54 protein-coding genes and 1 tRNA gene (2 of these 55 cut by a window edge) are annotated in these 56,027 nt (G+C 67.6%); 31 read left to right on the top strand and 24 right to left on the bottom strand.

Annotated elements, in window-relative coordinates:
* The 5 genes from J2S76_RS10390 to J2S76_RS10370 form a co-directional block, all read right to left on the bottom strand.
* On the bottom strand, nt 1–539 hold the 5' end (the start) of the coding sequence (locus J2S76_RS10390) for an NAD(P)/FAD-dependent oxidoreductase (RefSeq protein WP_307060149.1). 742 nt of this gene lie to the left of the window's left edge; 539 of the gene's 1,281 nt are visible here — the first part of the coding sequence; the start codon lies at nt 537–539; its stop codon lies beyond the left edge, outside the window.
* A gap of 19 nt (nt 540–558) precedes the next feature.
* On the bottom strand, nt 559–2,439 hold the full coding sequence (gene mutL / locus J2S76_RS10385; RefSeq protein WP_307060146.1) for a DNA mismatch repair endonuclease MutL: 1,881 nt from the start codon (nt 2,437–2,439) through the stop codon (nt 559–561).
* Nucleotides 2,440–2,706: 267 nt separating this feature from the next.
* Entirely contained in the window at nt 2,707–3,525 is an 819-nt protein-coding gene (locus J2S76_RS10380; protein ID WP_307060144.1) for an ABC transporter permease, read from the bottom strand.
* The gene (locus J2S76_RS10375) at nt 3,525–4,436 is read right to left on the bottom strand and encodes an ABC transporter permease (RefSeq protein WP_307060142.1); all 912 of its coding nucleotides are present in this window, start codon (nt 4,434–4,436) and stop codon (nt 3,525–3,527) included. Before J2S76_RS10375 ends, J2S76_RS10380 begins: the two co-directional genes overlap by 1 nt.
* Nucleotides 4,437–4,446: 10 nt before the next feature.
* Complete coding sequence (locus J2S76_RS10370) at nt 4,447–5,622, bottom strand: ABC transporter ATP-binding protein (protein ID WP_307060140.1); 1,176 nt, start codon at nt 5,620–5,622, stop codon at nt 4,447–4,449.
* Between the two features lie 191 nt (nt 5,623–5,813).
* Here J2S76_RS10370 and J2S76_RS10365 point away from each other — a divergent pair, with 191 nt between their 5' ends.
* Nucleotides 5,814–7,214, top strand: a complete 1,401-nt coding sequence (locus J2S76_RS10365) for a glutamine synthetase family protein (RefSeq protein WP_307060138.1) — start codon at nt 5,814–5,816, stop codon at nt 7,212–7,214.
* Between the two features lie 169 nt (nt 7,215–7,383).
* Here J2S76_RS10365 and J2S76_RS10360 read toward each other — a convergent pair whose 3' ends face one another.
* A complete protein-coding gene (locus tag J2S76_RS10360; RefSeq protein ID WP_307060135.1) occupies nt 7,384–8,445 on the bottom strand; it encodes an LLM class flavin-dependent oxidoreductase in 1,062 nt (353 codons plus the stop codon).
* 253 nt (nt 8,446–8,698) lie between these two features.
* Complete coding sequence (locus J2S76_RS10355) at nt 8,699–9,112, bottom strand: DUF1127 domain-containing protein (protein WP_307060133.1); 414 nt, start codon at nt 9,110–9,112, stop codon at nt 8,699–8,701.
* 193 nt (nt 9,113–9,305) lie between these two features.
* Here J2S76_RS10355 and J2S76_RS10350 point away from each other — a divergent pair, with 193 nt between their 5' ends.
* Complete coding sequence (locus tag J2S76_RS10350; protein WP_307060130.1) at nt 9,306–10,190, top strand: LysR substrate-binding domain-containing protein; 885 nt, start codon at nt 9,306–9,308, stop codon at nt 10,188–10,190.
* Nucleotides 10,191–10,212: 22 nt separating this feature from the next.
* Here the strand turns inward: J2S76_RS10350 and J2S76_RS10345 are convergent, their stop codons facing one another.
* The 3 genes from J2S76_RS10345 to J2S76_RS10335 form a co-directional block, all read right to left on the bottom strand.
* Nucleotides 10,213–11,583: a glutamate--cysteine ligase gene (locus J2S76_RS10345; RefSeq protein WP_307060127.1), complete on the bottom strand. Its 1,371-nt coding sequence runs from the start codon at nt 11,581–11,583 to the stop codon at nt 10,213–10,215.
* Nucleotides 11,584–11,732: 149 nt separating this feature from the next.
* Nucleotides 11,733–12,866, bottom strand: a complete 1,134-nt coding sequence (locus J2S76_RS10340) for a carboxylate-amine ligase (protein ID WP_307060125.1) — start codon at nt 12,864–12,866, stop codon at nt 11,733–11,735.
* Nucleotides 12,867–13,115: 249 nt separating this feature from the next.
* A complete protein-coding gene (locus J2S76_RS10335; protein WP_307060123.1) occupies nt 13,116–13,883 on the bottom strand; it encodes a 16S rRNA (uracil(1498)-N(3))-methyltransferase in 768 nt (255 codons plus the stop codon).
* Between the two features lie 129 nt (nt 13,884–14,012).
* On the opposite strand from J2S76_RS10335, the gene J2S76_RS10330 reads away from it, so the two are divergent.
* From J2S76_RS10330 to J2S76_RS10285, 10 genes are all read left to right on the top strand, one after another.
* On the top strand, nt 14,013–14,720 hold the full coding sequence (locus J2S76_RS10330; protein ID WP_307060121.1) for a hypothetical protein: 708 nt from the start codon (nt 14,013–14,015) through the stop codon (nt 14,718–14,720).
* Between the two features lie 4 nt (nt 14,721–14,724).
* Nucleotides 14,725–15,681 (top strand): 4-hydroxybenzoate octaprenyltransferase, encoded by a 957-nt coding sequence (gene ubiA / locus J2S76_RS10325; RefSeq protein ID WP_307060119.1) that lies wholly within the window; start codon nt 14,725–14,727, stop codon nt 15,679–15,681.
* Between the two features lie 88 nt (nt 15,682–15,769).
* On the top strand, nt 15,770–16,402 hold the full coding sequence (locus J2S76_RS10320; RefSeq protein WP_307060117.1) for a ribonuclease D: 633 nt from the start codon (nt 15,770–15,772) through the stop codon (nt 16,400–16,402).
* A 296-nt stretch (nt 16,403–16,698) separates the two neighbouring features.
* Nucleotides 16,699–17,373 (top strand): hypothetical protein, encoded by a 675-nt coding sequence (locus tag J2S76_RS10315; protein ID WP_307060115.1) that lies wholly within the window; start codon nt 16,699–16,701, stop codon nt 17,371–17,373.
* A gap of 47 nt (nt 17,374–17,420) precedes the next feature.
* Complete coding sequence (locus J2S76_RS10310) at nt 17,421–18,110, top strand: LptA/OstA family protein (protein ID WP_307060113.1); 690 nt, start codon at nt 17,421–17,423, stop codon at nt 18,108–18,110.
* Between the two features lie 221 nt (nt 18,111–18,331).
* Nucleotides 18,332–19,333 carry an LPS export ABC transporter ATP-binding protein gene (gene lptB / locus J2S76_RS10305; RefSeq protein ID WP_307060111.1) on the top strand — a complete coding sequence of 334 codons (1,002 nt, stop codon included), beginning with the start codon at nt 18,332–18,334 and terminating at the stop codon, nt 19,331–19,333.
* A gap of 54 nt (nt 19,334–19,387) precedes the next feature.
* Nucleotides 19,388–21,004, top strand: a complete 1,617-nt coding sequence (gene rpoN, locus J2S76_RS10300) for an RNA polymerase factor sigma-54 (RefSeq protein WP_307060109.1) — start codon at nt 19,388–19,390, stop codon at nt 21,002–21,004.
* A gap of 204 nt (nt 21,005–21,208) precedes the next feature.
* Nucleotides 21,209–21,814 carry a ribosome hibernation-promoting factor, HPF/YfiA family gene (hpf, locus tag J2S76_RS10295; protein WP_307060107.1) on the top strand — a complete coding sequence of 202 codons (606 nt, stop codon included), beginning with the start codon at nt 21,209–21,211 and terminating at the stop codon, nt 21,812–21,814.
* Nucleotides 21,815–21,905: 91 nt separating this feature from the next.
* The gene (gene ptsN, locus J2S76_RS10290; RefSeq protein WP_018389433.1) at nt 21,906–22,370 is read left to right on the top strand and encodes a PTS IIA-like nitrogen regulatory protein PtsN; all 465 of its coding nucleotides are present in this window, start codon (nt 21,906–21,908) and stop codon (nt 22,368–22,370) included.
* A 101-nt stretch (nt 22,371–22,471) separates the two neighbouring features.
* Nucleotides 22,472–22,795, top strand: coding sequence for a helix-turn-helix domain-containing protein (locus tag J2S76_RS10285; protein ID WP_307060104.1), 324 nt, complete (start codon nt 22,472–22,474; stop codon nt 22,793–22,795).
* Between the two features lie 109 nt (nt 22,796–22,904).
* On the opposite strand, the gene J2S76_RS10280 is transcribed toward J2S76_RS10285, so the two are convergent.
* From J2S76_RS10280 to rpmH, 5 genes are all read right to left on the bottom strand, one after another.
* Nucleotides 22,905–23,978, bottom strand: a complete 1,074-nt coding sequence (locus tag J2S76_RS10280) for an NAD(P)-dependent alcohol dehydrogenase (protein WP_307060103.1) — start codon at nt 23,976–23,978, stop codon at nt 22,905–22,907.
* Nucleotides 23,979–24,106: 128 nt separating this feature from the next.
* The gene (yihA, locus tag J2S76_RS10275; RefSeq protein WP_018389436.1) at nt 24,107–24,781 is read right to left on the bottom strand and encodes a ribosome biogenesis GTP-binding protein YihA/YsxC; all 675 of its coding nucleotides are present in this window, start codon (nt 24,779–24,781) and stop codon (nt 24,107–24,109) included.
* A 19-nt stretch (nt 24,782–24,800) separates the two neighbouring features.
* A complete protein-coding gene (gene yidC / locus J2S76_RS10270; protein ID WP_307060100.1) occupies nt 24,801–26,624 on the bottom strand; it encodes a membrane protein insertase YidC in 1,824 nt (607 codons plus the stop codon).
* The gene (gene rnpA / locus J2S76_RS10265; RefSeq protein ID WP_018389438.1) at nt 26,621–27,019 is read right to left on the bottom strand and encodes a ribonuclease P protein component; all 399 of its coding nucleotides are present in this window, start codon (nt 27,017–27,019) and stop codon (nt 26,621–26,623) included. Before rnpA ends, yidC begins: the two co-directional genes overlap by 4 nt.
* A 65-nt stretch (nt 27,020–27,084) precedes the next feature.
* On the bottom strand, nt 27,085–27,219 hold the full coding sequence (gene rpmH, locus J2S76_RS10260; protein ID WP_018389439.1) for a 50S ribosomal protein L34: 135 nt from the start codon (nt 27,217–27,219) through the stop codon (nt 27,085–27,087).
* A gap of 490 nt (nt 27,220–27,709) precedes the next feature.
* Here rpmH and J2S76_RS10255 point away from each other — a divergent pair, with 490 nt between their 5' ends.
* The 3 genes from J2S76_RS10255 to J2S76_RS10245 all read left to right on the top strand — a co-directional run bounded on the left by J2S76_RS10255 (nt 27,710) and on the right by J2S76_RS10245 (nt 31,019).
* Nucleotides 27,710–29,305, top strand: a complete 1,596-nt coding sequence (locus tag J2S76_RS10255) for a sensor histidine kinase (RefSeq protein ID WP_307060097.1) — start codon at nt 27,710–27,712, stop codon at nt 29,303–29,305.
* Between the two features lie 37 nt (nt 29,306–29,342).
* Nucleotides 29,343–30,692, top strand: coding sequence for a glycoside hydrolase 5 family protein (locus tag J2S76_RS10250; RefSeq protein ID WP_307060095.1), 1,350 nt, complete (start codon nt 29,343–29,345; stop codon nt 30,690–30,692).
* Nucleotides 30,693–30,942: 250 nt separating this feature from the next.
* Nucleotides 30,943–31,019 (top strand) — tRNA-Arg (locus J2S76_RS10245).
* On the opposite strand, the gene J2S76_RS10240 is transcribed toward J2S76_RS10245, so the two are convergent.
* The gene (locus tag J2S76_RS10240; RefSeq protein ID WP_307060093.1) at nt 30,990–31,268 is read right to left on the bottom strand and encodes a hypothetical protein; all 279 of its coding nucleotides are present in this window, start codon (nt 31,266–31,268) and stop codon (nt 30,990–30,992) included. The genes J2S76_RS10245 and J2S76_RS10240 overlap by 30 nt on opposite strands.
* Nucleotides 31,269–31,716: 448 nt before the next feature.
* Between J2S76_RS10240 and J2S76_RS10235 the strand changes: the two genes are divergently transcribed.
* Together J2S76_RS10235 and J2S76_RS10230 are read left to right on the top strand one after the other, a co-directional pair.
* A complete protein-coding gene (locus J2S76_RS10235; RefSeq protein WP_131837253.1) occupies nt 31,717–31,896 on the top strand; it encodes a hypothetical protein in 180 nt (59 codons plus the stop codon).
* 251 nt (nt 31,897–32,147) lie between these two features.
* On the top strand, nt 32,148–32,879 hold the full coding sequence (locus J2S76_RS10230; protein ID WP_307060089.1) for a hypothetical protein: 732 nt from the start codon (nt 32,148–32,150) through the stop codon (nt 32,877–32,879).
* Nucleotides 32,880–33,021: 142 nt separating this feature from the next.
* Here J2S76_RS10230 and J2S76_RS10225 read toward each other — a convergent pair whose 3' ends face one another.
* From J2S76_RS10225 to J2S76_RS10215, 3 genes are all read right to left on the bottom strand, one after another.
* Nucleotides 33,022–33,417, bottom strand: coding sequence for a PRC-barrel domain-containing protein (locus J2S76_RS10225; RefSeq protein WP_307060087.1), 396 nt, complete (start codon nt 33,415–33,417; stop codon nt 33,022–33,024).
* Nucleotides 33,418–33,683: 266 nt separating this feature from the next.
* Nucleotides 33,684–35,024 (bottom strand): HlyD family type I secretion periplasmic adaptor subunit, encoded by a 1,341-nt coding sequence (locus J2S76_RS10220; protein WP_307060085.1) that lies wholly within the window; start codon nt 35,022–35,024, stop codon nt 33,684–33,686.
* 3 nt (nt 35,025–35,027) lie between these two features.
* Nucleotides 35,028–36,719: a type I secretion system permease/ATPase gene (locus J2S76_RS10215; protein WP_307060083.1), complete on the bottom strand. Its 1,692-nt coding sequence runs from the start codon at nt 36,717–36,719 to the stop codon at nt 35,028–35,030.
* Nucleotides 36,720–36,945: 226 nt separating this feature from the next.
* On the opposite strand from J2S76_RS10215, the gene J2S76_RS10210 reads away from it, so the two are divergent.
* Entirely contained in the window at nt 36,946–37,551 is a 606-nt protein-coding gene (locus J2S76_RS10210; RefSeq protein WP_307060082.1) for a hypothetical protein, read from the top strand.
* A 149-nt stretch (nt 37,552–37,700) separates the two neighbouring features.
* Here the strand turns inward: J2S76_RS10210 and J2S76_RS10205 are convergent, their stop codons facing one another.
* From J2S76_RS10205 to J2S76_RS10185, 5 genes are all read right to left on the bottom strand, one after another.
* Nucleotides 37,701–38,513 (bottom strand): potassium channel family protein, encoded by an 813-nt coding sequence (locus J2S76_RS10205; RefSeq protein ID WP_307060223.1) that lies wholly within the window; start codon nt 38,511–38,513, stop codon nt 37,701–37,703.
* A 218-nt stretch (nt 38,514–38,731) separates the two neighbouring features.
* On the bottom strand, nt 38,732–39,763 hold the full coding sequence (locus J2S76_RS10200) for a fatty acid desaturase (protein ID WP_307060080.1): 1,032 nt from the start codon (nt 39,761–39,763) through the stop codon (nt 38,732–38,734).
* A 565-nt stretch (nt 39,764–40,328) separates the two neighbouring features.
* Complete coding sequence (locus tag J2S76_RS10195; RefSeq protein ID WP_307060078.1) at nt 40,329–41,390, bottom strand: aldo/keto reductase; 1,062 nt, start codon at nt 41,388–41,390, stop codon at nt 40,329–40,331.
* On the bottom strand, nt 41,387–42,076 hold the full coding sequence (locus tag J2S76_RS10190) for an aspartate/glutamate racemase family protein (protein ID WP_307060076.1): 690 nt from the start codon (nt 42,074–42,076) through the stop codon (nt 41,387–41,389). Before J2S76_RS10190 ends, J2S76_RS10195 begins: the two co-directional genes overlap by 4 nt.
* A gap of 11 nt (nt 42,077–42,087) precedes the next feature.
* Nucleotides 42,088–43,176 carry a LacI family DNA-binding transcriptional regulator gene (locus J2S76_RS10185; protein ID WP_307060074.1) on the bottom strand — a complete coding sequence of 363 codons (1,089 nt, stop codon included), beginning with the start codon at nt 43,174–43,176 and terminating at the stop codon, nt 42,088–42,090.
* A 483-nt stretch (nt 43,177–43,659) separates the two neighbouring features.
* Between J2S76_RS10185 and J2S76_RS10180 the strand changes: the two genes are divergently transcribed.
* The 13 genes from J2S76_RS10180 to J2S76_RS10120 all read left to right on the top strand — a co-directional run.
* Nucleotides 43,660–44,655: an ABC transporter permease gene (locus tag J2S76_RS10180; protein WP_307060073.1), complete on the top strand. Its 996-nt coding sequence runs from the start codon at nt 43,660–43,662 to the stop codon at nt 44,653–44,655.
* Between the two features lie 59 nt (nt 44,656–44,714).
* Complete coding sequence (locus J2S76_RS10175; protein WP_307060071.1) at nt 44,715–45,725, top strand: substrate-binding domain-containing protein; 1,011 nt, start codon at nt 44,715–44,717, stop codon at nt 45,723–45,725.
* Between the two features lie 98 nt (nt 45,726–45,823).
* Nucleotides 45,824–47,431 (top strand): sugar ABC transporter ATP-binding protein, encoded by a 1,608-nt coding sequence (locus tag J2S76_RS10170; RefSeq protein WP_370874723.1) that lies wholly within the window; start codon nt 45,824–45,826, stop codon nt 47,429–47,431.
* Entirely contained in the window at nt 47,428–48,459 is a 1,032-nt protein-coding gene (locus J2S76_RS10165) for an ABC transporter permease (protein WP_307060070.1), read from the top strand. Before J2S76_RS10170 ends, J2S76_RS10165 begins: the two co-directional genes overlap by 4 nt.
* Nucleotides 48,460–48,494: 35 nt before the next feature.
* The gene (locus J2S76_RS10160) at nt 48,495–49,496 is read left to right on the top strand and encodes a dihydroxyacetone kinase subunit DhaK (protein WP_307060068.1); all 1,002 of its coding nucleotides are present in this window, start codon (nt 48,495–48,497) and stop codon (nt 49,494–49,496) included.
* 9 nt (nt 49,497–49,505) lie between these two features.
* On the top strand, nt 49,506–50,150 hold the full coding sequence (locus tag J2S76_RS10155) for a dihydroxyacetone kinase family protein (protein WP_307060066.1): 645 nt from the start codon (nt 49,506–49,508) through the stop codon (nt 50,148–50,150).
* A 201-nt stretch (nt 50,151–50,351) separates the two neighbouring features.
* Complete coding sequence (locus tag J2S76_RS10150) at nt 50,352–51,944, top strand: sensor histidine kinase (RefSeq protein WP_307060064.1); 1,593 nt, start codon at nt 50,352–50,354, stop codon at nt 51,942–51,944.
* On the top strand, nt 51,941–52,561 hold the full coding sequence (locus J2S76_RS10145) for a response regulator transcription factor (protein ID WP_307060062.1): 621 nt from the start codon (nt 51,941–51,943) through the stop codon (nt 52,559–52,561). Before J2S76_RS10150 ends, J2S76_RS10145 begins: the two co-directional genes overlap by 4 nt.
* Before the next feature lie 103 nt (nt 52,562–52,664).
* Nucleotides 52,665–53,039: a response regulator transcription factor gene (locus J2S76_RS10140; protein WP_307060061.1), complete on the top strand. Its 375-nt coding sequence runs from the start codon at nt 52,665–52,667 to the stop codon at nt 53,037–53,039.
* Nucleotides 53,040–53,135: 96 nt separating this feature from the next.
* Complete coding sequence (locus tag J2S76_RS10135; RefSeq protein ID WP_307060060.1) at nt 53,136–53,789, top strand: hydrolase; 654 nt, start codon at nt 53,136–53,138, stop codon at nt 53,787–53,789.
* A 141-nt stretch (nt 53,790–53,930) separates the two neighbouring features.
* Nucleotides 53,931–54,767 carry an alpha/beta fold hydrolase gene (locus tag J2S76_RS10130; protein ID WP_307060057.1) on the top strand — a complete coding sequence of 279 codons (837 nt, stop codon included), beginning with the start codon at nt 53,931–53,933 and terminating at the stop codon, nt 54,765–54,767.
* A gap of 162 nt (nt 54,768–54,929) precedes the next feature.
* Nucleotides 54,930–55,208, top strand: a complete 279-nt coding sequence (locus tag J2S76_RS10125) for a XapX domain-containing protein (protein ID WP_307060055.1) — start codon at nt 54,930–54,932, stop codon at nt 55,206–55,208.
* A gap of 29 nt (nt 55,209–55,237) precedes the next feature.
* Nucleotides 55,238–56,027 carry the start of an amidohydrolase gene (locus J2S76_RS10120; protein WP_307060053.1) on the top strand. The gene runs 1,076 nt beyond the window's last position, so 790 of the gene's 1,866 nt are visible here — the first part of the coding sequence; it begins with the start codon at nt 55,238–55,240; its stop codon lies off the right edge, out of view.

Raw genomic sequence — 56,027 nt, 5'->3', positions numbered from 1 at the left:
TGGTCGATCATGCCGCCGTAATAGGCGTCCGACCCGACCATTTCCCGTACCTCCTCGCGGGTCAGCGGCGCGGCGTGGGGGTAGTCGTAAACCTCGTTGAGCTTGCGGGCATAGGCGTGGCTATGGGCGACATAGCCGGGCTTGTGGTCGGCCTCGATCAGCCCCGAGCGCAGGTCGCACGCGATGGCGTGACGGGCAATGAGATCGTGCAGCAGCGCCTTGGCGTCCTCAGCCAGGCGCCAGAGCGCCTTGGCGTCGTCGAGCCCGACGCGCGATTCCAGCCAGTCCTGGTCGCGGCGCTGGCCGCTGTGGATCTGCCCGCCATTGCGGCCCGAGGCGCCGGAGCCGACACGGCCGGCTTCCAGCAGCACCACGTCGAGCCCGGCCTCGGCCATGTGCAGCGCGGCGGAAAGCCCGGTATAGCCGCCGCCGATGACGCAGACATCCGCCCGCGCCCCGCCCTGCAGCGGGGGGAGGGGGGAGGAGCGGTTCGCCGTGGCCGCGTACCAGCTGCTGGGGTGATCGATCTGCGAGGCCATGTTCACTCAACTCTTGCCGTCAGCGCCGCGCGAACAGCCGCTCGATGTCGGCCAGCGCCAGGGTGACGAAGGTCGGCCGGCCATGATTGCACTGGGCGGCGTTCGGTGTCTCCTCCATCTCGCGCAACAGGGCGTTCATCTCCTCGACCCGCAGCCGGCGCCCGGCACGCACCGAACCGTGGCAGGCCATGGTGGCGGCGATGTGGAGAAGCCGGCGCTCCAGCGGCAGCGCGTCGTCCCATTCCGCCGCGTGCTCGGCGAGTTCACGCACCAGCGCGCTGACATCCGCATCGCCGAGCAGCGCCGGCACCTCGCGCACCAGCAGCGCGCCGGCACCGAAGGGCTCGATGACGAGGCCGAGTTTTTCCAGCGCCGGCGCCCGTTCCGCCAGCCGCGCCGCCTCGGAGGGGTCGAGCTCGACCACCAGCGGCACCAGCAGCATCTGCCGGGCGAGGCCGTCGCGCTCCATCGCCGCCTTGAGCTTCTCATAGACGATGCGCTCATGGGCGGCGTGTTGGTCGATCACCACCACGCCGTCGTTCGTCTGGGCGATGATGTAGGTCTCGTGCAGCTGGGCGCGGGCAGCGCCGAGCGGGCGCTCCAGCGCCTCCGGCGCGGCGGGGGCGGCATTGGCGCGGGCGTCGGCCGAGGGAGCGAGGCCAAGGCCGAGACCACTGCCACCGCCGAAGCCGCGCCCGGCGCCGTCCGGCAGGTCGAAATCGAAGCGTGACGGCGCTTCGCTCAGGCCAGCATGATCGGGTCGGGACCCGGCAAACCCCTCCGGCGCCGCCCACGAGCGCGACCAGTCGTAATCGCCCGGCCGCGCCTCCGGCCGGTAGTCGGTCGAAAAATCGCGCCGGGCGAACTGGGTCAGCCGGTCGGCGGCGGTCGAGGTGGTGCGCGGCGCGCCTGAGGTGAGCGCGTCGGTGAGGGTGCGGACGATCAGTGCCCTGATGTTGCCGGCGTCGCGAAAGCGCACCTCGGTCTTGGCGGGGTGGACATTCACATCCACCTCGCGCGGGTCGAGATCGAGGAACAGTGCCGTCACCGGGTGGCGGTCGGAGGGCAGAAGGTCGGCGTAAGCCGCGCGGATGGCGCCGATCAGCACCTTGTCGCGCACCGGACGGCCATTGACGAACAGATATTGCGACAGCGAATTGGCCTTGGAATAGGTCGGCAGGCCGGCAAGGCCGGACAGCCGCGCGCCCTCGCGCAGGCCCTCGACGTCGAGCGCGTTGCCACCGGCCTCCTGCCCCAGCACATCGGCGATGCGGGCCCGCTGCCCGGCCGGGTCGCGCGCGCGGGCCGGCCAGGTGACGGGCGGGCGATCGTCGGTGACGAGGGTGAAGCCAACCTCGGGGCGGGCGAGCGCCAGGCGCTTCACCGCGTCCACCGCCGCCGCCGTCTCGGCGCGCTCGGATTTGAGGAATTTCAGCCGCGCCGGGGTGGCGAAGAACAGGTCGCGCACCTCCACCCGCGTGCCGAAGCCGAGCGCCGCCGGGCGCACGGGGGATTTCACCCCGCCCTCGACGCGAATCTCAAACGCGCTGTCGGCCTCGCGCGGCCGGCTGGTGATGGAAAGCCGCGCCACCGCGCCGATGGAGGGTAGCGCCTCGCCGCGAAAGCCGAGCGTGTGAATGGCGAGCAGGTCCTCGCCATCCAGCTTGGAGGTGGCGTGGCGCTCCACCGCCAGGGCGAGCTCCTCGGCATTCATGCCGCTTCCATCATCGGTGACGCGCATCAGCCGCCGGCCGCCGCCATCGATGACGATCTCGACCCGGCTGGCGCCGGCATCGAGCGCGTTCTCGACAATCTCCTTCAGCGCCGCCGCCGGACGCTCGACCACCTCGCCCGCCGCGATGCGGTCGACCAGGGTGGAGGGCAGAAGGCGCAGCGGCATGGCGGGCTCGTCTCGGCGGCGATTCGGGGCAGGGCGGCGCCGGACTATAGCAGGGAGGCCGGCGCGGTGCCCGCGGGCGGCCCATTCTCCCCATCAGGCCTTGCCTGGTGGTCCGCCCTGTTGGTCCTTGCCGCGGTCATCCTGAGGCGCCCGGCGCTGCCGGGCCTCGAAGGACGCACGCGGCGTCCTCGGGCGTTGCCAGCCTGTCTGCTTCGAGGCCGGTCTCAGGCCGGCACGTCCGCATAACGGGTGGCGCAGCGGCCCCGCCTATCCCGCCGCCGCCAGCCGCTCGGCCTTTTGGCGCTCGATTTCCTGCCGCTTGGTCATGATCGAGACGAAGATCACCACCACCGTGACGATGGCGATGAGGATGGTGCAGGCGGCGTTGATTTCCGGCGTCACGCCAAGGCGCACCTGCGAATAGATGCGCATCGGCAGGGTGGTGGCGCCGGGGCCGGTGGTGAAGCTGGCGATGACGAGGTCGTCCAGCGACAAAGTGAAGGCCAGCATCCAGCCGGAAATCACCGCCGGCAGGATGATCGGCAGGGTGATGACGAAGAAGGTGCGGAACGGCGTGCAGCCGAGATCGAGCGCCGCCTCCTCAAGCGAGCGGTCAAAGGTGACAAGGCGCGACTGCACCACCACCGAGACGAAGCACAGGGTGAAGGTGATGTGCGCCAGCGTGATGGTCCAGAACCCGCGGTCGATGTCGACCGCGACGAAGAGCAGCAGCAGCGACAGGCCGGTGATGACTTCCGGCATCACCAGCGGGGCATAGACCATGCCGGAGAACAGGGTGCGGCCGGTGAAGCGGCCATAGCGGGTCAGCGTGATCGCCGCCAGCGTGCCCAGCACGGTCGCCACCGTGGCGGTGAGGAAGGCGACGCGCAGCGTCACCCAGGCGGCATCCAGCAATTGCTGGTTCTGGAACAATTGCCAGTACCAGTGGGTAGAGAAGCCCGCCCACACCGTCACCATCCGCGAGGCGTTGAAGGAGTAGATCACCAGCAGCACGATCGGGATGTAGAGGAACGCGAATCCCAGCGCGATGGAGGTGACGTTGAACCAGGAGAGTCCCTTGCGCATCAGCGTCTCTCCACTTCGCGGGCCTGAAGGTTCTGGTAGAAGACGATCGGGATCACCAGCACCAGCAGCAGCAGCACCGCCACCGCCGAGGACACCGTCCAGGAGCGGTTCACCGAGAATTCGGTCCACAGCACCTTGCCGATCATCAGCGTGTCCGAGCCGCCCAGCAGATCGGGGATGACGAACTCGCCCACCGCCGGGATGAAGCAGAGCAGGCAGCCGGCGAACACGCCCGGCAGCGAGAGCGGCCAGGTGATCTTCCAGAACGCCGCCAAGGGCGGGCAGCCGAGATCGGCGGCGGCCTCAAGCAGCGTCTCGTCCATCTTTTCCAGTGCCGCGTAGAGCGGCAGGATCATGAAGGGCAGGTAGGAATAAACGATGCCGATATAGACCGCCGTATCGGTATTCAGGATCTGCAGCGGCGTGTCGCGGCCGATGATGCCGAGCGCGAACAGCAACTGGTTCAGCAGCCCCTCGGGCGAGAGAATGCCGATCCAGGCATAGACGCGGATCAGGAACGAGGTCCAGAACGGCAGGATCACCAGCATCAGCAGTGTCGGGCGGATCGATTTCGGCGCCCGCGCCATGCCATAGGCGATGGGGTAGCCCACCATCAGCAGCAGAATGGTGGAGATGCCCGCGATCCACAGGCTGGAACCGTAGGCCTCGATGAACTCATTATCCCAGGAGAGCACATAGCCGTAATTCTCGAAGGAGAGTTCGGCAAAGGCCTCCTTGAATGCCGCCCAGCCTTCGGAAAGATCGAAGGTCGGGAGATAGGGCGGCTGCGCGATGGCGTCCTGCGACAGGCTGATCTTGAAGACGATCAGGAACGGGACGAGGAACAGCGCCAGCAGCCACAGATAGGGAACGGCGAGGACCAGCCATCGCCCGGTCGCCTTGCTTGCCATGGGGGCCTCCTCAGCTCGTCAGGACCACGCCGGCATCGGGCGAGAAGTACACATAGACCTTGTCGTCCCAGGTGATGGGGCGCTCGACCATGCGGGTGAGGTTGGGCTTGGCGGCCTTGACCCGGACGCCGCCGGGCAGCTCGACATGGTAGATGGAGAGGTCGCCGAGATAGCCGATGTCCCAGATTTCGCCCTGGACGCAATTGACGTTGGTATCGGCCGGCGGGTCGAGTTCCACCCGCATCTTTTCCGGCCGCAGGGCGATGGCGACGGTGTCGCCGGGCTTGGCGGCGCAGTCCTGGGCGATGCGGAAGCGTCGCTCCGGCGCCGCCACCGGGCGCAGCGTCACCATGCCGGGCTCGACCGTCTCGACCGTGGCGTCGAGAATGTTCACGTCGCCGACGAAATCGGCCACATAGCGCGAATTGGGGTGCTCGTAGATCACCGCCGGTTGGTCGACCTGCACCAGCTTGCCATGGTTCATCACCGCGATGCGGTCGGCCACCGTCATCGCCTCTTCCTGATCGTGGGTGACGATCAGGAAAGTCATGCCGAGCTCCATCTGGATGTCCATGAGCTCGAACTGCGTCTCCTCGCGCAGCTTCTTGTCGAGCGCGCCGAGCGGCTCGTCGAGCAGCAGCACCTTGGGCCGCTTGGCCAGCGAGCGGGCGAGCGCGACGCGCTGGCGCTGGCCGCCGGACAGCTGGTGCGGCTTGCGCTTGGCGAATTTCTCAAGCTTGACCAGCTTGAGCATTTCCTCGACCCGGGCGTCGATCGCGCCCTTCTCCATCCGGTCCTGCTTCAGGCCGAAGGCGATATTGTCCCAGACGGTCATGTGCGGAAACAGCGCATAGGACTGAAACATCATGTTGGTCTGCCGCTTGTAGGGCGGCGTGCCGACGAGATCCTGCCCGGCGAGGGTGATCTGGCCCTCGGTCGGGTCCTCGAAGCCGGCGAGCATGCGCATCAGCGTGGTCTTGCCGCAGCCGGACGGGCCGAGCAGGGCGAAGAATTCGCGCTCATAGATGTCGAGGGAGAGGTTATCGACGGCGACGAACTCGCCGAAGCGCTTGGTAACGTTCTTGTACCGGATCAGTGGGACGGCCTGCGGGTCGTTCCAGGGAGCGAATGTGCGGCGGATGCCGCCAATAGTTTTCTGCGTCTTCTCGGTGACGCCGGTGCTCATGCTGACTGATCCCGTTTCCCCCGCCGGCTATGTCGGCAGGTAGACGCTAACCGTCTTCCGGCGGCGGCTCAACGGCAGAATGCGAACAATTTTACCATGCCTTGAAAGGTGGCGACGCGGCGCCGCCTTGACGGCCATAAGCGGGGCGTGATTGCCTCTGACGGCGCAGAAAGCGCATCAGGAAGGCAATCATGGCCAAGAAGAAGCGTTCCGACAAGGACGCGGTCGACAATCCCCGCGGTGTCGCGTCCCTCGCCGAGGCGAAGGCATGGATGGCCGCGCGCGGCATCACCGAGATCGAATGCGCCGTCCCGGACCTTGCCGGGGTGGGGCGCGGCAAGATCATGCCGGTGTCCAAATTCCTCTCCGGTCCGACGATGAACCTGCCACTCAGCGTGTTCTTCCAGACCATTTCCGGTGACTACCCCCCTTACGACAACCTCGTCGATTCGGTGGTGGTGGACAGTGACCTGGTGATGGAGCCGGACTTCTCCACCCTCGCCATCGTGCCCTGGGCGCAGGACCCCACTGCCCAGATCATCCACGACGCCTATCACCGCGACGGGCGCCCGGTGGAACTGGCGCCGCGGCAGGTGCTGAAGAACGTGGTCGATCTCTACGCCAAGAAGGGCTGGAAGGCCGTGGTGGCGCCGGAGATCGAGTTCTATCTGGTCGAGCCCAACATCGACGCCGACTATCCGCTCAAGCCGCCGATCGGCCGCTCGGGCCGGCCGGAAATCGGTCGCCAGTCCTATTCGATCCAGGCGGTGAACGAGTTCGACGCCCTGTTCGAGGACATGTACGATTATTCCGAGGCGCAGGGCTTGGAGATCGACACGCTGATCCATGAGGACGGCGCGGCGCAGATGGAAATCAACCTTCTGCACGGCGACCCCATCGTGCTCGCCGATCAGGTGTATCTGTTCAAGCGTACGATCCGCGAGGCGGCGCTGCAGCACAAGATCTACGCCACCTTCATGGCCAAGCCGATCGCCGACGAGCCGGGCTCGGCCATGCATATCCACCAGTCCATCGTCGACGGCGAGACGGGCAAGAACATCTTCTCCGACGCCGATGGCGACCCGACGCCGGAGTTCTTCTCCTTCATCGCCGGCCAGCAGCGCTATCTGCCGGCCGTGATGTCGATCCTCGCGCCTTACGTGAACTCGTATCGCCGGTTGACGCGCGATTCGATGGCGCCGATCAACGTGCAGTGGGGCTATGACAACCGCACCGCCGGCCTGCGCATTCCGCCCTCCTCGCCGGCGGCGCGGCGGGTGGAGAACCGGGTGCCGTCCTCCGACGCCAACCCCTATCTCGTCATCGCCGCCTCGCTCGCCTGCGGCTATCTCGGCATGGTGGAAGGGCTGCGCCCGACCGAGCCGCTGGAAGCCGACGCCAAGGGCCTCGACTTCGAGCTGCCGCGCGGCCTGCTCGAAGCCGTGGCGGCGATGCAGCATTCCGAGGAGATCGCCACCGTTCTGGGGCCGTCCTTCGTGAAGACCTATACGGCGGTGAAGCAGACCGAGTTCGACACCTTCATGCGGGTGATCTCGCCCTGGGAGCGGGAATATCTGCTGCTGAACGTGTGAGGCTCTGCGGCAGTACAGCGTCATGCCCGGGCTTGGCCCCGGGCATCCATGTCTTTGGTTGATGAGTCATGGAGTGAGTCATGGATCCCCGGGCCAAGCCCGGGGATGACGGCGTCCTGCCGGATCGGCCGGCGGCCGCCCAGCAGGACGTTTTGAAAGGTCGCGTCGCCTACGCCTCGACCTTCTCCTCGGCCAGAATCTCCCGCACGCGCGGGATCACTTTGGTGCCGTAGAGCTCGATGGCGCGCATCATCCGCGCGTGGGAAAGCGGGCCGGCGCTGTATTTCAGGTCGAAGCGCTGGAGGCCGAGCGTCGTCGCCGTCTTGGCGATCTTGCGTGCCACGGTTTCCGGCGATCCAAGATAGAGCGAGCCGTGCTCGATCTCGCGCGCGAAGGCGTCGCGGCCATAGGGCGGCCAGCCGCGCTCGGCGCCGATGCGGTCATGCATGCGCTTGTAGTCGGCATAGAACTCCTCGCGCGCCGCCTCGTCCGTCTCGGCGACATAGCCGTGCGAATGCACGCCGATCGGCTGCACCGCGCCGCCGAGCTGGCCCACCGCCTTGTGGTAGAGCTCGACATAGGGAGCGAAGCGGGCCGGGTTGCCGCCAATGATGGCGAGCATCATTGGCAGGCCGTAGCGCGCCGCCCGCACCACCGATTCCGGCGAGCCGCCCACCCCGATCCAGGTCTTCAGCGTGCCGGATTCGACCAGCGGATAGACATGCTGGCGAGAGAGCGGCGGGCGCAGATCGCCCTGCCAGCTGACGCCCTCCGGCGAAGCGTTGTCGCGCAGCAGCGCGGCGAACAAATCGAGCTTCTCGGTGAACAGCGCCTCATAGTCCTTCAGGTCGAAACCGAACAGCGGGAAGGATTCGGTGAAGGAGCCGCGCCCGAGAATGACCTCCGCCCGCCCGTTCGACAGCGCGTCCACCGTGGCGAAGCGCTGGAACACGCGGATCGGATCGTCGGAGGACAGCACCGTCACCGCCGAGCCGAGGCGGATGCGCTTTGTGCGCGTGGCGATGCCCGCCAGCACCACCTCGGGTGCCGAGACGGCGAAATCGTCGCGATGATGCTCGCCCACGCCGATGAAATCGATGCCGACCTCATCGGCCAGCACCGCTTCCTCCACCAGATCGCGGATCACCTGCGCGTGGGAGAGCGGCCGGCCGTCGGCGCCTGACGTGACGTCGCCGAAAGTGTCGAGGCCGAGTTCAAGAAGCTGTGCCATGGGAGAGGGTCCCCTTATCTCCGGCATCGCGCCGGCGCTCTCCATATGGACCGGACGGCGCGGGCGTGCATCCCCGCCGGTGCAAGGACGGGATTTCGCTTTCGCAAGCACGGGAGCGGCCGATGCTGCGGCGTGCAGGCAGAAAAAAAGCCCGCTGGACGAACCAGCGGGCTTCAAGTCGGCGACACGAGGGGGTCGATGTCGCCGTAGACTCGGTCGGCCGGGTGTGGCCGCGAAAGAGAAGCGGGCATGGTCAGCCGCAGGAGACGGTATCGTCGCGGCGCGGGGTGACAGGCGTATGGCCGGCGGCGCCGTCGCGGCGGGATTCCAGACGCGCGTTCTGCGCCGCATCCTGACGGGCGGCCTCGCGGAGCGCCTCGCGCATGGTCATGCGGCGGGCGGCGCGGCGTTCCACCGCACGCACCACGAGCAGGGCGGTCGGGTCCTGCCAGAGCGGGCCGGACGAGGCGTCGAGCAGATCGCCACGGGTGAGGCCGATGTCACGCAGCATGCGCTCGTCGAACCCGCCAAGCTGGGCGAGATGGCGCCGGCGGGCGACCGCCTTGATGAAATGGATGGAACCCATGACAACGGCGATCAGCAGACCGCTCGCCGCGGTACCGAACGAGGAGAACGCGGTTCTCCGAACTTCGCCAACATACGACATCGTATCCTCCATGTGCCGGCCGCGCAGCGACGACGTTGGGCTTTCTGATCGCGGGCAGGCGCTGGGGCCACCCGATATCGACATCATCCGTTCGCGGCGGGATCGTTATGAAGGACGGCAATCAATCACACTAGCGAATGTTTATGATCGCTGATATGATCATCGTTGATGATAGGCCGTCGTGAGGGCTCCGATGAGCGTGTTGCTGGACATTGATCAATTAAGAACATTCATCGCAATCGCTGAAACGGGCAGTTTCACGAAAGCCGCTGAAGTGGTGCACAAGACCCAGTCGGCGGTGTCGATGCAGATGAAGCGGCTAGAGGAGCGGGTCGGCCGCGCCATCTTCGCCCGCGACGGGCGCGCCTCACGCCTCACCGACGAGGGCGACCGGCTGCTGGATTATGCCCGCCGCATCGTCAAGCTGAACATCGAGGCGATGGCCAGCCTCGCCTCGGCGGAATTGTCTGGCCGGGTGCGGCTCGGCGTGCCGGACGACTATGCCGACCGCTATCTCCCCGAGATCATGGCGCGGTTTTCCGCCACCCATCCCAATGTCGAGCTGACCGTGGTGTGCGATCCCTCGACCGATCTCATCGACCGCATCGATACCGGCGATCTCGACCTCGCCATCATCACCGATTGCGAGACGATGAACCGCGAGACCGAGATCATCCGCCGCGAGCAATTGCTCTGGGTCGGCTCCACCCGTCATTCGCTGCATCTGGAAACCCCGGTGCCGCTGGCATTGGGGCGGCAGACCTGCAACTGGCGGCAGGAGGCGATCTCGATGCTGCAGTCCGCCGACCGGCCGTTCCGTATCCTCTACACCTCGTCCAATTCGACCGCGGTCTCGGCGGCGGTGCTGGCCGGGCTTGCCATTTCCGTGCTGCCGGAATCGGGCCTGCGCCCCGGCATGCGGGTGCTGGGACCCTCCGATGGTTTCCCGACGCTGGCGCCCTGCCGCATCGGCCTGCTGCGCAACCGGCACGAAGCCTCGCCGCTCGCCGACGCGCTGGCCCATCACATCGTGCAGGGGCTCGACAACATCTCCGACGCGGCGATCGCGGCGGAGTGACTTCTCTCCGCGCGTCCGCGCCTCAATAGGCATCCTCGACGAATACCGGCTCGACCGAGCGGTTCCACGCGCCCTCATAGCGTGCCAGCAGTCGCTCGGCCGGGGTCTGGCCGGTGGCGAGGCTGTCGTCCAGCGGCTTCAGGAAGCGGCTCTCGTCGCGGCCCTGGCTGTCGCGATAGTCGCGGCGCTTGAGCCCGGCGCGGGCGATCTCGACCACCTCGCGCGCCAGATCCAGCATCGAACGGCCGGCGATCTCCGCCTTGAAGCCGAGGCGGGGCACGTCGTCGCGCAGCTTCTGACGCTCCTCTGCGCTCCAGTCCTTGGCGAGATCCCAGGCGGCGTCGAGGCTGGTGGTGTCGTAATAGAGCCCGGTCCACAGCGCGGGCAGGGCACAGAGATTGCGCCACGAGCCGCCATCGGCGCCGCGCATTTCGAGGTAACGCTTCAGCCGCACTTCGGGAAAGATGGTGGAGAGGTGGTTGGCCCAGTCGGAGACGGTGGCGGTCTCGCCCGGCACGGCCGGATGCCGGCCGGCGAGCAGGTCGCGGAAGGAGGATCCGGCGACGTCGATATAGGTGTCGCCGCGCTTGATGAAATACATCGGCACGTCGAGTGCGTAGTCGACGTAAGCCTCGAAGCCCATGCCGTCCTCGAAGGCGAAGGGCAGCATGCCGGCGCGGTTATTGTCGGTGTCGCGCCAGATTTCCGAGCGGAAGGAGAGGAAGCCGTTGGGCTTGCCTTCGGTGAAGGGCGAATTGGCGAACAGCGCGGTGGCCACCGGCTGCAGCGCGAGGCCGACGCGCAGCTTCTTCACCATGTCGGCTTCGGAGGCGAAATCGAGGTTCACCTGCACGGTGCAGGTGCGGAACATCATGTCGAGGCCGTGTGAGCCAACCTTCGGCATGTAGTTCGACATGATCTTGTAGCGGCCCTTGGGCATCACGGGCGTCTCCGCCAGCGTCCATTTCGGGCTCATGCCAAGGCCGAGGAAGCCGAAGCCCAGCGGCGTCGCCACCTCGCGCACCTGGTCGAGATGACTGTTCACCTCGGCGCAGGTCTCGTGAATGGTGATGAGCGGCGCGCCTGACAGTTCGAACTGCCCGCCCGGCTCCAGCGAGATCGCCCCGCCGCCGACCGTGTCGGCGAGGCCGATGATGGTCTCGCCCTCCATGATCGGTTCCCAGCAGTTCAGCGCCTGCATGCCTTCCAGCAAAGCGCGGATGCCGTTCGCGCCCTCATAGGGCACCGGCTCATGGCCCTTCAGCGTGAAGGGGAACTTCTCATGCTCGGTGCCGATGCGGAATTTCGACGGCGCCTTGCTGCCCGCTTCAAACCAGGCGACGAGTTCGTCGCGGCTTTCGATGGGCTGCGTATCGATCTGGTCTCGCGCCATGGGGAACTCCGGCCGGCATGCTGGGCGCGCGACCATACACAGGCGCAGGCGCGGCGCAAATCACGGTAACTACCGACCGAAAATGGAGATTGCGGCGCCGCAAACCGCCCCCCGCGCGCCTTGCCCCTGCGTCTCCAGCGCCGCGCCCTCTACTGCGCCGAAGCGTGACTGAGCCAGGTCTTCACCGCGCCCAACCCCTCATTGCGGTTTCCGGTGCGGTGGGCGGCCTCCTGATAGACGGCGATCTGGATATCGGCGCTGGTGCCGCCACTGATGATGGTGCGCAGATGTTCCAGCTCCGCCCGCCCGCCGAGCGCGTCGGCATCATCGGTCAGCTGGTCGATCAGGCTGTCCACCGCCTGCGCCACCGGAACGGCCTCGCGGGTGTGGCGGTCGACGAAGCTGCCATGGATGCCGTAGCGCTGGGCGCGCCATTTATTCTCCACCGCGATGGCGCGGTCGACCGCGTCGATTCCGGCGTTGAGCTTCGGGTTGCGCACGAGATGGCGCACCAAGGCCCGGTACAACGCGGCGATGGCGACCGAATCTTCCACCCGGGTGCAGCTGTCGGGGGCGCGCAGCTCCAGCGTCGGCTGCTTCTCCGAGGGACGGATGGTCCACCACACATAGCTCGAATCGCGGATCGCCCGCGCCGCCACCAGCGCGTCGATATAGTCCTTATAGTCCTTCGCGCTCTCGAACAGCTCCGGCAGGCCGGTGCGAGGCAGTTCGTCATAGGCGGCGAGGCGATAGCCCATCAGGCCGGTGCGCCGGGACTCCCAGAAAGGCGAGGAGGTGGAAAGCGCCACGAAGACCGGGAGATAGGGGAGGATGCGGCGCATCACGTCGATGCGCTGGTCGGCATCGGGCAGTTCCACATGTACATGCATGCCGCAGAGCAGGTTGCGCTCGCCGGGCATCTGCAGATCGTGCATCAGCCCCTCATCGCGCTGGGTCTGCGGGCGCTTGCCGCTCTGCCAGCTGGCGGTGGGGTGGGTTCCGGCGGCGATGAAGGCGAGGTCGAAACCCGCGCTTACCTCGGCGAGGCTGCGGCGCAGCCCGTGCAGTTCCCCGCGCGCCTCGGCGGCGGAGCGGTGCGGGCGGGTCATCACTTCGATCTGCGCGTGCAGCCTCTCGCCGCTCACGCCCGGGCCGAGCGCCTCGCGCACCGAGCCCATATAGGCGGTCGGCATCCGCCGCAGGGGGCTCTTGCTGGTCTTCTCGACGATGAAATACTCTTCCTCGATGCCGATGCGGTAGTCATCCGTGCTGGCCCCGGACATGGCATCCTCCCCGCATTCATTCCAGATCGCGCGTCGCATCGCAGCTTAGCCGACGCAGAATCGGCTCGCTTAGCGGCGGGGTGAGGGATGATGGAAAAGTAAGACTGTAATGTGACCTTTCAAAATCGCGAGTAAAAGAGAATATAATGTGTATTTATTCTAATAGAAACGATGTGTTCTATTTATTTGTTGAAAAGTGACATGGGTCTTCCGCGTGACGTCCATCACGGGGGGGCGTGGCCGGCACGCTCAGCGCGCGGCCTGCCGGGCCGCTTCCACCAAAGCGAGGGCCGCCACGGCGGCGGTGTCGGCGCGCAAGATGCGCGGGCCGAGCGAAAGCACCAGGGCGCCCGGACGGGTGGCCAGCAGGCGCCGCTCCTCGTCGGCAAAGCCGCCCTCGGGGCCGATCAGCACGGCGAGCGGGCCGGCGATGGCGGCGCGCAGGGGCGCGAGCGGGTCGGATTGCGGCGCCGCCTCGTCGCAGAACACCAACACCCGCTCGGGCGGCAGATCGGCAAGCCAGCGCGGCAGCGTGACCGGCTCCAGAACCTGCGGCGGGGTGAGGATGCCGCATTGCTCGGCCGCCTCGATCACATTGGCGCGCATGCGCTCGGTGTTGACGCGCGTCGCCTGGGTGCGGCGGGTCATCACAGGCACCAGCCGGCCGGCGCCCATTTCCACCGCCTTCTGCACCATATAGTCGAGCCGCGCATGCTTGAGCGGGGCGAACACATAGTCGAGGTCGGGCGGCGGGGTCTGGCGCCGCAACAGGGCCTCGCAGCGCAGCAGCACGTCGCGCCGCCCACCCGCCTCGCGCACCGCGCGCCATTCGCCGTCGCGTCCATTGAACAGATGGAGGTGCTCGCCCACCGCCAGCCGGATCACGTCGGAGACATAATGCGCCCGGTCGCGGTCAAGACTGACGCACGCGCCCTCGGTGAGCGCATCGTCGACGAAGAGCCGCTGGGCACGGAAATCATAGGGTTCGGCGGTAGAATGGTCGGGAGCGCGGGTCATGGGTCGATTTTTGTCCGGAATTTGCAGGCAATATCGCGTGCGCCGTGATGTTGCCCAATCTTTCATGCCTCTGTATCACGCTTGGTCAATGACACGGCACCGATCGACCTCCTGATGAGAGATTGGCCTTTGAACAGTCACCCGATGCGCCTACGGGCGGGCTCCGCGCTGGCGACCCTGGCGGGCCTCGCGCTTGTCGGCCTCCTGGGCACACTTCCGGCCGGCGCGCAATGGATCGGCGCCCCCGGCGGCTCGACCGATGGCACCTCCTCGGGCGCGGTAACGATCGCACCGGCGCCGCAGGCGGAACTGCCGGCTGGCCAACCGGCGCCGGGATTCGCCCCGGGTGCCGCCCCGGGCTATTCGCCCGGTCTTGGAGCGGCCCCAGGCGTGAGCGCGCCGCAGCAGGCGAATCCGGACGCGGCCAATTGCCAGAGCCAGGTCGCCAAGCTGCGCGAGGAACTCGAAACGCGCGGCGGCGCCCTCCAGGGAGCCACGAAGAAGAAGCTTCCGCCGAGCGAGCTGTGCCCGATGTTCCGCAGTTTCGCCAACGCGCAGCAGGCTTTCTATTCCTTCCTCAACACTAACAAGGCCAAGTGCGGCGTGCCGGACGATATCCTGGTGAAGTTCAAGGAGAACGTCGCTTCGGTGAACACCACGCGCAACCGCGTCTGCGAGGTGGCCAAGATGCAGGAGAGCGGCGGCGGCGGCGGTCCCGGCGGCCCGCCGCCCCAGGGCTCGGTATCGGCGGGCCTCGGCCTGTCGACCGGGCTGCCGACCATGGAGGCTCCTCCGGGCGGTGTGTTCGACACGCTCGGTGGCGACGCGCTGCGCTGAAACCATGACCACCGCCGCGCCGTCTCCCGTCGCGCCGGCTCCGGCCGATTCCGCCGGCAATTGGGTCGACCGCTACGCCCCCGCCGCGCTGCGCCCCTTTCTTCGTCTCGCCCGCGCCGATCGGCCGATCGGCAGCTGGCTCCTGCTGATTCCCTGCTGGTGGTCGCTGGCGCTCGCCTTGCGGGTGCAGGCGGAAAGCGGCGTTGCCGCCTATGGGCAGGCGGCGGCCTGGGCGGGGCTGTTCGCCCTCGGCGCGGTGGCGATGCGCGGCGCCGGCTGCACCTGGAACGACATTCTCGATCGCGACATTGACGGGCGGGTGGAGCGCACCCGCTCGCGCCCGCTGCCGTCCGGGCAGGTGACGCTGACCGGGGCCGTGCTCTTTCTCGCCCTTCAGTGCCTGGTGGGGCTGGTGGTGCTGCTCTGCCTGCCCGGATTCGCCATCGGGGTGGCGCTTTCCTCGCTCGGGCTGGTGGTGGTCTATCCGCTGATGAAGCGGGTGATCTGGATCCCCCAGCTCGTGCTCGGCCTTGCCTTCTCCTGGGGCGCGCTGATGGGTTTCGCTGTGCTGCTGCAGGCGCTGCCGGCGCCCGCCCTGCTGCTCTATGCCGGCGCGGTGCTGTGGGTGGTGGGCTATGACACCATCTATGCCCATCAGGACCGCGAGGACGACGCGATTGTCGGGGTGAAATCCTCGGCCCTGCTGTTTGCCGGCGATACAAGCAAATGGCTGGCCGGGCTTTATGGCGCGGCGGTGGTGCTGTTCGGCCTTGCGCTGGCGAGTGCCGGTGCCGGGCCGCTGGCCTGGGGCGGGCTCGGCATCTTTACCGTGCAGCTCTGCACGCAGCTGTGGCGGCTCGACATTGACGACCGCGCGCTGTGCCTGCGCCTGTTCCGTTCCAACCGCGACGCCGGGCTGATCCTGCTCGCCGGCCTCCTTGCCGACGCGCTGCTGGCCTGAGCCGCCGCCGGCCGACACAGCCTGCGCGGTTGCCGCGCCGGGGCAGGTGGTGGTAAGCAGCGCAAACCTTTTAAAACCCACGGTTCCCATGAGCATCCGCCTGCATCGCGGCGATCTTGTCGATCTCGCCCGCTATACCCCCGACAAGGCCCCCTTCATCGCCATCGACACCGAAACGCTCGGCCTCAAGCCGCACCGCGACCGGCTGTGCGTGGTGCAGCTGTCCCCGGGCGACGGCACCGCCGATGTGGTGCAAATTCCTGCCGGGGCGGGGCCGGGCAGCGCGCCGAACCTGGAAAGCCTGCTCACCGACCCCCGCAGCGTGAAGCTGTTCCACTATGCCCGCTTCGATGTGGCGGTGCTCGGCAAGACCTTCGATCTCACCGTCTCGCCGGTGTGGTGCACCAAGATCGCCTCGCGGCTGACCCGCACCTATACCGACCGGCATGGGCTGAAGGAGCTGGTGCGCGAACTGCTCGGCATCGATCTTTCCAAGCAGCAGCAGAGCTCCGACTGGGCGGCTGAGGAACTGAGCGACGCGCAGCTGCAATATGCCGCCTCCGATGTGCTGCATCTGCACGCCCTGCAGGCGCGGCTCGCCGCCATGCTGGCGCGTGAGGGACGCGGCGAGCTGGCGCAGGCCTGCTTCGAATTCCTGCCCACCCGCGCCCGGCTCGACCTCGCGGGATGGCCGGACGAGGACATTTTCGCGCATATGTGAGCGCGCTGCCTGACAATCGCCGGCTTCTCGGGCGAGTGGGTAACGGTCGCCGCTCCGGCTTGCGCCTTTGGCCGGAAGCCGCCATCTTGAGCGGCGGCCAGGGTTGCGGAGGGTGGCCGTCAGCCGGGGATAAACCGTCGCGCATGAACAAGCATGTCGAACCCCCCGTTCCGCGGGGCGCGAAAGCGAGCGAGCCGGAAGGGCGCCGCGGGTCGGCGCACGCCCCCGCCTATGGCGCCTCTCGTGGTCCCTCGCAGGCTCAGCTGTTCAAGAATGCGCGGCGCCACAGCCGCCGGGTGCGATTCCTTCGCGTCGCCCTGCCGCTCGGCGTGGTGCTGGCGCTCGGCGCCACGCTGGCGATCAATTATCTCGATCCCTTCACCCTCGCCGTCGACCTGCCCTTCGATCTCGGGCGGGTGTCACTGTCGGGCACGCAGGTGAAGATGGAGTTTCCCCGCCTGCACGGCTTCACCGCCGATAATCGCGGCTACAATGTTTCCGCCTTCGCCGCCTCGCAGGACCTGACGCAGCCCAACCTCATCACGCTCGACAAGATCGAGGCTAAGCTTGAACTGGCGGACAAGGGCTGGGCCAACCTCAGCGCCATCGGCGGCAGCTACGATACCAAGACCGAGAATCTCACCCTGGATGGCGGCGTGACCTTCGATACGTCCTCCGGCTATGGCGGGCGGCTGAAGGAGGCCGCGATCGACATCAAGGGCGGCAAGATGGTCTCGAACAGCCCGGTCGAGCTGACCTACCTCGACGGCAAGCTGACCGCCGATACGCTGGAAGTGTCGCAGAAGGATTCGCGCGCGCTGCTGGTGGGCAATGTGCAGCTGGACTTCAAGATGCCGGCTCCGGAAGAGGCGGCGGCCAAAGGCGGGCAAGGCGGCGGGCAAGGCGCCGCCGCACCTGCACCGACCGCCGCGCCCGCGCCCGAGGCGAGCGCCCATGGCACGACTCCGTGACGCGGTCCTCATTGAACCGTCGGCGCGGGGCGGCTAGACATGTCGGCATGAACATGCCCCACGCTTTCACCCGTGCCGGCCTCGCCGCCCTTCTCGCTGCCGCGTGCCTCGGCCCGCTGGCGACTGCGGCCCTGGCCCAAGGCAAGAACGTGCCAAACGCCCTTCAGGGCTTCGCGGCGAATCGCGACGCACCGATCCGGATCAACGCCAACAGCCTGGAAGTGCGCGACCAGGAGAAGCAGGCGGTGTTCAGCGGCAATGTGGTGGTGCAGCAGGGCGACACCACCATGCGCTGTAAGGAGCTGGTGGTTTTCTATGACGGCAAGGAAGCGGGCGGCAAGGAGGCGGGCGGCAAGGAGGCGGGCGGCAAGGAGGCGGCCGCGCCTTCCAGCGACGCGCTGGCCGCGGGCAGCCCGATCAACTCCTCCGCCATCCGCCGGCTGGAAATCAACGGCTCCGTGGTCGTGACCACCAAGGAGCAGACCGCCACCGGCGACCAGGGGGTGTTCGAGACCAAGGCGAACACCATCACCCTCACCGGCAACCCCGTCGTGCTCACCTCCGGGCCGAACGTCATTCGCGGCAAGAAGCTGACCGTCGACCTGACCAGCGGCCTGTCGCGCTTCGATGGCGGCCGCATTGAGAGCCTGATCGTGCCCAACAGCATGGGCAATGGCGGTGGCCTGCCCGGCGCCAAGCCGGCCGCCCCGGCGGCCAAGCCGAAGCCGGCGCCGTAACCTTCGCGGGGGCGCGCGCCCTTGACGCTTGGCGTTGCGCCCTTGCGCGGACGCCGGAGCGCGGCGAGGAACCGTTCGGGTTTCATGGGTATGCAAACACCCGTTTCCGGGTTCAGCCTGACTCTGCCCGCATTTCGGCCCGCTTCTTGCATCCCGATTTGCCAGCGGCGCGCTGAACGTTTATCACCTTCCGGGTGGTGATCTCACCACGGAGGGTGCGCGTGGGACTTTTCTCGACGATCGTCGGACGCGGCAAGGCAGCGTCACAACGTTCCGGGTCAGCGTCCGCGCCGGCCCGCGGTTTCAGCGACCATGACGAGGCGGCGCCCGGCGCCGACGAAATCGAGGCCCGTTTCCAGGCCGATTTTGAAGCGGCGCTGGCGGCGGATCTGCGCGCGCCGCGTGAGGCGCCGGGTTCCGCCCACGCGGCCGAGACGGGCCGCGCGCCGGCCCCGCCTGCCGTGACGGCGTTCCGCACGCCCGAGCCGACGGTGGGCGAACAGCGCATGCTCAACGCGGTCGGCCTCGCCAAGAGCTATGGCGGCCGACAGGTGGTGCGTGGGGCGAGCCTGCATGTGCGACGCGGCGAGGCGGTGGGCCTGCTGGGGCCGAACGGCGCCGGCAAGACCACCATCTTCTACATGATCACCGGCCTCGTGAAGGCCGATGCCGGCCGCATCGAGCTGGACGGTCACGACGTGACCCACCTGCCGATGTACCGCCGCGCCCGCCTCGGCGTCGGCTACCTGCCACAGGAAGCGTCGATCTTTCGCGGCCTGTCGGTGGAGAACAACATTCGCGCCGTGCTGGAGGTGGTGGAGCCGAACCGCCGCGAGCGGGAGCGCCAGCTCAACGAACTGCTGGAAGAATTCCGCGTCACCCATGTGCGCAAATCGCCCTCCATCGCTCTTTCCGGCGGCGAGCGGCGGCGGGTGGAAATCGCCCGCGCGCTGGCCTCGCGCCCCACATTCATGCTGCTGGACGAGCCTTTCGCCGGCATTGACCCGATCGCGGTCGGCGACATCCAGGCGCTGGTGCGCCAGCTCACCGAGCGCGGCATCGGCGTTCTGATCACCGACCACAATGTGCGCGAGACGCTGGGCCTCATCGACCGCGCCTACATCATCCATTCCGGTTCCGTGCTGATGGAAGGCTCGCCCGAGGAAATCGTGGCGAGCGAGGAAGTCCGTCGCCTCTATCTCGGCGAGGAGTTCCGTCTGTAGCATGGACCGCATCCCGCCCACCGCTTTTGCCGCCGCCCGTGGAGAGTGCGCGCCATGTCGCTAGGTCCGCGTCTCGAATTCCGCCAGACCCAGTCGCTGGTGATGACGCCGCAGCTGATGCAGGCGATCAAGCTGCTGCAGCTCTCCAATCTCGATCTGGTGGCGTATGTCGAGGCGGAACTGGAGCGCAACCCGCTGCTGGAACGCCAGGCGGAGCCCGAGGGCGAGCGTGCCGGCACGGGTGAGGGCGAGGGCGAGGCCGGCGGCGTCCGTGAGCGCACCAGCGATGCCGATCTCGACCCAAGGGCGGAGGCCGCGGGCGAACGCGACATGCGGGACGAGCGCGACGGCCGCGACGAGCGGGTGTCCGACTGGCTGGAAGAGCGGCTCGATACCAGCCGCAGCGCCATCGAGGACCGGCTCGACACCAGCATGGAGAACGTCTTTCCCGACGATGCCGGCCGCGAGCCGGTCGCCCCCATGCCCAGCAGCGAGGCGCCGGCCTATTCCGAATGGACCGGTGCGGGTGGCGGCGGCCAGGATGGCGAGGGCTACAATCTCGAAGCTTTCGTCTCGGCCGAAATCTCGCTGGCCGACCACCTCGAAGCCCAGCTTGTGCTGGCGGTCAGTGATCCGGTCGAGCGCCTCATCGGCCTCAACCTCATCGACCTGATCGACGAGGCCGGCTACCTTTCCGCCGACGTCGCCGGCGTCGCCGAGCGGCTCGGCGCCCCGCCGGCGACGGTGGAAAAGGTGCTGGCCGTGGTCCAGACCTTCGATCCGCCCGGCATCGGCGCGCGCTCGCTGGCGGAGTGCCTCGCCATCCAGCTGCGCGAGCGCAACCGCTACGACCCCTGCATGGCGGCCTTGCTCGCCCATCTTGAATTGCTGGCCCGGCGCGAATTCACCACGCTGAAGCGGGTGTGCGGCGTCGACGACGAGGATCTGGCCGAGATGGTCGGCGAGATCCGCCGGCTGAACCCCAAGCCGGGCCTCGCCTTCGGCTCGGGAATCATCCAGCCGGTGGTGCCGGATGTCTTCGTGCGCGGCGCCACCGACAACTGGCTGGTGGAGCTCAATTCCGAGACCCTGCCGCGGGTGCTGGTCAACCAGGCCTATTATGCCCGGGTGCAGAAGATCACCCGCAACGAGCGCGAAAAGGCCTTCCTCTCCGATTGCATGCAGACGGCGACCTGGCTCACCCGCTCGCTCGACCAGCGCGCCCGTACCATCCTGAAGGTGGCGACGGAGATCGTACGTCAGCAGGACGCCTTTCTGTCGCTCGGCGTGCAGCATCTGCGGCCGCTGAACCTGCGCATGGTGGCCGACGCCATCGGCATGCATGAATCCACCGTCTCGCGCGTGACGTCCAACAAATACATGGCGACGCCGCGCGGAATCTTCGAGATGAAATATTTCTTCTCGTCTTCTATTTCGTCCTCGGATGGCGGGGAGGCGCATTCGGCGGAATCGGTGCGCTTCCGCATCAAGCAGATGATCGAGGCGGAGAGCCCCGATGACGTGCTTTCCGACGACACGCTGGTGCAGCGCCTGCGCGAGGCGGGCATCGACATTGCCCGCCGCACCGTGGCGAAATATCGCGAGGCGATGCGGATTCCCTCCTCCGTGCAGCGCCGGCGCGAGAAGCAGGCGGCGGCCGCCGCCGGCTGAACAGGCGGGCGCGAAGGACGCCGGGCAGCTTTCGCAGCAGCTTCACACAAGCTTCACACACGCTGTCCACTGCCCCTCGTTGACACTTTCCTTCGCGGCTCCTACCTCTTAGTGGCACCGGCCGGGCATGTAGGGGGTTCGGGCAGGGCGAGGGGCGGTTTCGCGAACGCTTCTCGACCCGCCCCAGCAGAGGGACTAGTCACGATGCCGCTGCGGGTTTCAGGTAAAAATCTCGACGTGGGCGAAGCTCTCAGGCAGCGCGTTTCCGATCGCGTCGCCGGGGCGATGGACAAGTACTTCGACGGTGGCTGGTCCGGCCACGTCACCGTGGCCCGCGAGGGCTCCGGCTATCGCGCGGACTGCGCGCTGCATCTCGATAGCGGGACGGTGTTGCAGGCCCATGCGGACGCGCAGGACCCTTATGCCAGCGCCGATGCCGCCGTGGAGCGGATCGAAACGCGGCTGCGGCGCTACAAGAGCCGGGTCAAGCGTCGCGCCGGCAATGGCGAGGGCGCCAGCGAGCCCGCTCCGAGAGGCGAGACGGTTCCGATCACCGTGTTCTCGGCGCCCGACCACGAGGAAGCCGAGCCCAGCGAGGGCTGGTGCCCGACCGTGGTCGCCGAGGCGACGACCAACCTGCCGCGCCTTTCGGTGAGCAACGCGGTTCTCGAACTGGACTTTACCGGCGCCACCGCCCTGGTGTTCCGCCATGCCGGCCATGGCCGCATCAACGTCGTCTACCGGCGCGCGGACGGTCATGTCGGCTGGGTGGACCCGCCGGCCAGCGCCCTGGCGGAAGAAATCCATTGATCACCCTGCCTCATGGGAAGCGCGCGGCCGCTGGAGCGGTTCGCGCGCTTCATCTCGCCCCGACCCGGATCGCCACGCCGCGGATCGTCTCATGGCTCTGAACGACATTCTGGCACCGTCCGCGGTGTTTCCGACTCTCAAGGTCGGCAGCAAGAAACAGGCCCTGCAGGAGCTTTCCGCCCATGCGGCGGCGCTGCTGAAGCGGGACGAGCGTGAGATCTTCGAGACGCTGAACCAGCGCGAGCGCCTCGGCTCCACCGGCGTCGGCAATGGCATCGCCATTCCGCACGGCAAGCTGGCGAAGATGGACAAGCTGTTCGGCATGTTCGCCCGGCTGGACCGGCCGATCGATTTCGAGGCGCTGGACGGCGAGCCGGTCGACCTCATCTTCCTGCTGCTGGCGCCGGAGGCGGCGGGGGCCGATCACCTCAAGGCGCTGGCGCGGGTGGCACGGCTGCTGCGCGACCCCGAGACCGCCCGCAAGCTGCGCCATTGCCGCGATGCGCAGGCGATCCACACCCTTCTGACCGGCGCGCCGGCCACCGACGCGGCGTAAAGCGCCGGCAGGGCGGCCTGCACCAGACAAGAAGCGGGCAGGTGATGACTTTCCCCGCCCGGCGCCCTACCTCAGCAGGGTCAGACGTCAGGAGCCGTGCCATGCCCGAAACCCTTCCCGCCAGCCTCGCCCTTTCCGCCGGCCAATGCCGGGCCGCGCGCGCCCTGCTGGGCTGGAGTGCCGCCGAACTGGCCGCGAAGGCCCGGGTGACGCCCACCTGGCTGGAGGCCTTCGAGCGCGGCGGCGAGACGTTGGACGATTTCGACCCCGGCGAGGCGGGGCGGGTGCTGCGGGCGCTGGAGGAGGCCGGCGTTGAGTTGCTCGCGCCCGGCCAGGCGAGCACTGGCGGTGGGCCGGGCCTGCGCATCCGCCAGCAGGGCGGCTATATCCCGGCCGAGCAGCTCTCTTCCGCCAATGACGGCTGACACGTTGCGTCGCCCCGGACGGCCCTCAGGGCCGATCCGGGATCGTTCGCGGGTCTGATAGGGCGATCCCGGCTCAGCGTTGCGGCCGGGATGGCGCCATCCTGCTTCTTTACGGCGTGATCGCCACCTTCAGCACACCGTCGCGCTGGTGCGCGAACAGGTCGTAGGCCGCCTCGATATCGTCAAGCTTGAAGCGGTGCGTGACCAGCGGCTTGAGGTCGATGCGGCCGGAGGCGATCACGTCGATCAGCCGGCGCATGCGCTCCTTGCCGCCGGGGCAGAGCGTGGTGACGATTTTGTTGTCGCCCAGCCCGGCGGAAAAGGCGCCGAGCGGGATTTTCAGATCGGTGGAGTAGACGCCGAGCGAGGACAGCGTGCCGCCGGGGCGCAGCACCTTCAGCGCGCTCTCGAACGTGCCCTGGGTGCCGAGCGCCTCGATGGCGACATCGACGCCGCGCCCGTCGGTGAGCGCCAGGATCTGCTCGACCACGTCGCCCTGCTTGAAGTCCACCACGTCGCTGCAGCCGAGCTGGCGGGCGATGGCGAGCCGCTCGGGCACGGTGTCGACGCCGATGATGCGGGTGGCGCCCTTCAGCTTGGCGCCCGCCACCGCGCACAGGCCGATGGGGCCGAGCGCGAACACCGCCACGATGTCGCCGATCTGCACGGCGCCGCTCTCGGCGCCGGAGAAGCCGGTGGACATGATGTCCGGGCACATCAGCACCTGCTCGTCGGAGAGCGCGTCCGGCACCGGGGCGAGATTGGCGAGGGCATCGGGCACCAGCACATATTCCGCCTGGGCGCCGTCAATGGTGTTGCCGAACTTCCAGCCGCCCATCGGCTTGAAGCCGTGCTTCATGCCCGGCCCGTCCTGTGAGCCGCAGCCGCACAGGCAGGCATAGGAATAGCCTGAAGGGGTGATGGCGCCGGCGATGACCCGCTGGCCCTCGGCATAGCCCGTGACCTGCGAGCCGAGCTTCTCGATGATGCCCACCGGCTCATGCCCGATGGTGAGGCCGCGGGCGACCGGATACTCGCCCTTGAGAATGTGCACATCGGTGCCGCAGATGGTGGTGGTGGTGATCCGCACCAGCGCGTCGAGTGGACCGACATCGGGAATCGGCTTGTCGTCGAGGACGATTCGGCCGGGTTCGACGAAGATGGCGGCTTTCATCTTGGGCATGGTTCTCTCCTGCGGTTGACGCGCGCGACCTTTGCGCGCCCGACCGGAAGCGAGCCATGACAGGGGTCAAAAGCCGGCGATCAATTCGCGGGTAGTCCGGCGACCGGCCCCCGGAGAGGCCGGCCGGCTCAGCGTATGCCGCGTTCGGCCATCAGGCGGATTACCGCCGCCCGGAGATCGCCGATGCCGAAGCCCTCGCGGCTGGAGGTGGGGAAGACGATGGGAAAGGCCGCCGGCCGCCGGGCAAGGCCCGCCTGCGTCTCCGCCACCCGTTCCACCAGCTCATCCGCCCGCAGCTGGTCCGCCTTGGTCAGCACGACGGCATAGGAGACGGCGGCCTTGTCGAGCCCGTCCAGCACCTCGCGGTCGATCGGCTTCAGCCCGTGGCGGGAATCGATCAGCACGAAGACGCGGGCGAGATTGGCCCGCCCGCGCAGATAGGCGTGGACGGTGGCGGTCCAGGCGTCGACCTTGTCCTTCGGCGCCTTGGCGAAGCCGTAGCCCGGCATGTCGACCAGGGTCAGCTCCGGCCCGAGGCCGAAGAAGATCAGCTCCTGCGTGCGCCCCGGCGTCACCGAGGTGCGGGCCAGCGCCTTGCGCCCGGTCAGCGCGTTGACCAGGCTCGACTTGCCGACATTGGAGCGGCCGGCGAAGGCGATCTCGATCGAGCGCATCGGCGGCAGCGTGGCGATGGTGGGCGCCGCCGTGAGGAAGTTCCACTCGCCGGCAAAGAGCCGTCGCCCGGCTTCGATCTCGTCGGCCGTGAAGGCCGACGCGGCGGACGTGTCGTCGGCCTGTTCCATGGCGTTCAATGTCCCCGCATCAGCCGGCCTTCGGCTTCTTCGTGCGGACAAATATGCTCTTCAGATTGTCCCACAATTCAACCTTCACGCCGTTCTTGCGCATGATGATCGACTGCTGGATCACCGAGAGCGTGTTGTTCCAGGCCCAGTAGATGACGAGACCGGAGGCGAACGAGGCCAGCATGAAGGTGAAGACCAGCGGCATCCAGTCGAAGATCATCTTCTGCGTCGGGTCCGGCGGGGCCGGGTTCAGCTTCATCTGCGCCCACATGGTCATGCCCATGATGATCGGCCAGATGCCGAGCATCAGGAAGTGGCCGATGACGGGCACCGTGGCGGGATCCCAGGGGATGAGGCCGAACAGGTTGAAGATGGTCGTCGGGTCGGGGGCGGAGAGATCGCGGATCCAGCCGAAGAACGGCGCATGCCGCATTTCGATGGTGACGAACAGCACCTTGTAGAGGGCGAAGAAGACCGGGATCTGGATCAGGATCGGAAGGCAGCCCGCGACCGGGTTGATCTTCTCCTTCTTGTAGATCGCCATCATCTCCTGCTGGAGCTTGACGCGGTCATCGCCGAAGCGCTCGCGCAGCGCCGCGATCTCCGGCTGCACCGCCTTCATCTTCGCCATTGAGGCGTAGCTCTTGTTGGCGAGCGGGAAGAAGATGCCCTTGAGCAGCACGGTGACGACCAGGATGGCGACACCGAAATTGCCGACGAAGCGGTAGATCCAGTCGATCACCAGGAACAGCGGCTTGGTGATGAAATAGAACCAGCCCCAGTCGATCAGCAGGTCGAAGCGGTCGATATTGTACTGGGTCTGATAGCCATCCACCAGCTGCACCACCTTGGCGCCGGCGAACAGGCGGCCATCGGTGGAGGCCTTGGCGCCGGGCGCGACGGTGACGGCATCGCCGAGGAAATCGGTCTGGTAGGTCAGGTCGTTGCCGGTCTGCGCGGCGGAGAACCGGGCCTGCACCTTCTCGGCCGAGCCGGGGATGATGGTCGCGGCCCAGTATTTGTCGGTGATGCCGAGCCAGCCGCCGACCGAGGGGAAGGTCTGGCTGCGCGATTCGGCGATCGCGCTGTACTTGATCTCGTGCAGCCCGCCCTCGGAGGTGACGCCGATCAGGCCCTCATGCAGGATGTAATAGCCGAGCGTGTGCGGCGTGCCGTGGCGTGACACCAGCGCGTAGGGGTGCAGCGCGATCGGCTCGGCGGTGGTGTTGTCCACCTCGTCCAGCACGTGGAACATGTAGTTGGCGTCGATGGAGAGGGTGCGGCGGAAGATGAGGCCGGCGCCATTGTCCCAGGTGAGCACAACCGGCGTCTCGGGGGTCAGGCGCGCGCCCTCCGGGGCGGTCCACAGCGTGTCGCCGGCCGGCACCGCGACATTCGCACCGGCGCCCGGCACCCAGCCGAATTCGGCATAGAACGGGTTCGGCCCGCCCGAGGGCGAGAGCAGGACGATGATCGGGCTGCTGTTGTCGACGGTCTCGTGGTAGCCCTTCAGCGACAGGTCGTCGATGCGCCCGCCCCGAAGGGCGAGGGAGCCGATGACGCTCGGCGTCTCGATGGCGATGCGCGGCGTGCGGGCCAGTGCCTCGGCCCGGGTCATCGCCCGCGGCGCGGTGCCGGCGGGGGCGGCGGTTCCTGGCGCGGGGGCCTGCGAGCCGGCCTCGCTGCCGGCCTGGCCCGGCGCGACGGCCTGCTGGGCCGCCTGCTGCTGGGCCGCCTGGCGCTGCTTCTCCATCTGCGGCACGCCGGAGAAGAACTGCCAGGCAATGAGCACCGCCATCGACATGACGATGGCGAGGATCATGTTGCGGTTTTCGGACGTCATGGCAGGGGCTCTCCGTCGGCGCGCGGCGGGCTCTGCGCGGCGTCGCGCGCAGGCTTCGGCGGGCGCCGGCTTCCTGAGTGAAGGCGGGCGATTCCCCGCTCTATGTCGTGGATGAGGGCGGTGAAGGGCGTACCGAGCGCAGCGCGCCGGGCGACGATCACATAGTCGAAACCGTCCTTGGCCGCGCGTGGCAAGGCGTCGCGGGCCGCCGCGCGCAGGCGCCGGCGGATACGGTTTCGGACCACGGCATTGCCGTGTTTCTTGGTAATGGTGAGGCCGATGCGGGCCGGCGCCTCATCGGCGCGGTCGCGGCCCTGGAGCAGAAGCGGCCCGGAATTGGCACGCAGCGCGGAGGCTGCGGCCAGGAAGTCCTTGCGCTTGACGAGCCGGTCCATGATAGGGCGCCGATCCTCAGGCAACAGAGGGGCGCGCCCCAGCCATGTGGGGTCGAAAGGCTAGGTCAGGCCGAGAGGCGCTTGCGGCCATGGGCACGGCGCAGATTGATGATCTTGCGGCCGGTGCGGGTCGCCATGCGCGCACGGAAGCCGTGCCGGCGGGCGCGCACGAGCTTGCTCGGTTGATAAGTGCGCTTCACGGTTGTTTCTCCGCTTGTTCGATCTGCCGCCCTGTGCCGGAAGGTTCCCGTTCCGGCACGCCACGGAACCAGCCGGGGCGAAAAACGCAGATGCGGGAAGCAACCCAACGGCGGGGCAGCCGTGGTTGGGCGGCTTATAGGGGGCACTCTGGCCCAAGTCAATGCCGAGTCAATGCCGAGCCCCTGCGCCACTTCGGTTGCGCCCGGCCATCCACCGCTCTGCGCCGCTTCTTCTCGGCCGCCCAAGCCCGGCTCGCATCGGGAAATGGCCCGGTGCGGGCTTGCGCGCAAGCCGGGCGGGGTGCCTCTGGCAACGGCGTCCCCGCGCCTTACATGAATGTGATCGGGCGCGGGAGACGGGCCGGGGAGGGGACGGCCACGCGCCTTCCTGATCCGACGTCGTTTCCCTGCCGTAATCCTACCATCCGATGGCGCGCGCGTCTGACTTCGGCAGGAGCGGGGCGCGGGAGCGGAAGAAGCGTTGTTTGGCATGAAGAAGCGTTCGCAAGCCGGGACCGATGGCGTCGCCGCGCCCGCCCTCCTGGCGGGCGGCGATCGTGCGCGTCCCGGTGGCGGGGCGCTGCCGTCGGGGATGACGGGGTTCGGCGTCGCCGACGGGCCCGCCGCGCCACGTCTTTGCGAGGGTCGCGGTTTCCATCTCGGCCTGTCCGGCAAGCTGCTGGCGTTCACCCTTGCCTTCGTGCTGCTGGCGGAGGTGCTGATTCTGGTGCCGGCGGTTGCCTCCTTCCGGCTCAACTGGCTGTCCGACCGGCTCGCTTCCGCCCGTACCGCCGCCCTGGTGCTCGACGCCGCGCCGGATGGCATGATCTCGCCGCAGCTGACGCAGGAATTGCTGCGCAGCGTCGGCGCCATCACCGTGGCGCTCAAGCGTGACAATACGCGCCGGCTGCTCGCTTCCTCCGACATGCCCCCGGAAGTCGACCACCATGCCGATGTGCGTGATGTCGGGCCGTGGCAGGCGGTGCGGGAGGCGTTCGACACGCTGCTGGCGCCGGATGGCCGGGTGATCCGCGCCGTCGGCACGCCGCCGCGCGGCGAGGGTTTCGTCGAGATCGTCATCAGCGAGACGCCGCTGCGCAAGGCGATGCTGCGCTTCACCGGCAATGTGCTGCTGGTGTCGCTGGTCATCGCCGCGCTCACCGGGGCGCTGGTCTATCTGGGCCTTGCCTGGATGTTCGTGCGCCCGATGCGCCGCCTCACCCAGCGCATGATCGCCTTCCGCCTCAACCCGGCGCTGCCGGTGCTGGAAGTTGACGACGACCGGCGGCTGGACGAGATCGGCCAGGCTGAGCGCGAGCTGACCACCATGCAGCGGCAGATCGCCGAGACGCTGCAGCAGAAGAACCACCTTGCCGCGCTGGGCCTCGCCGTGTCGAAGATCAACCACGATCTGCGCAATCTGCTGGCCTCGGTGCAGCTGATTTCTGACCGTCTCGCCGACATACGCGACCCGGCGGTGCAGCGCTTCGCCCCCAAGCTGGAAGCGGCGCTCGACCGTGCCATCGCGTATTGCGAGCACACGCTCGCCTACGGCAAGGCGCAGGAACCCCCGCCGGAGCGGCGCATGGTGGCGCTCGCCCCGCTGGTGGCCGAAGTGCGCGACACGCTTGGCCTCGGCCCGGGGGAGGACGGCACCGGCATCGGCTTCGTCGAGTCGATCGACCGCGACCTGATGGTCGACGCCGATCCTGACCAGCTTTTTCGCGTGCTGCTCAATCTCTGCCGCAACGCCGTCGAGGCGCTGCGCGCCCGCGCGCCCAACGATGTCGCCCGGGACCAGATCCGCATCACCGGCCGGCGCGAGGGCGCCATCGTCGTCATCGAGGTTGCCGATACCGGCCCCGGCGTGCCCGAGAGGGCGCAGGCGCATCTGTTCGAGGCGTTCCAGGGCTCGGTGAGCCGGGGCGGCACCGGGCTCGGCCTCGCCATCGCCGCCGAGCTGATGCAGGCCCATGGCGGCGATGTGCAACTGGTTCCCGGCACGATCGGCGCTACGTTCCAGCTGCGGGTGCCAGACCGCCCGGTCGATCTCGACGCCCATCGGGCGCTGCGATCCTACGGTTGAGGGCGCGCGGGGGCGCAGTGCCGAGAGAGGACGCGATTTGAAAATCAGCTTCACCGTGGAAAGCCGGCGCCCGCGAATCGGCGTCAGCCGCCGGCGCCTTCTCGCCGGACTTGCGGCCTCCTTGCCGCTCATCGTGGCGTCCGCCGCCCCGGCCCAGCCCCAGCTCGCCACCCCCGTGCTTCCCGGCACGCCGGGCGCGGCGCCGGCCGCCGTCACCATTGAGGGCCGCGCGCTTCGCGTCGATGGCCAGAACTTCGCGGTGCGCGGCGTTGCGGGCGACGGACCGCTGGCGCTGCTGCCGGGCCTCGGCGCCACCACCGTGCGCAGCTATGGCGAAGACCCCGGCCCGCTGCTCGACGAGGCGGGCAAGCTTGGGCTGAAGGTGATCGCCGGCCTGTGGGTCGGCCAGCCGCGCCAGGGCGCCGACTACACCGACGCCGCTTTCCGCGCCCGCCAGCTGGCCGAACTGGAAGCCGTGGTGACGAAATATCGCGAGCATCCCGCTTTGCTGATGTGGGGCATCGGCAATGAGGTGGAGGTCGATCTCGCCGATGATTCGCCGGTCTGGCCTGTGATCGAGGAGGTGGCGGCCATGGTCACCCGCGTCGATCCGCTTCACCCGTCGCTCGCCGTGCTGGCCGAGACCGGCAGCGACAAGGTCGAGAAGCTGCGCAAGGCGGCGCCCAGCGTCAGGGTGCTCGGCCTCAACTCCTATGGCGATGCGCTCACTTCGGTGGTCGAGCGGGCCCGCAAGCAGGGGTGGGAGGGGCCGATCATCATCACCGAGCTCGGCGCGCTCGGCCAGTGGCAGGCGGCCCACACCCCCTGGGGCGCGCCCTTCGAGCCGAGCTCGACCCAGAAGGCGATCCAGCTGCGCCGCTATCTCTCCGCGCTGGAGGAACAGGGCGCCGGCACCATCCTCTTCCTCTGGGGCCAGAAGCAGGAGGTAACGCCGAGCTGGCACAGCCTGCTGCTGCCCGATGGCGTGTGGCTGGAGGCGGCGGAGGCGATGGCGCAGGCCTGGGGCGGCCAGTCGCCGGGCGGCAACCAGGCGCCCCGAATCGCCTCGCTGCGGGTGGCGGGCGAGCCGAGCGCGCCTTTCGCCGCCTGGGCGGCGGCGGAGGAGGGCGCCTTCACGCTTGATGCCATCGAGCCCGATGGCGACCTGATGGAGGTGCGCTGGTTCGTGATGGCCGAGAGTGCCGACCGTGGCGTGGGCGGCGATGCCGAACAGGTTCCGGCGCTTTTTCCCGATTCGGTGCGCCAGAGCGGACCCACGGGAGCCCGGATCTTCGGCCTCAAGCCCGGCCGCTACCGCGTCTTCGTCGAGCTGCGCGACGGCAAGGGCGCCGGCGCCACCGCCAACATGCCGTTCGAGGTGCGGTGACATGAGCGGGCGCGGGCGTCAGCGCCGCTCCGCCATCCCGGTGACACAAGACGGTTTGGTCAGGCGAGCGGACGCCCGCAGCGTTCCAAGACGTCTCGGAAACGGTCGCAGCCTGTGGATAGCGCGCTTCCTTGCCAGGACGTCTTGCAATGCGTGCGCAAACGGGGTAGCAGACGGGCCCTCGCGGTTGGTTATCACCTGTTGCCAACTGGCCGCGAACAGGCTTCCTTCCTCACCGGCAGGAAGCCGGGCGCCCGTAGCTCAGCTGGATAGAGCACCAGACTACGAATCTGGGGGTCAGGAGTTCGAATCTCTTCGGGCGCGCCACTTCGGTACAAAACTGCGAACACCGTTCGCCGCCGCTCCTACGCTTGATGCGGCAGCAAGCGTGCGCAGCAGATCCGATTTGTTTCCCATGAGCCGAATCTCCGACTTGCTGACCACCTCGACGCGTTGAGCCAGCGCTCGAAGGTGATCGCGGTGATATTCTCCGGTCTTGGTGCGTAGCTTGTCGCGGGCGACCTCGGAGAAGCGCTTCAGGCTCTCGACGGTAACTTTCGGGCCAGTCGTCTCCACAGCCGCTTGCGCGCGCGGCGTCGGCCTGGGCCTGGTCGCGAATCGCGGTCAGTTCGGCGATGCGGTCCTTCAATGAGAGATCGGCCATGTTTATGAGCCCGTTCTCGATCGCCTCATAAAGGCGCTTCAGCTTGGCCTCGGCCTCGGTCGCCCGCTTGTTGAGCTCGGTGATGTGACTCTCCGAGACGGACCCGGCCCACGAAGCTGCCCTCGCAGCCGCCAGGCAATCCATTTCTGGCGACACCATGCCCATCGCCTATCAAGGCAAGAGCGGCCGGTGACATGAAAAAGGTCGCGCAGGGTGGTGGCCGGCAAGGCGTGGAGGTCCGGGACGAAACGGAGGGCGCATGATGCGAGGCCTATGCCGCGCCCCTGACTCATTGCCTGCTGTGGCTGCTATAGAGAACCCGATGCCCGGCCTTTTGCCGCGGGAGTGCTGGAGAAAGCCATGGCCGAACGATTTGAGCGGCATCGCCAACCCTGGACCTACGAGGAACTGGAAAAGCTGAAGCTGTTGGCCAAGAAGGGCATGGCGTTGAAGGCAATATCCAAGGCAATGACGCGGAGCGAGGAATCCATAAAGGACCGCGCCAAGCTCGACGGTATAGGGATCGCCAAACTCCGCTGATGCCGTGACATGACGGGCTGCCGCGATTGGCGCCCTCCCTGTTCGCCGAGGCGCCACCCGTGGGATCCGGCTTCCAGGTCGGTGTAGGGCGTCGATCCGGCGGACGTCCAAGCGTGCCGCCAAGGGTGTGGGTTGCTCCTTATCGGCCTCGTTGTGACAGCCCTCATGTTTTGCGCTGGCGGTGCTGCCGGTGGTCCATATTGGCGACCACCGCATCGCCTTGCTAAGGTCAGATCCCGAGAGGAAGGCGCATGAAAGACAGTTTCCGGATGGCGGTCATCGGTGCCGCCTGTGCGCTGCTCGGCATCGTCATCGGTTTTGCCCTGGCCGCCACCTTTTGGGATCGGCTGCTTCTCGGCATTAATGATACCAGCCTCTCCAATTGGCTGGGCTTCACGGGGGCAATCCTTGGAGCGCTTGCCACAGTAACGGCCGGTGCGCTTGCCTATCTGGGCGTGCTGTACAGCCACGCAGCGAGTACGCGGGACGATGCCGTCCATCGCATCACCGGCTATCTGGCAACCCTGCGGAATCTTTATGCTAGCTGGCTCGAATTGAAGGACATGCCGGTGACGGATCCGAGCCGGCCCCTGAAGATTCACACGCTCCAGAGCGAACTCGTCCGGCCGGAAATCACCGTCGCATTGTACGATTCGATCCTGCAGGAAGACCAGGTCCCGGTCTTCGTGTTCTGCAACACGCTGCGCGTCGCGCTCACCGCCGGCCACCCGCATCAGCAGAATGCCGAGACGATTGCTCTCTATATTTTCGAAGATGTCACCAGGGCGCTGACGATCCGGAAACGTCTGTTGGAGGAGGGCAACCCGCTTCGGAAGGTGCAGGGGACCAAATTCCTGACACCGGAGCCCTATATCAAGGCGCTTTCCGATGGCCAGACGGATGGCCTCGCCGCCAAGAAGGCGTGGGTCTATGTCGAGCCGGGGCAGCCTTCGACAGATCTGCCCGGGCCGCTCGGGGTCTAGGGCTTGGCCGAGGCGGCGAAACAGCCCCGCCGCCGGAGGCAGCGCGGCGGTCTCCTCGTTCGATGGACGCTGAATGACGCGTTTTACACGCGCAAATGGCCCGCCCCCTCAAGCGATGAAGCGGGCTCGTTCAAGTGCTGGATCAGTCGTCGAACTTTCCCTCGTATTTGAACTCCGGCATGCCCTTCAACTGGTCCCGGGTGAGCTTGGTCATGCCCTTCCACTCATTCGCCGTGTTGTCGAAGGTGACCTGGATGGCGTCGGGCGGTACGACAACATAGCGATCGCCCATGCCAAGAAAGCCGCCCACTGAAAGAACGAATCCGGTGACGTTCATCGATCCGTTGAGAACGAGATCCTCGATCTCGCCGACGTCTTCGTTCGCGGCATTTGCGATATCGAGACCGACCAGATTGGATGCCAGTGCGTCGGATTTTCCCACCGGTACGTTGGCGGTCTGGGTGATGGTGCCTTGCGCAAGGGCGGGCACGCTCATGAGGAGCGAGGCAGCGACAATCGCGACGATAGGCTTATGCATGGGGGGACTCCTGTCCGCCGTTAATCGACGTACCGCAACAACGCATTGATCTGCCTCTCCGTTCCTCCCCAGGATCTAGCGGAGATGAGCAAGACAGGCGCCAGTCTTGCGCACGGCGACAACCAACACTCAGGAGCCGAACGCGGTATTGCGTTGTCTTTGGCGATCAATAGCCTCCTACCGAAGCGCCAGAAGCTCCGGCGCGGTCGGCCTGGATGCCGTGGTCCGGCTCGCCGCCGGCATGTCGCCCGCCCGGCCTTGCGACCTCATTCCTCGCGGAAGGCGCGCATCAGCTGGTCCTGCAGCGGCTTGAGGAAATAGGAAATCGCCAGCCGCGGCTCGGTGTGGATGAACACTTCCACCGGCATGCCGGGCACCAGTTGGAGCCCGCCGAGCTTCGCCACCGAGGCCGGGTCGAGGGCGATCCGTGCCGTGTACCAGCTTTCGCCGCTGGCCGCGTCGACCAGCACGTCGGCGGAGATCTGCGCCACCGTGCCGGCCAGCTCGGGCGTGGTGCGCTGGTTGAAGGCGGTGAGCCGCAGCACCGCCGGCTCGCCGGTGTGGACTTGGTCGATGTCGCGCGGGCGCAGCCGCATCTCGGCCACCAGCGCGTCGGTACTCGGCACGATCTGCATCAGCGTTTCGCCTGGCGCAACGACACCGCCGAGCGTGTGCACGGCGAGGTCGTGGACGACCCCGGCCTGCGGGGCGTGCACCTCCATTCCCTGCAGCCGCTCGAAGGCGGCGATCCGCTGCTCGGCAAGCTGGGCCAGCCGGAAGTCGATCTCGCGCAGGCTGGCCATCGCCTCGGCCTGTCGCTGCTGGTCGATCTCGATGATCGCAAGTTCCGTCTCGGCGATGCGGGCCTCGGCGCGGGCGATCTCGGCGACGAACTGGCCATGTTCGCCGGCGAGCTGGGCACGCAGCCGGCTCAGTTCCGCCACCTGGCCGAGGGTGGCAAGCTCCTTGCCGTGCAAGGTGGTGACGCTCTCCAGCTCGCGCGCGTTCCAGGCGAGCTCCTCGGTCTTGGCGTCACGGCGCTCGGCCAGCCCCTCGACCTCGCGGTGGATCTGGGCGATGCGCGCGCCGAGCTGGCGCTTCTGCCCGGCGCCGAGGTCGCGGCGGGCATTGAACAGCGACTGCTCGGCAGCGACGAGGGCGGCGGCACGGCCGGAGGGATCATCGGCGGGCTGCAATTCCTCGGGAACGGCGAGGCGCGCCGCGCCATCGCGCTCGCCGATCAGCCGCATGCGCCGGGCGACCAGATGCTGGATCTGGTCTTCGACGATGGCGAGGTTGGCTCGCGTCAGCGTGTCATCGAGCCGGACCAGCACTTCCCCCGCGACCACCCGGTCGCCGTCGCGCACGGTGATGGCGCCGACCACGCCGCCGTCGCGCGTCTGCACCCGCTTCACCCGGCCGTCCACTTCCAGCGTGCCGTTGCCGATCACCGCGCCGGCGAGTTCCGTCGTCGCCGCCCAGCCACCGAGGCCGCCGATGAGCAGGGCGATGACACCGAAGCCAAGCGTCAGCTCGCGCCGGATCGCGCGGGCGGCGGGCGAGACGGCGGCCCGGGCCGGTGTTTCGGGGGACGTGAAGGCGGACATGGGCTACTCCACCGGCATCTTCAACCGCGCGATGACCTCGGCCCGCGGCCCGAGATCGGCGACCCGGCCATCCCTAAGGATCAGCAGCTGGTCGAGCGTGCCGAGCAGCTGCGTGCGGTGGGCGATGGCGATGACGATGGCCCCGGCCCCGCGCGCGGACATAATCGCGGCGGCGAGCGCCGCCTCACCCTCCCGGTCGAGATTGGCATTGGGCTCGTCGAGCACGATCAGGAAGGGCTTGCGGTAGAGCGCGCGGGCCAGGCCGATGCGCTGGCGCTGCCCGGCCGAAAGCGCCATGCCGTCAAGCCCGATCCGGGTGTCGTAGCCTTCGGGAAAATGCAGGATCATCTCGTGGCAATGGGCATTGCGGGCCGCCGCCAGCACCTCCTCCGCCGGCGCCCCGGCCTCGAAGCGGGCGATGTTCTCCGCCACCGTGCCGTCGAACAGCTCCACATCCTGCGGGAGATAGCCGATATGGCGGCCAAGGTCCTCCGGCCGCCACTGCTTCAGCTCGGCGCCGTCGAGCCGGATGGTGCCGCGCAGGCAGGGCCAGCTTCCTACCAGCGCGCGGGCAAGGCTCGACTTTCCCGAACCGCTGGGCCCGGCGATGCCGAGGCCCTGCCCCGCCTCCAGCCGGAAGCTCGCCTCCCGCACCACCGGCTGTGCCACGCCCGGCGGCGCGACGGCGATGTGCTCCACCGCGAGGCTGGCCGCCGGCGCCGGCAGGGCCAGCTTCTCGGCATCGGAGGACAGCGGGAGCTGGGCCTCCAGCCGGGCGCGGGCCTGCCGTGCGGCAATGAAGCCGCGCCAATTGGCGATCGCCTGCTCGACCGGGGCCAGCGCCCGGGCGGTGACGATGGAGGCCGCGATCATCACGCCCGGCGAAAGCTGCTGGCGGATCACCAGATAGGCGCCGAGACCGAGCACCGCCGATTGCAGCGCGAGCCGCAGCGCCCGGGTGAGGCCGCCATACAGCCCGGCAATGTCGGCCAGGCGCAGGCGGAGCCGCGCATGCTCGTCATTGATCCGGTTCCAGCCCGCGGCATAGGCCGGGGCCATACCCATGGCGCGCAGCACCTCGGCATTGCGCCGCCCCGCCTCCAGCCGGTCCTGGCGGCGGATGGCGAGGCCGGCGCTCTCGCGCACCAGCGCGCGCATCGCCCACTCGCTGGCAAGCGTGCTGGCCATCAGCAGCAGCGAGCCGGCCACCGCCAGCCAGCCCAGCCAGGGGTGAAAGGCGAAGACCAAGGCGAGATAGACCGGCAGCCAGGGCAGGTCGCACAGCGCCACCGGCCCCGGCCCGGCGAGAAAGCCGCGAATCTGGTCGAGATCGCCCACCGGCCGGGCGGGCGTGCCCGGCGGCGCGGCCAGAGGCAGTTCCAGCGCCAGCCGGAAGCTGGCGGACCCGAGCCTCTCGTCGATCTGCTCGCCGATCCGGGCGAGCACCCGGCTGCGCAGGATCTCGATGAGACCGAGACAGGCATAAAGCCCCATCACCAGCACGCCCAGCGCCACCAGCGTCGGCACGCTGCCGCTGGTCAGCACCCGGTCATAGATGAGGATCATGAACAGCGGGCCGGTGAGCATCAGCAAATTGCTCACCCCGCTCAGCACCCCGACGCCCAGGAAGGCGCCGCGCACCTCGCGCAACGCCTGCGCCACCGGGTTCGCGCCACGGGTGGACACGTCACTCACGCTCGGTTCCGCAGGCCGGCTCTGGCGTCCGGGTCCACCGCGTCGGGGGCGATGGTGCATGATTGGGACGCGCATTCATGGGACGGCGGCTCGTGGAGAGTGAACGGAACGCGGTGCGCGGACGAAACACCTTGGCGTGATGACACTCCCGCCGCCGCGCCGGCCTCTCCCGCAACCATCCCGCTATATGCTACCTCTCTTCCGTTCTCATCAAGGGAGTTCTCCTATGAGCCCGACGGACCGCCTCGATGTTGCCGGCCAGGACGCCGCCTCCGGGGCCGCGCCCTCCAGCGTCACCAGCATGGGGAGCGGCGGCGACGACCGGCCATCAGAGAATATCAGCCTCAATTTCGGCCGGATCGACGACAAGCCGAGCGATACGCAGGGCAATGGCAGCGGCGACGACCGGCCATCGGAGAACATCAGCCTGAATTTCGGCCGGATCGACGACAAGTCGAGCGGCGCGGCGGGCGTTGACAACGACGGCAATCGGCCGAGCGAGGAGCTCAGCCTCAGCTTCACCAAGCTCGCTGAGTCGAAGTCGGCCGTCGCCTCCTCGCCAGCGAGCGGCGGCGCGGATGATTTCGTGCTTGAACCCGGCGCCGCCGGCGCGGAAGAATCGTCCGGCCTGCTGGATTTCTCCGGTATCGGCGGCGACGCGCGCGCCGAGGGCGAGGAGTTCTTCACCTTCGACGCCCCCGCCGTTCCACCGCCGGAAGGCGACAGCAACGCGCTCTCGGCGTTCGAGGCGGCGCATGCGGACCCGACCGGCGACCGCATTGAGGACATCGTCGCCGCCCCCCGGCCGGCGGCCGACGATTTCATCGCCTAGAGCCCTTTCCGATCGGGCGAAGCTCTGGCGTGGCGTGGCTGATGATGAGAATGGAACCGCCCCGCGCTTTCCAGGCGCCCTCGGCCTTGGCTTTGGGCGGCCGCTGGAGCGCGATGCGGGAAGAAAGCGCGATACAACAAAGAATTAGATCATTCTCCGCCCGTGTCGGGAATGGTGAGCAGCTGCCCGCATGCCTTGCAATGCACCGCATCGGGCTCATGGCGCATCAGCGCGCAGCTCGGACACCGGAACGAGACCTTATGGGGGCGGAACAGCGCCTGGGCGAGCCGCACGAAAAGCGAGATCCCAACGATCATCGTGACGATCGCGGTCAGCTTGCCGGCCGGACCGGGAAGCGTGATGTCGCCGAAACCCGTCGTCGTAATGGTGGCGACGGTGAAGTAGAGCGCGTCGATCCACCCCTCCATGCCTGAGCCCGGGCTCGCGAAGACCGTGTAGATGAAGCCGGTAATGACGAACAGGCAGGTGACGAGGTTGATGCCGGCACGGCCGACATCCTCCCACTCGCCATAGCCGCGTCGGCGAAGCGCGCGCCAGAAGATGTCCTTCTGCGACATCGACCACAGCCGCAGGATCCGCAGGAAACCCAGATTTGCCAGCCACAGCGGCGCGAGCAGCGTGGCTAGGACGACCAGATCGACCCAGACCACGGGCTGCCGAAGCCAGCGCCCGAGATGGACCGACGCGATCGCCCTCGCCGAGAGATCGGCGGCAAGCAGCAGGGCGACGGCATAGTCGATCCACAGATAACCCCGCCATTGCTGAAGCACCGGGCCCAGAATGAAGAAGCCGACGATGACGAGGTCGATGCTGGCAACCGCCCATTGGAAGCGGGTCGCCCGCCGGTCCGTCCCCGCATAGAGCTCGCGCAGGCTCCAGCGCCATCCGGAAGACGCGGTCTCGGCGGGACGGATGGTCTCTTGCCGGCGCGATTCCAGCAGCGCGGCCACCGTCGGCCCCGCGCCGTGTGGCGGGTCAACCGGCGCCTTTTCAACGGGCGCCTTCTCAACGGGGGCCTCGTCGCCGGGCGCGGGCGTCGTCGTTCCTCTGGTGCTCGTCGGGCGCGGCATGGATCCCCCGGTGTCGGTGCGCAGGATATCGCGACGGGCCGCGCCCGGCGAGCCGCATCATGCCACCGCTCCACCCGCTGCGCTGGCGGCTATTGATAGAGCGCGCGCATCTCCCGGAAGGAGATCAGCTGCCGCTGCCGGTTGTCCCACAGCGTCAGCCGCACACAGCCGAAGCTCTCCCAAAGGGTCAGCCGCCCGACATCGCGCAGTTCCGGATGGTCGCGCAGCACTTCCGGCAGGCGGTAATAGGGAATGCGGGCGCACAAATGATGCACATGATGCATGCCGATATTGGCGCTGAACCAGCGCAGAACGGCCGGCAGGTCGTAATGCGACGAGCCGTGCAGCGCCGCCTCGTGGAATTCCCAGTTCTCATTGTCGTCCCAGTGCGTGCCCTCGAACTGGTGCTGGACATAGAACAGCCAGACGCCAGCAGCCGCGCCGAGGATGACGATCGGCAGGTGGACCAGCAGAAACGGCCCGATGCCAACGGCCCACATCAGCAGCCCCGCCGCGACGGCGATGCCCAGATTGGTCGTCATGGTGCTTACCCACGGCGTCCAGCCCTTGCGGGCGAAGCCGATGGGCAGGCGGCTCTCCAGCAGGAAGACATAGATCGGGCCGATACCGAACATCACCAGCGGGTGCCGGTACAGGCGATAGCGCAGCCGCCCCCAGCGGGAGCGCGCCAGATATTCGTCCACCGTCAACGTGTCGATGTCGCCAATGCCGCGGCGGTCGAGATTGCCGGCGCTGGCGTGGTGGATCGCATGGGCGCGCCGCCAATGATCATAGGGCGTCATCGTCAGCACGCCGATCACCCGGCCGGTCCAGTCATTGCCGCTCCGGTTGCCGAAGAAAGAGCCGTGGCCGCAATCGTGCTGGATCATGAAAAGGCGCACCAGCAGCCCCGCCGCCGGGAGGATGAGGAGTGCGTAGAGCCAGACCTGGTCCAGCTTGAGCGCGGCAAGCATCGCGGCCCAGGCAAGGGCAAAGGGCACGGCGGTTATGAGAAGTTCGCGGACGCTGCGGCGCGGATCGGGCTGGCGGTAGTCGTTCAGCCGGCGCGCCCAGCTTCTCGCATCGGCCTTGGCGAGCGCGCTTTCACCTGCCATCAACATCTGCATCTCCGTCTCTACGCACCTCGATCGCGCGTAAACCGGGCGGCTCGTCGATGTTCGTGGGGTGAGGCCGCGCGTTCGGCGCGGCGGAGTTCGCATTCAAGCACGGAACGGTGTTGAAAATGCGCGGCAGCCGTCACTTTGTCGCTGGCCGCTGCCCGATGGCGCAAAAGAGGCGCGAAGCTGCGCGGAGATCGGCCCCCGTCTTTCTCCGGAGTTTATGTGCTGAATAAAGGAGTTAGCACGTTTATCGCCGGGGTCCGATCTCCGCGCTTATTCACACGCCGTGCCCACTTGGGGAGTTTCATCAACGTCGGCGCGCCATCGCTTCGCATCGGACGGGACCTCGCCTTGGGCCGTCTGTGTTGCAAACTCCGTTTCCAGAGCGTTCGCCAGCCTGGCAATTGCGCTGTCCGCCCTCGCGCTCGTGCGGGCGGGAGACGTGTCGAGGATTTCTGGCGTGTGGGCCAGGCTATGCCTGGTCACGGCGACGCTCTCGCCGAGGTTGCAGCCGGCCGGACGGAGACGGTGAACACATCTCCGTCCAGATCGACAGCTTCTGCGCCTAGACCTTGCCGAGGTCCTCATAGCCGGCGTGCAAGGCCCAGTCGCCCTCGCAAAAACGATCACGGGCGAAATTGTGCTGGTGCCAGTAGGGGTAGAGATAGGGCGGCCGGCTGACCTGGTTCAGCCGGTCCAGTTCCTCGGCAGTGAGCGTGATGTCGACCGCCGCAATGTTGTCGCGGAAATGGGCCTCCTCGGTGCCGCCGACCACCAGCGAGGCGATGCCGGGGCGGGAGAGCGTCCAGGCGATGGAGATCTGCGCCGCCGTGACCCCGCGCGTGGCGGCGATATCGTTCAGCACGTCGACGATCCGCCACAGGCGCTCGCTGTCGCGGATCGGCGGCTCGGTCCAGCCGGCGGCCTGGCGTGAATCGGCCGGGAATTTGTCGCGGCCGAACCGTCCCGACAGCAGGCCGGCGGCAAGCGGGCTCCAAACCATGACGCCGACACCCTGGTCCACCGCGATGGGGAGAAGTTCGTACTCCGCCTCCCGGGCCTCCAGCGTGTAGTGAATCTGCTGGGTCACGAAACGCGGCAGGTGGTGGGTCTCGGCGATGCCGAGCGCCTTCATGATGTGCCAGCCGGAATAGTTCGAGCAGCCGATATAGCGGATCTTGCCCTGGCGCATCAGCGAATCCAGCGCCGAAAGCGTCTCGTCGAGCGGCGTCACGCCGTCCCATTCATGCAGGAAATAGATGTCGATATGGTCGGTGCGCAGCCGCTTCAGGCTGCGCTCGCATTCGCGCACGAGATGGTAGCGCGACACGCCCTCGTCATTGGGCCCGTCGCCGATCCGCATGCGCGCCTTGGACGAGATCAGCACGCGCTCGCGCCGCCCTTCCAGCACCTCGCCGACGATCTCCTCGGAACGGCCGAAGGAATACATGTTGGCGGTGTCGATGACATTGATGCCGCCATCGAGGCAGGTATCGACGAGGCGGCGGGCCTCGGTGACGCCGTGCGTGGCGACCTTGGCGAAGTCGCCGACCCCGCCAAAGGAGAAGGTTCCCATGCTGAGGGCGGAGACCTTCAGGCCGGAGCGGCCGAGCGTGCGGTATTTCATGAGGGGCGTCTCCCGGACAATGCGGTCGCATGGGCGCGACCTGTCAGTTCAGCCGCGACGGCGGCGATCCCGAGCTCAGGACTGGTGAGCACGGCGCCGGCCGCGCGCACGGAAGCCGGCAGCGCGTCGGCCATCGAGGCCTGTGCCAGCACCACGACATCGACCTGCGGCGCCACTTCCTCGAAGGCCTGGCGCACCAGCCGATCATGGCCGTCGCGGTCCCCGGCGGCGAGCGCGGCAAAGGCGCCCTCGCAGAGCCGGGCGACCATGGTGATCTCGCGCCCCGTCGCGGCGGCCGTCGCGTCGACCAGCCGGCCGGTCGGCTCCAGCGTGGTGGACAGGGTCGCCAGCACGCCGATGCGGCGGGCACGCCGCACCGCTTCCTCAACCATGCCGCGATCGATGCGGAACAGCGGCACCGGGGTCGAGGGGCGCAGGGCATCCACCGCCTCACCCAGGGTCGAGCAGGTGACGAGCACCGCATCGGCCCCGGCGGCAGCTTCCCGCACCCCGGCGGCGAGGCGCGCCCGCGTCGCCTCGGTGAGGCGGCCCTCGCGGATCGTCTCGGCAAGCAGGCTCTCATCGACCGAATGGGTGAAGCTCCACCCCGGCAGCGCGTCCTCGACCAGAGGCCCGAAGCGCGGAACGAGCGCGGGAACGGTGTGGATCAGCGCGAGCCGGGGCATGGATCGTCTCCTCACGCGGTCTGGGCGACGCCGCGGCGGCGGACCGCGCGCGGGGCGGGGCGGGGATCGGCCGGGCCACGGTCGCTGGCCCGGGTGACGAGGCTGGCGCCGACCAGGATCTTCACCGGCCGCTGCGGCTCGGCGGCGTTGATGAGGTCATCGAGAACAGTGACGGCCAGGTTGCCGATCTTGCGCTTCGAGACGTCGATGGTGGTCAGCGCCGGCTCCATGGTGGCGCCGAGCGGGAGATTGTCGAAGCCGATCACGCCCACATCCTCCGGGATGCGAATGCCGAATTCGCGCAGCGCCTTGATGAAGCCATAGGCGATGACGTCATTGGTGCAGAAATAGGCGTCCGCCAGCGCCAGCCCCTCGCTCAGCGCCTTGACGGTGTCGACATGGGCGCCGTCGAAGGTGGATTCGACGGAGAGGATATGGGCGGGGTCGATCGTCAGCCCCAGCCGCGCGGCGTTGCGGTGGAAGGCGTGCTGGCGGAGATGGAAGTTCGTGGTCTCGACATGGCTCGCCACGAAGCCGATGCGCTCGAACCCCTGCTGACGCAGCCGCGCCATCACCTGATAAACCGCGTCCTCATTGTTCATATTGACGAAATTAGCTTCCACCACGTCGTAGAAGGTATCGATGAACACGATCGGCCGGCCGACGCCCTGCAGGATGCGAATGTCGGATTCCGACATTTCCGTGCCGAGCGCGATGATGCCGCTGACCGGGGCGACCGCGATCATGTCGGCGACCGCCGTCATGCTCTGTCCCTCATGGCTCACCACTTCAAGCGCATAACCGCGCCGGGTCGCTTCGGCCGACATGCCGTCAATGTAGTCCGACACAAACACGCTGTGGTCGCGGTTCACCGTGTGGCCGTGCTTGGCGATCTTGAGGAAGCGGATGGTGCCGGTGGCGTCGGCCCGCGGCTTGGCGAGGCGGGGGACATAGTTGAGCCGCGCGGCGGCTTCCAGAACCCGGGCGCGGGTGAGGCCGGAAATTTCCCCCTTGCCGTTTAGCACGAGCGAGACCGTGGCCGGCGAGACGCCCGCCGCCCCGGCTATGTCCCGAATGGTGAAAGACGTCTTGGCTTTCATGTCCGGCTGCGCGTCCTCGTGGAACCCGTGATGCACATGTGATGCAGATTTTGTTTAGTAAACATTCGGGTGCCTTTTTGAGCGTTAAGCCAAAAATCTCGACCTTGCAACCGTCTTGCAAGAATGGTGCGGCACGCCCGCATCGGCCGGCCCACCTGTCCGGAATCGGCGCGCGTCTCGGCCGGCGAGCGGGCGATGTCGATCGCCCGCTCGGTGGAGAGGCGAGGGGCGGAAAATGCGTAAGAAGGGCTGTCCCATAAGGATTTTGCATCCGGCCTTTCATCCAGCGCGCCCGCCGGTGACAGCGCCGGATGCTGCTGCTTTTTTCATCCCGCCGCGCTTTTCGGCAGGTTCCGGGCCTGCGGAAAAACGGTGTCGCAGCCGCGCCGCAGGCCGCTTGCGCCGGGCAAAAGCCTTTGCTACGAATTTAGTGAAGCTGGTCATAGTTTACTAAAAATGCCAGTGCGACTCCGGGAGGAGACCATGCGAGCCACCGGCGGACAGCTGGTCATGCTCATCGCCATCAATGTGGCGGTGCTGGCGTTGGGAGCGGCCATATCAGGCGGCGCCTTCCTTTCGCCTTTCAACCTCCAGTCCATGGCCGGCCAGCTGCCGGAGATCGGCTTCCTCGCCATCGGCGTGATGCTGGCCATGTGCGCCGGCAATGGCGGCATCGACCTCTCGGGCATTGCCCTCGCCAATCTTTCCGGCGTCGTCTCGGCGGTGGTCGTGGGCTCGTTCCTGTCGAGCACGGACCAGCAGGCGGCCTATTCGGTCGCCTTCATCGTCGGCGCGCTGCTGGTCGGCCTTCTCGGCGGCACCTTCAACGGGCTGCTGATCAGCCGGCTGAACATCACTCCCATTCTCTGCACGCTCGGCACGCAGATGCTGTTCACCGGCCTCGCGGTCGTTGCCTCGGACGGGCGGGCGGTGGCGGTCGGGACGCCGGACCTGCTGTCGGAGATCGGCAATGGCCTGTTTCTCGGCGTGCCGATCAGCTTCCTCATCTTTATCGGCGTCGCCGCCTTCATCGCCGCGCTGCTGAAGTTCACGCCCTTCGGGCTGTGGCTGATGCTGATGGGGACGAACCCCAAGGCGGCGCTCTATGCCGGCTTCCCCAGGACGCGCGTGCTGATCGCCACCTATGCGACCAGCGGCCTGCTCTCCGGCCTTGCCGGCATCATCATCGCCTCCCGCAACGTCAACGTGAAGTGGGACTACGGCACCTCTTACCTCTTGATCGCCATCCTCATCGCGGTCATGGCCGGCGTGCGCCCCGAGGGCGGCTATGGCCGGGTGATCTGCGTGGTGCTGGCGACCATCGCCCTGCAGCTGATGTCCAGCATGCTGAATTTCGGCGGGCTTTCGAATTTCGTCCGCGACTTCGCCTGGGGCGCGCTGCTTCTGACCTTCCTGGCGGTCGGCCGCTACAACGTGGTCGGCTTCCTGACGCCCAACAAGAGCAAACGGCTCGTGTGATGCGATCCCCTCACGCATCGAAACTCGCCATGAGGGAAGCAACAAAAATGGAGGAAACTATGGGAGCTCTTTCCAAGAAGATGCTGCTCGGCTCGGCCATGGCCGTGGCGCTGGTGGCAGGCTCGGCCGGCGCGCTGATGGCGCAGAACAAGCCGGTCATCGCCACCGTAGTCAAGATCAGCGGCATTCCGTGGTTCGACCGCATGGAAACCGGCGTGAAGCTGTTCCAGAAGGAAAACCCGGACGTCGTAGCCACCCAGTACGGCCCGGCCACCGCCGATGCCGCCCAGCAGCTGCAGATCGTCACCGATCTCGTCGCCAAGGGCGTAAACGGCCTCGCCGTGGTGCCGATGGACCCGTCCGTGCTCGAAGGCACGCTGAAGCGCGCCATGGATCGCGGCATCATCGTCGTGACCCATGAGGCCGACAACCAGAAGAACACCCATGCCGATGTCGAGGCCTTCGACAATGCCGATTACGGCAAGGCGCTGAATGAGCGCCTCGCCCAGTGCATGGGCGGCAAGGGCAAGTGGACGACGTTCGTCGGCTCGCTCGGCAGCCGCACCCACATGCAGTGGGTCGGCGCCGGCGAGGCCAATGCCAAGAGCCACCCGGAGATGGTGCTGGTCGACGCGAACAATGAGTCGTTCGACGACGCCAACGCCACCTATGAGAAGGCCAAGGAAATCCTGCGCAAGCACCCGGATATCAAGGGATTCCAGACCTCGGCCGGCAATGACGTGCTCGGCGTCGGCCGCGCCATCGACGAGGCGGGCCTCTCGGGCAAGGTGTGCCTGGTCGGCACCGGCCTGCCGAACCCCTCGCAGGACCTGCTGGAGTCAGGCGCCATCACCGCCATCGGCTTCTGGGACCCGCAGAAGGCCGGCATGGCGATGAATTCGGTCGCCAAGAGCCTGATCGCCGGCAAGAAGATCGAGGACGGCGCCAATCTCGGCGTGCCGGGCTATGAGAAGGTGAAGGTCACCAAGGGGCCGGGCGTCGGCGTGCTGATCATCGGCAACGGCATGGTCCTCGCCGACAAGGCGAACTACAAGGAATACCTCTTCTGATCCGTTGAAAACCCAGGCTTCCGGAGGCGCCGCGCGCGTCTCCGGAGGCTCTCCCACGCGCCGTCCCGCCGCGCCGCCAATCGACGAAGGGGTCGCAAGTGTCCCAAGGCCAAGTGTCCAACGGCTCAGTGTCACAAGATCCGGTATCCCGGGACACCGCTTCCCGCGCGTTCCTCGAACTGCGCGGCATTCACAAGCGTTTCGGCGGCGTCCATGCGCTGCGCGGCGTCGGCTTCACGATTCAACCCGGCGAGGCCTATCATCTGCTCGGCGAGAATGGCTGCGGCAAGAGCACCGTCATCAAGATCATGTCCGGCGCCCATGCCCCGGACGAGGGCGAGATCGTGCTGGAGGGGCGCAGCTTCCGCGCGCTGACCCCGATCCAGTCGCTCGCCGCCGGCATCGAGACCGTCTACCAGGACCTGTCGCTGCTGCCGAACCTCACCGTCGCCGAAAATGTCGCGCTCAACGAGCAGCTGGTCGCCCATGGCGGCCGGCTCGCGCGGCTGTTCGACCGTGGCCGGCTGCGGCGCACCGCCGAGGCGGCGCTTGAGGTGGTCGGGCTGCCGACGGCGCCGGCCTATCTCTCCGCCATCGTTTCCGACCTGCCGCTGGCGCAGCGCCAGCTCGTCGCCATCGCCCGCGCCATCGCCACCAAGGCGAAGATGGTGATCATGGACGAGCCGACCACCTCGCTCACCCGGCGCGAGGTCGACAATCTGATCGCGGTGGTCGAGCGGCTCCGCTCGGAGAATGTCGCGGTGCTGTTCGTCACCCACAAGCTGGATGAGTGCTACCGCATCGGCGGCCACGCCATCGTGTTCCGCGACGGGCAGTGCGTGGGGCAGGGGCCGCTGGCCAACTACACCAAGCACCAGCTCACCGAGATGATGACCGGCCGGCACATTGACGGCGCGCGCTACCGCACCGGTGCGCCGATGGCGGAGGAGTTGTTCGCGGCGGACGGGCTGTCGCTACCGCCGAGCCTTGCCCGGGTGAGCTTCAGCCTGCGGCGCGGCGAGATCCTCGGCATTACCGGCCTTGCCGATTCCGGCCGCAACGAGCTTGCCACCGCGATCGCCGGCGTCACCCCGGCGGCCGAAGGGCGCATCCGCATCGATGGCAAGGTGCAGCGCATCGGCCATCCCTCGCAGGCGATCCGCCTCGGCATCGGCTATGTCCCGGAAGACCGGCTGGGGGAGGGGCTGTTCCTCGACAAGTCGATCTTTGAGAACGAGATCGCCCTTGTGGTGAGCGATCTCGCCAATGCGGTGGGCATTGTCGACCGGGCCAAGGGCCGCGCGCTGGCGGACAAGATTTCGCAGGACATGCGGCTCAACACCGGCAATATCGACCTGCCGGTCGGGGCGCTCTCCGGCGGCAACCAGCAGCGGGTGCTGATCGGCCGCTGGCTGTCGATCCTGCCCAAGCTCCTCGTCCTGCACGGGCCGACCGTCGGCGTCGATGTCGGGTCGAAGGACACGATCTACAAGGTGATCCAGCAGCTTGCCGAGGCCGGCATGGGCCTTGTCATCGTCAGCGACGACCTGCCGGAACTGCTGCAGAACTGCGACCGCATCCTGGTCATGAACAGTGGCCGCATCGTCGCCGAATATGAGGCCAGCGCGGCGACCGAAGACCAGCTTTACCAGGCCATGCTTGCCTCCCGGCCGCAGCCTTCCGCCCCGCCGGAGACGATTCAATGAGCACCACGCACCCGATCGACAGCGCCGAGCTTCCCGTCGCCCGCACCAACCCGTTTTTGGAGCTGGTGCGGCGGCGGCCGGAGGTGATCACCTTCATATTGCTGGTCGGAATCTGCGTCGCGGTGGCGATCGCCAACCCGGCGTTCCTGCAACCCTCCTCGCTGATCGACATCGGGCGCTCCAGCGTGGTGATGGGGCTGTTCGCGCTCGGCGTGTTCATCATCCTGGCGGCCGGCGGCATCGACGTCTCGTTCACCGCCATCGCCGCCTTCACCATGTATTCGCTCACGCTGCTGGTGAAGAACCACTTCCCCGACGCGCCGATGGCGCTGATCGTGCTGGCGGCGGTGCTCGGCGGTGCGGGGCTGGGCGTGATCAACGGACTGCTGGTGCATTATCTGCGCGTGCCCTCGCTGATCGTGACCATCGGCACGCAATATCTGTTTCGCGGCATCCTGCTCGCCTTTATCGGCACGGTGTGGATCATGTCGCTGCCGCCGCAGATGGGCGCGTTCGGCCGCATGCCGCTGCTGCAATTCGATGCCGCCGACGGGCGCACCATCACCCTGCCATTCTATTTCCTGGTGCTGCCGATTGCGGCGCTGATCACCTGGTGGATGCTGAACCGCACGCTGATGGGCCGCGCCATCTTCGCGGTGGGCGGCAATGCCAGCGTGGCCGAGCGGCTCGGCTACAATCTGCGGACCATCCACATCTTCCTGTTCGCCTATGCCGGCGGCCTCGCGGGCCTGGCCGGCATCATCCACACCTGCGCCAACCGGCAGGCCAACCCGTTCGACCTGGTGGGCAGCGAGATCAACGTCATCGCCGCTGTGGTGCTGGGCGGCGCGCGCATCACCGGCGGCACCGGCAGCGTGCTCGGCACGCTGCTGGGCGTGCTGCTGGTGGTGGTGGTGAACAGCGTGCTGGTCATGGTCGGCATTCCCTCCACCTGGCAGCGCGTGGTGGTGGGCGGCTTCATTCTGATGGCCGCCGGCTTCTTCGTGTTCAGCCAGAAGAAAAACTGAAACAGACCGCCCGATTTGAGCTCACGAGGACCGACATGAAGAAGTTTCTCAACGATCCCGCGCATTTCGTCGACGAGATGCTGGACGGCATCTACCGGGCGCATCCGCAGGTGACCTATGTGAATGACGACAAGCGCTGCCTCGTCGTCGCCACGCGCAAGCCGGGCAAGGTGGGCATCGCCACCGGCGGCGGCTCGGGCCATTTGCCGCTGTTCCTCGGCTATGTCGGCGACAACATGCTCGACGGCTGCGCGGTGGGCGGCGTGTTCCAGTCCCCCAGCGCTGACCAGATGCACGAGGTCACCAAATACATCGATCAGGGCGCCGGCGTGCTCTACATCTATGGCAACTATTCCGGCGACATCATCAATTTCGACATGGCCGCCGAGCTGGCCGACATTGACGGCATCACGGTGAAGCAGGTCGTCGGCAATGACGATGTCGCCTCCTCCGTCGTCGGCGAGGAGCACAAAAGGCGCGGCGTCGCCGGCATCTTCTTCGTCTACAAGGTGGCGGGCGCGGCCGCCGCCAACATGCTCTCGCTCGACGAGGTGACGCGGCTTGCCGACAAGGCCCGCCTCAATGTGCGGACCATCGGCGTCGCCCTGTCGAGCTGCGTCGTGCCGGAGATCGGCCACGCCACCTTCTCGGTCGGTGATGACGAGATGGAAATCGGCATGGGCATCCATGGCGAGCCGGGCATTGGCCGCACCAAGCTTGCCGCGGCGGATGCCGTGGTCGACGAGATGATGGAGCGCATCTTCGCCGAGCTTCCCGCCGGCAGCGGCGACGAGTTCGCGGTGCTGGTCAACGGCCTCGGCGGCACGCCGAAGGAAGAGCTGTACATCCTGTTCCGCCGGGTGTCGCAGCTGTTCGAACAGCGCGGCTCCAAGGTGAAATATGTCTGGATCGGCGAGTTCGCCACCGCGATGGAAATGGCCGGCGCCTCCATTTCGGTGCTTAAGCTCGACGCCGAGCTCGACCCGCTGGTCGCCGCGTCGGCCAACACCCCGTTCTTCGCCCACATCAAGGCCTGAGGTTTCCGCATGGACGCGATCCGCGCCGATGATCTGATCGGCCTGTTCCAGCGCTGGCGCGACATGTTCGCCGAACAGCGCGACTTCCTGATCGCGCTCGACGGCAAGGTCGGTGACAGCGATCTCGGCATCACCATGGCGAAGTCCTTCGCCGCCGCCGCCGACACGGTGACGGCGGAAGGGCCGGCGGCGGGGATCACCAAGCTGCTGCGCTCCGCTGGCGCGATCATGGCCAAGACCGCGCCCTCCACCATGGGCACGCTCACCGCCACCGGCTTTTTGCGCGGCGCCAAGGCGCTGGAGGGGGTGGAGGCCATTGGCACCGCCGAGCTTGCCCAGTTCTGGCGGGCCTTCGCCACCGGCATTGCCGAGCGCGGCAAGGCGAAGCTCGGCGACAAGACCATTCTCGACGTGCTGGACCCGGTGGCCGGCGCGCTGGAGCAGGCCGCGTCCTCCGGCCTCGCTCTGGCGCCGGCGCTGAAGGAAGCCGCCGATACCGCCGACGCGGCGCTGGAGCGGACCAAGACCATGGTGGCGCAGCATGGCAAGGCGGCGGCGTTCCAGGAGAAGACGGTGGGGCTGCAGGATGCCGGCGCCACGGTCGGCGTGCTGCTGGTCAAGACCATGAGCGATTTCGTCGCCGGGCGTGGCTAGAGCCTTTTCGCGCGAAGCGGGGCCCGGTTCGCGTGACGACATGGCGTAAAAACAGAAGCTGAAGCACGTCCGGTGAACCCGCTTTCACCGGACGTGCGCGCGGTCGTCCGCTGCCGCCGGTGGACAAAGCGGACCAACTCGGGAACCCTCCGGCCCGGCCATCCATCGGTCGAAGCATCGCTCCGGCGAAAGGGGACCGCAGTGACGGGCGGCGAAGACCAGACGGAGACCTCCTTCCGGATCACCCGCCCGCAGCTCGCCGTGGCGGGCGGCCTGTCGCTCGCGCTGGTCGCCCTGTTCGTCGCGACGATGCCCTTTGCGCGCCTGCCCACCCACAATACGGAAATTCTTGTGCCGGCCTATGCCGCCGCCACCTTCGTGCTGGAGGCGATGACGGCCGCGCTCCTCTTCGCGCTCTACAGCGCGCGGCGCTACCTTCCGCTGCTCTTCCTCGCCTCCGGCTATCTGTTCGGGGCGCTGATGCTGGCGCCGTGGGCGCTGACCTTCCCGGGCGTCTTCACCGGCTTCGACATGGAGGCGGGGCTGCAGGTGACCGCCGCCTTCGGCCTGCTGCGCCGGCTGGCCTTTCCGCTTTTCGTGCTGGCCTTCGCGCTCGCCCCGCGTCGCGAGATCGCGACCAACGCCTCGCTGGTCGCGATCAGCGTGTGCATCGGGGCGACCGTGCTGATCGAGGCGACGCTGTATTTCCGCGACGCACTGCCGCCGCTGATGCGCGACGGGCGGCAGGTCAACCTGCTGTGGCAGGTCGTGCCCGCCCTCGCCATGGGGCTCTATGCCGTTGATATCGCCCTGCTGCTCTGGCTCCGCCGCTCGGCGCTGAGCCTTTGGGTCTGTATCGTCCTGTTCTCGCTTGGCATCGAATTGCTGCTCATCTCCTATCTCGGCGGCGGCACGCGGCTGAGCGTCGGCTGGTGGGCCGGGCGGATCTACGGGCTGCTGGCGATGAGCATCATCCTGCTGGTCCTGATCGCCCAGACGACGCTGGTGCATATCCGCCTCGCCCGCACCGTGGCGGCCGAGCTGCGCAGCCGGGAGAAGCGGCTGACCGCCATGGAGGCGCTCTCCGCCTCGATCGCCCATGAGATCAACCAGCCGCTCGCCAGCATGGTCACCAATGCCGACGCGGCGCTGCGCTGGCTGTCCAAGGCCGAGCCGCGCATCGACAAGGCGGAGCTGGCGCTGCGACGGATCGTCGAGGACGGGCACCGGGCCAATGGCGTGGTGGCGGGCATACGCACCATGTTCACCAAGGGCACGCGCGAGCGGGCCGAGCTGGACCTTGCGGCCATCGTCGCCAGGGCGGCCGGGGAGGCGGGCCGCGACGCCCGCCATTACGGCGTCGAGATCGCGGTCGAAGGCGAGCGCGAGGTGCCGCCCGTCATCGGCAATGCCGTGCAGTTGCACCATGTCCTGCGCAACCTCATCGAGAACGCTGTCGATGCCGTGCGCGCGGCGCCGCTGCGGGCGCGCCGCGTGACGGTGCGGCTGTCGCAGGAGGCGCATGGCGAGGTGCATGTCGGCGTCGCCGACACCGGCGCCGGCATCGCCGCCGAGGTGGCCGAGCGGCTGTTCGATCCCTTCGTCACCACCAAGCCCGGCGGCATGGGCATGGGGCTGATGTTCTGCCGCGCCGTGGTCGAGGCGCATGGCGGCAGCATCTGGACCAGCGCGAACACGCCGCACGGGGCCATCTTCCATTTCTCGCTTCCCGTGGCGATCCTGTCTGTGGCAGACGCGCAGGCGAGATCTGGCGTGGAGGAGAAAGCCCGATGACGGACGCGGTGGTCTATGTCGTCGACGATGACCGATCCATCCTCGCCTCGCTGGAAAGCCTTCTCTCGTCCGAAGGCTATGAGGTGCGGGCCTATGAATCGCCGAGGGACTTCCTGAACGCCCGCTGCCCGGATCTTCCCGGCTGCCTCATCCTCGATGTGCGGCTGCGCGGGGCGAGCGGGCTCGAATTCCAGCGCGAACTCGCGCGCGCCGGCATCGCGACGCCGATCGTGTTCATCACCGGCCATGGCGACGTGCCGATGTCGGTCACGGCGATGAAATCCGGTGCGGTGGAGTTTCTGCTGAAGCCGTTCCGCGACCAGGACCTGCTCGACGCCGTGCGCGAGGGCGTTGCCCGCGATCGCCGCCGCCGCGCCCGCGACGCCGAGCTCGGCGCGCTGCGCGCCCGGCAGGCGGCGCTGACCCCGCGCGAGCGCGAGCTGATGCCGCTCATCGCCAGCGGGCTGATGAACAAGCAGATCGCCGCCCGGCTGCAGCTGAGCGAGGCGACGGTGAAGGTGCACCGCGCCCAGATCATGCAGAAGCTCGAAGCGAAGACGATTGCCGACCTGGTACGAATCGCCGACCAGCTGGCCGACCCTGGCCCCGCAGCGTAGCGGCCTACACCTACCGGCCAATTGTGGCGCACCGGGCCGGCCGGCAAAGCTCGCGACCATCGCCGGGCCACCCGCCGTCCGGCGCGATGGACCCGTCCCGGGCATGCGCAAGACAGTGGCCATCGTCGACGACGATCCCGCAGCTTTGGCGGCCCTGGGCGGCCTGGTCGATGCCCTCGGCTACCGGCCGCTGTGCTTTTCCGATCCGGCCGACTTCCTGGCGTCGGAGCAGGCGCGATCGGTCGATGTGCTTGTGGCGGATATACGTTTGCGGGACTTCAGCGGCATCGTGCTCCACCGCCGCCTGCGGGCGGAAGGCATCGATGTGCCGACCATTCTCGTCACCGCCTATCCCGACGAGGCGACGAGCCGCCGGGCGTTGCGCTCGGGGTTCCACGGCTATCTCGCCAAGCCGGTGGTGCCGGAGGAATTGCTCGCCTGCCTGCGCCGCGCGACCGGGCAAAGCGGGCCGACCTAGCCCCAGGGCCAACCTACATCCTTCCCGCGCACAATTGTTCCGCCCGCACCCCGCGCCCTACGACTCGCGCCGGGCCTCATCATGCAGGGATGTGCAATGCCAACCGCCACTCCGACCCCCGGCAAGGAACTCCTCGATCCCGATAACCACGCTCTGGTGCTGATCGACTTCCAGTCGCAGATGGCTTTCGCGACCAGCTCGATCGACGCCGTGCAGCTGCGCAACAACGCGGCGCTGGTCTCCCGCGCCGCCGCCGGCTTCCAGGTCCCGACCATCCTCACCACGGTGGCGGAGAAGAGCTTTTCTGGGCCGATGTTCGCGGAGATCACCGAGGCGTTTCCCGGCCAGCCGATGCTCGATCGCACCTCGATGAACACGTGGGAGGATGCCGGCGTCATCGCCCGGGTGAACGAGATCGGCAAAAGCCGCATCGTCTTCGCCGGCCTGTGGACCAGCGTGTGCATCGTCGGACCAGCACTCTCCGCCCTCGACCAGGGCTTCGAGGTCTTCGTCATCGCCGACGCCTGCGGGGATGTCTCGGGCGAGGCGCATGAACGCGCCCTGCAGCGGATGATCCAGGCCGGCGCCCGGCCGATGACCGCGCTGCAATATCTGCTGGAGCTGCAGCGCGACTGGGCCCGCACCGGGAGCTACGAGATGACCACCGGGATCGCGAAGAAATTCGGCGGCGCCTATGGGCTGGGCATCACCTACGCCAAGACCATGTTCGGCGCCTCCGAAGGTCATTGAGGTGAAGCCATGAGCGGGCAGTCTCTGCCGCTGTCGCGCCGGGCCGTCCTTGAAATCGGAGGCGCGACCGCGGTCCTTTCCGCGCTCGGCCCGCTTGCTCCCGCTTTCGCCGCAACCATTGCCACTCACGGAGCTCCTGCCATGACCACCCTCACCACCAAGGACGGCGTCGAGATCTTCTTCAAGGACTGGGGTCCGAAGGACGCCCAGCCGATCATGTTCCACCATGGCTGGCCGCTGTCGTCGGACGATTGGGACGCGCAGATGCTGTTCTTCGTCCAGAACGGCTTCCGCGTCGTCGCCCATGACCGGCGCGGCCATGGCCGCTCGGCACAGGTCTCCGACGGGCACGACATGGACCACTACGCCGCCGACGCCTTCGCCGTGGTCGAGCATCTCGACCTAAGGAACGCCGTGCATATCGGCCATTCCACCGGCGGCGGCGAAGTCGCCCGCTATGTCGCCAAACATGGCGAGCCGGCCGGCCGCGTCGCCAAGGCGGTGCTGGTCTCCGCCGTGCCGCCGCTGATGCTGAAGACCGACGCCAACCCGGAGGGCCTGCCGCTCGACGTGTTCGACGGCTTCCGCAAGGCCACCGCCGACAACCGCGCCCAGTTCTTCCTCGATGTGCCCGCCGGCCCGTTCTACGGCTTCAACCGCGAGGGCGCGAAGGTCTATCCCGGCGTCGTCAATAATTGGTGGCGCCAGGGCATGATGGGCAGCGCCAAGGCGCACTATGACGGCATCAAGGCCTTCTCCGAGACCGACCAGACCGAGGATCTCCAGGCTATCAGCGTGCCGACGCTGGTGATGCATGGTGATGACGACCAGATCGTGCCGATCGCCGATTCCGCGCTGAAGGCGGTCAAGCTGCTGAAGAACGGCACGCTCAAGGTCTATGAGGGCTACCCCCACGGCATGCTCACCACCCATGCCGAGGTGATCAACCCGGACCTGCTCGCCTTCATCAAGGGCTGAGCCCAGGCGCGCCTCGCCCCGGCGTGGGGCGTGCCACGTCCCGCTGGCACGCACGGCATCGGGCCGCAGGCCAGAGCGCTTGCGTGCCCCGCTCCAGCGGCCGTCATGCGGGCTCCGGCCGCTGGAGCGCCTTACGCGCGGCGCCCCGCAGGAGGGCAAGTGATGAAGCTCTATCTCGCCTCGCTCGCCGCCGGCCTGCTGGTCGGCATTGTCTACAGCCTCATCAATGTCCGCTCGCCGGCCCCGCCTGTCGTGGCGCTGGTCGGGCTGTTCGGCATCCTCATCGGCGAGCAGCTGGTGCCCGTCGCCCGCCACCTTCTCAAGGGCGATCGTCTGCGCGCCGCCATCGGCCTCGCCGATTGCTCGAACCATGTGCTCGGCCAGTTGCCGGGCCGCAAGGCCAGCGCCAGCGAGGGCCACGAGGCGCCTCCCGGTTCCTGACACGCCACCTCACCCTGGAGACCGCGACCATGCCGGAGACCGCCGATCTGATCCTGTTCAACGGCAAGGTCACGACGCTCGACCGTTCCAACCCGCAGGCCGAGGCGGTGGCGATCAAGGACGGCAAGGTGCTGTTCGCCGGGGCCGCGCGAGAGGCGATGGCGCTGGCGGGTGAGGCGACGGCGCGCATCGACCTTGGTGGGCGCCGGGTCATTCCCGGCCTGATCGACAGCCACATGCACATCATCCGCGGCGGGCTGAACTACAATATGGAGCTGCGCTGGGACGGCGTGCGCTCGCTCAGCCACGCGATGGAGATGCTGAAGACGCAGGTCGACAACACCCCCGCGCCACAATGGGTGCGGGTGGTCGGCGGCTTCAGCGAGCACCAGTTCGCCGAAAAGCGCCTGCCGACGCTGGAGGAGATCAACGCCGTCGCCCCCGACACGCCGGTGTTCATCCTGCATCTCTATGACCGCGCCTTGCTCAACGCCGCCGCGCTGCGGGCGGTGGGCTACACCAGGGACACGCCGAACCCACCCGGCGGCGAGATCGCGCGCGACGGCGCGGGCAACCCCACCGGCCTGCTGCTTGCCCAGCCCAACGCGACCATTCTGTATTCGACGCTGGCCAAGGGGCCGAAGCTGCCGGTCGAATATCAGAAGAACTCCACCCGCCATTTCATGCGCGAGGTGAACCGGCTCGGCGTCACCGGAGTGATCGACGCCGGCGGCGGCTTCCAGAACTACCCGGACGACTACGCGATCATTGAGGAACTGCACCGCGAGGGGCAGCTCACCCTGCGCATCGCCTACAATC

The organism is Ancylobacter vacuolatus (genome assembly GCF_030813595.1).
Lineage (GTDB): Bacteria > Pseudomonadota > Alphaproteobacteria > Rhizobiales > Xanthobacteraceae > Ancylobacter > Ancylobacter vacuolatus.
This window is presented reverse-complemented; position numbering and strand designations above follow the sequence as displayed.

Bases quoted from the DNA above. Each gene is read 5' to 3' on its own strand.
- mutL (WP_307060146.1), bottom strand. From the start codon at position 2,439: ATGCCGCTGCGCCTTCTGCCCTCCACCCTGGTCGACCGCATCGCGGCG.
- J2S76_RS10380 (WP_307060144.1), bottom strand. From the start codon at position 3,525: ATGCGCAAGGGACTCTCCTGGTTCAACGTCACCTCCATCGCGCTGGGA.
- J2S76_RS10375 (WP_307060142.1), bottom strand. From the start codon at position 4,436: ATGGCAAGCAAGGCGACCGGGCGATGGCTGGTCCTCGCCGTTCCCTAT.
- J2S76_RS10370 (WP_307060140.1), bottom strand. From the start codon at position 5,622: ATGAGCACCGGCGTCACCGAGAAGACGCAGAAAACTATTGGCGGCATC.
- J2S76_RS10365 (WP_307060138.1), top strand. From the start codon at position 5,814: ATGGCCAAGAAGAAGCGTTCCGACAAGGACGCGGTCGACAATCCCCGC.
- J2S76_RS10360 (WP_307060135.1), bottom strand. From the start codon at position 8,445: ATGGCACAGCTTCTTGAACTCGGCCTCGACACTTTCGGCGACGTCACG.
- J2S76_RS10355 (WP_307060133.1), bottom strand. From the start codon at position 9,112: ATGTCGTATGTTGGCGAAGTTCGGAGAACCGCGTTCTCCTCGTTCGGT.
- J2S76_RS10350 (WP_307060130.1), top strand. From the start codon at position 9,306: ATGAGCGTGTTGCTGGACATTGATCAATTAAGAACATTCATCGCAATC.
- J2S76_RS10345 (WP_307060127.1), bottom strand. From the start codon at position 11,583: ATGGCGCGAGACCAGATCGATACGCAGCCCATCGAAAGCCGCGACGAA.
- J2S76_RS10340 (WP_307060125.1), bottom strand. From the start codon at position 12,866: ATGTCCGGGGCCAGCACGGATGACTACCGCATCGGCATCGAGGAAGAG.
- J2S76_RS10335 (WP_307060123.1), bottom strand. From the start codon at position 13,883: ATGACCCGCGCTCCCGACCATTCTACCGCCGAACCCTATGATTTCCGT.
- ubiA (WP_307060119.1), top strand. From the start codon at position 14,725: ATGACCACCGCCGCGCCGTCTCCCGTCGCGCCGGCTCCGGCCGATTCC.
- J2S76_RS10320 (WP_307060117.1), top strand. From the start codon at position 15,770: ATGAGCATCCGCCTGCATCGCGGCGATCTTGTCGATCTCGCCCGCTAT.
- J2S76_RS10310 (WP_307060113.1), top strand. From the start codon at position 17,421: ATGAACATGCCCCACGCTTTCACCCGTGCCGGCCTCGCCGCCCTTCTC.
- rpoN (WP_307060109.1), top strand. From the start codon at position 19,388: ATGTCGCTAGGTCCGCGTCTCGAATTCCGCCAGACCCAGTCGCTGGTG.
- hpf (WP_307060107.1), top strand. From the start codon at position 21,209: ATGCCGCTGCGGGTTTCAGGTAAAAATCTCGACGTGGGCGAAGCTCTC.
- ptsN (WP_018389433.1), top strand. From the start codon at position 21,906: ATGGCTCTGAACGACATTCTGGCACCGTCCGCGGTGTTTCCGACTCTC.
- J2S76_RS10285 (WP_307060104.1), top strand. From the start codon at position 22,472: ATGCCCGAAACCCTTCCCGCCAGCCTCGCCCTTTCCGCCGGCCAATGC.
- J2S76_RS10280 (WP_307060103.1), bottom strand. From the start codon at position 23,978: ATGCCCAAGATGAAAGCCGCCATCTTCGTCGAACCCGGCCGAATCGTC.
- yihA (WP_018389436.1), bottom strand. From the start codon at position 24,781: ATGGAACAGGCCGACGACACGTCCGCCGCGTCGGCCTTCACGGCCGAC.
- yidC (WP_307060100.1), bottom strand. From the start codon at position 26,624: ATGACGTCCGAAAACCGCAACATGATCCTCGCCATCGTCATGTCGATG.
- rnpA (WP_018389438.1), bottom strand. From the start codon at position 27,019: ATGGACCGGCTCGTCAAGCGCAAGGACTTCCTGGCCGCAGCCTCCGCG.
- J2S76_RS10255 (WP_307060097.1), top strand. From the start codon at position 27,710: ATGAAGAAGCGTTCGCAAGCCGGGACCGATGGCGTCGCCGCGCCCGCC.
- J2S76_RS10235 (WP_131837253.1), top strand. From the start codon at position 31,717: ATGGCCGAACGATTTGAGCGGCATCGCCAACCCTGGACCTACGAGGAA.
- J2S76_RS10230 (WP_307060089.1), top strand. From the start codon at position 32,148: ATGAAAGACAGTTTCCGGATGGCGGTCATCGGTGCCGCCTGTGCGCTG.
- J2S76_RS10225 (WP_307060087.1), bottom strand. From the start codon at position 33,417: ATGCATAAGCCTATCGTCGCGATTGTCGCTGCCTCGCTCCTCATGAGC.
- J2S76_RS10220 (WP_307060085.1), bottom strand. From the start codon at position 35,024: ATGTCCGCCTTCACGTCCCCCGAAACACCGGCCCGGGCCGCCGTCTCG.
- J2S76_RS10210 (WP_307060082.1), top strand. From the start codon at position 36,946: ATGAGCCCGACGGACCGCCTCGATGTTGCCGGCCAGGACGCCGCCTCC.
- J2S76_RS10200 (WP_307060080.1), bottom strand. From the start codon at position 39,763: ATGTTGATGGCAGGTGAAAGCGCGCTCGCCAAGGCCGATGCGAGAAGC.
- J2S76_RS10195 (WP_307060078.1), bottom strand. From the start codon at position 41,390: ATGAAATACCGCACGCTCGGCCGCTCCGGCCTGAAGGTCTCCGCCCTC.
- J2S76_RS10190 (WP_307060076.1), bottom strand. From the start codon at position 42,076: ATGCCCCGGCTCGCGCTGATCCACACCGTTCCCGCGCTCGTTCCGCGC.
- J2S76_RS10185 (WP_307060074.1), bottom strand. From the start codon at position 43,176: ATGAAAGCCAAGACGTCTTTCACCATTCGGGACATAGCCGGGGCGGCG.
- J2S76_RS10180 (WP_307060073.1), top strand. From the start codon at position 43,660: ATGCGAGCCACCGGCGGACAGCTGGTCATGCTCATCGCCATCAATGTG.
- J2S76_RS10175 (WP_307060071.1), top strand. From the start codon at position 44,715: ATGGGAGCTCTTTCCAAGAAGATGCTGCTCGGCTCGGCCATGGCCGTG.
- J2S76_RS10165 (WP_307060070.1), top strand. From the start codon at position 47,428: ATGAGCACCACGCACCCGATCGACAGCGCCGAGCTTCCCGTCGCCCGC.
- J2S76_RS10160 (WP_307060068.1), top strand. From the start codon at position 48,495: ATGAAGAAGTTTCTCAACGATCCCGCGCATTTCGTCGACGAGATGCTG.
- J2S76_RS10155 (WP_307060066.1), top strand. From the start codon at position 49,506: ATGGACGCGATCCGCGCCGATGATCTGATCGGCCTGTTCCAGCGCTGG.
- J2S76_RS10145 (WP_307060062.1), top strand. From the start codon at position 51,941: ATGACGGACGCGGTGGTCTATGTCGTCGACGATGACCGATCCATCCTC.
- J2S76_RS10140 (WP_307060061.1), top strand. From the start codon at position 52,665: ATGCGCAAGACAGTGGCCATCGTCGACGACGATCCCGCAGCTTTGGCG.
- J2S76_RS10135 (WP_307060060.1), top strand. From the start codon at position 53,136: ATGCCAACCGCCACTCCGACCCCCGGCAAGGAACTCCTCGATCCCGAT.
- J2S76_RS10130 (WP_307060057.1), top strand. From the start codon at position 53,931: ATGACCACCCTCACCACCAAGGACGGCGTCGAGATCTTCTTCAAGGAC.
- J2S76_RS10125 (WP_307060055.1), top strand. From the start codon at position 54,930: ATGAAGCTCTATCTCGCCTCGCTCGCCGCCGGCCTGCTGGTCGGCATT.